At 55.7% G+C, this 57,671-nt stretch carries 36 protein-coding genes (2 of these 36 cut by a window edge); 16 read left to right on the top strand and 20 right to left on the bottom strand.

Going from position 1 to position 57,671, the window contains the following annotated elements; translation table 11 throughout:
• From gltB to OSO_RS0104665, 7 genes are all read right to left on the bottom strand, one after another.
• Positions 1–1,039: the 5' end (the start) of a glutamate synthase large subunit gene (gltB, locus tag OSO_RS0104710; RefSeq protein ID WP_010582346.1), read on the bottom strand. 3,536 nt of this gene lie to the left of the window's left edge; the window shows 1,039 of its 4,575 coding nt (coding positions 1–1,039); it begins with the start codon at positions 1,037–1,039; the stop codon falls past the left edge of the window.
• Between the two features lie 104 nt (positions 1,040–1,143).
• Positions 1,144–2,130 carry a LysR family transcriptional regulator gene (locus OSO_RS0104705; protein WP_010582345.1) on the bottom strand — a complete coding sequence of 329 codons (987 nt, stop codon included), beginning with the start codon at positions 2,128–2,130 and terminating at the stop codon, positions 1,144–1,146.
• Positions 2,131–2,524: 394 nt separating this feature from the next.
• A complete protein-coding gene (locus tag OSO_RS0104695) occupies positions 2,525–5,692 on the bottom strand; it encodes a PSD1 and planctomycete cytochrome C domain-containing protein (protein WP_010582344.1) in 3,168 nt (1,055 codons plus the stop codon).
• A gap of 493 nt (positions 5,693–6,185) precedes the next feature.
• Positions 6,186–7,721 carry an ABC transporter permease gene (locus tag OSO_RS47455; protein ID WP_010582343.1) on the bottom strand — a complete coding sequence of 512 codons (1,536 nt, stop codon included), beginning with the start codon at positions 7,719–7,721 and terminating at the stop codon, positions 6,186–6,188.
• An 80-nt stretch (positions 7,722–7,801) separates the two neighbouring features.
• Positions 7,802–9,067, bottom strand: a complete 1,266-nt coding sequence (locus OSO_RS0104675; RefSeq protein ID WP_010582342.1) for an ABC transporter permease — start codon at positions 9,065–9,067, stop codon at positions 7,802–7,804.
• Between the two features lie 12 nt (positions 9,068–9,079).
• Positions 9,080–9,778: an ABC transporter ATP-binding protein gene (locus tag OSO_RS0104670; protein ID WP_010582341.1), complete on the bottom strand. Its 699-nt coding sequence runs from the start codon at positions 9,776–9,778 to the stop codon at positions 9,080–9,082.
• Between the two features lie 81 nt (positions 9,779–9,859).
• Complete coding sequence (locus tag OSO_RS0104665; RefSeq protein WP_010582340.1) at positions 9,860–11,098, bottom strand: HlyD family secretion protein; 1,239 nt, start codon at positions 11,096–11,098, stop codon at positions 9,860–9,862.
• Positions 11,099–11,844: 746 nt separating this feature from the next.
• Here OSO_RS0104665 and OSO_RS0104645 point away from each other — a divergent pair.
• From OSO_RS0104645 to der, 6 genes are all read left to right on the top strand, one after another.
• Positions 11,845–12,948: a DUF1559 domain-containing protein gene (locus OSO_RS0104645; RefSeq protein ID WP_010582339.1), complete on the top strand. Its 1,104-nt coding sequence runs from the start codon at positions 11,845–11,847 to the stop codon at positions 12,946–12,948.
• 168 nt (positions 12,949–13,116) lie between these two features.
• The gene (locus OSO_RS0104640; RefSeq protein WP_010582338.1) at positions 13,117–13,635 is read left to right on the top strand and encodes a hypothetical protein; all 519 of its coding nucleotides are present in this window, start codon (positions 13,117–13,119) and stop codon (positions 13,633–13,635) included.
• Between the two features lie 361 nt (positions 13,636–13,996).
• A complete protein-coding gene (locus tag OSO_RS42130; protein WP_010582337.1) occupies positions 13,997–14,929 on the top strand; it encodes a pseudouridine synthase in 933 nt (310 codons plus the stop codon).
• Entirely contained in the window at positions 14,926–15,810 is an 885-nt protein-coding gene (locus tag OSO_RS0104630; RefSeq protein WP_010582336.1) for a dihydroorotate dehydrogenase electron transfer subunit, read from the top strand. The genes OSO_RS42130 and OSO_RS0104630 overlap by 4 nt, the downstream gene beginning before the upstream one ends.
• Before the next feature lie 142 nt (positions 15,811–15,952).
• Positions 15,953–17,167, top strand: a complete 1,215-nt coding sequence (locus OSO_RS0104625; protein WP_010582335.1) for a cofactor-independent phosphoglycerate mutase — start codon at positions 15,953–15,955, stop codon at positions 17,165–17,167.
• 287 nt (positions 17,168–17,454) lie between these two features.
• Positions 17,455–18,894, top strand: coding sequence for a ribosome biogenesis GTPase Der (der, locus tag OSO_RS0104620; RefSeq protein WP_010582334.1), 1,440 nt, complete (start codon positions 17,455–17,457; stop codon positions 18,892–18,894).
• Positions 18,895–19,054: 160 nt separating this feature from the next.
• Here der and ald read toward each other — a convergent pair whose 3' ends face one another.
• The 4 genes from ald to OSO_RS47450 all read right to left on the bottom strand — a co-directional run bounded on the left by ald (position 19,055) and on the right by OSO_RS47450 (position 24,814).
• A complete protein-coding gene (gene ald / locus OSO_RS0104610; RefSeq protein WP_010582333.1) occupies positions 19,055–20,161 on the bottom strand; it encodes an alanine dehydrogenase in 1,107 nt (368 codons plus the stop codon).
• A gap of 36 nt (positions 20,162–20,197) precedes the next feature.
• Positions 20,198–22,645, bottom strand: a complete 2,448-nt coding sequence (locus OSO_RS0104605) for a hypothetical protein (RefSeq protein ID WP_010582332.1) — start codon at positions 22,643–22,645, stop codon at positions 20,198–20,200.
• A gap of 223 nt (positions 22,646–22,868) precedes the next feature.
• The gene (hisD, locus tag OSO_RS0104600) at positions 22,869–24,236 is read right to left on the bottom strand and encodes a histidinol dehydrogenase (RefSeq protein WP_010582331.1); all 1,368 of its coding nucleotides are present in this window, start codon (positions 24,234–24,236) and stop codon (positions 22,869–22,871) included.
• Positions 24,237–24,256: 20 nt separating this feature from the next.
• Positions 24,257–24,814 (bottom strand): TlpA family protein disulfide reductase, encoded by a 558-nt coding sequence (locus OSO_RS47450; RefSeq protein ID WP_010582330.1) that lies wholly within the window; start codon positions 24,812–24,814, stop codon positions 24,257–24,259.
• A 567-nt stretch (positions 24,815–25,381) separates the two neighbouring features.
• Here OSO_RS47450 and OSO_RS51685 point away from each other — a divergent pair.
• Complete coding sequence (locus OSO_RS51685) at positions 25,382–26,308, top strand: hypothetical protein (RefSeq protein WP_010582329.1); 927 nt, start codon at positions 25,382–25,384, stop codon at positions 26,306–26,308.
• A gap of 471 nt (positions 26,309–26,779) precedes the next feature.
• Here OSO_RS51685 and OSO_RS47440 read toward each other — a convergent pair whose 3' ends face one another.
• Both OSO_RS47440 and OSO_RS0104575 read right to left on the bottom strand, forming a co-directional pair.
• Positions 26,780–27,280, bottom strand: a complete 501-nt coding sequence (locus OSO_RS47440; protein ID WP_010582327.1) for a hypothetical protein — start codon at positions 27,278–27,280, stop codon at positions 26,780–26,782.
• A gap of 258 nt (positions 27,281–27,538) precedes the next feature.
• Positions 27,539–28,558, bottom strand: coding sequence for a DUF1559 domain-containing protein (locus OSO_RS0104575; protein ID WP_010582326.1), 1,020 nt, complete (start codon positions 28,556–28,558; stop codon positions 27,539–27,541).
• Between the two features lie 648 nt (positions 28,559–29,206).
• Here OSO_RS0104575 and OSO_RS0104565 point away from each other — a divergent pair.
• The 3 genes from OSO_RS0104565 (at position 29,207) to OSO_RS0104545 (ending at position 36,064) form a co-directional block, all read left to right on the top strand.
• Positions 29,207–29,596, top strand: a complete 390-nt coding sequence (locus OSO_RS0104565) for a BlaI/MecI/CopY family transcriptional regulator (RefSeq protein ID WP_010582324.1) — start codon at positions 29,207–29,209, stop codon at positions 29,594–29,596.
• Entirely contained in the window at positions 29,596–34,140 is a 4,545-nt protein-coding gene (locus OSO_RS0104560) for a M56 family metallopeptidase (protein ID WP_010582323.1), read from the top strand. Before OSO_RS0104565 ends, OSO_RS0104560 begins: the two co-directional genes overlap by 1 nt.
• A 607-nt stretch (positions 34,141–34,747) precedes the next feature.
• Complete coding sequence (locus OSO_RS0104545) at positions 34,748–36,064, top strand: hypothetical protein (RefSeq protein WP_010582322.1); 1,317 nt, start codon at positions 34,748–34,750, stop codon at positions 36,062–36,064.
• A gap of 74 nt (positions 36,065–36,138) precedes the next feature.
• Here OSO_RS0104545 and OSO_RS0104540 read toward each other — a convergent pair whose 3' ends face one another.
• Together OSO_RS0104540 and OSO_RS0104535 are read right to left on the bottom strand one after the other, a co-directional pair.
• Positions 36,139–37,419, bottom strand: coding sequence for a hypothetical protein (locus OSO_RS0104540; RefSeq protein ID WP_010582321.1), 1,281 nt, complete (start codon positions 37,417–37,419; stop codon positions 36,139–36,141).
• A gap of 33 nt (positions 37,420–37,452) precedes the next feature.
• A complete protein-coding gene (locus OSO_RS0104535; protein ID WP_010582320.1) occupies positions 37,453–39,096 on the bottom strand; it encodes a hypothetical protein in 1,644 nt (547 codons plus the stop codon).
• A gap of 516 nt (positions 39,097–39,612) precedes the next feature.
• Here OSO_RS0104535 and OSO_RS0104530 point away from each other — a divergent pair.
• The gene (locus OSO_RS0104530; RefSeq protein WP_010582319.1) at positions 39,613–40,974 is read left to right on the top strand and encodes a DUF1501 domain-containing protein; all 1,362 of its coding nucleotides are present in this window, start codon (positions 39,613–39,615) and stop codon (positions 40,972–40,974) included.
• Between the two features lie 223 nt (positions 40,975–41,197).
• Here the strand turns inward: OSO_RS0104530 and OSO_RS0104525 are convergent, their stop codons facing one another.
• Together OSO_RS0104525 and OSO_RS42105 are read right to left on the bottom strand one after the other, a co-directional pair.
• Positions 41,198–42,649: a DUF1501 domain-containing protein gene (locus tag OSO_RS0104525; RefSeq protein WP_010582318.1), complete on the bottom strand. Its 1,452-nt coding sequence runs from the start codon at positions 42,647–42,649 to the stop codon at positions 41,198–41,200.
• Positions 42,650–42,693: 44 nt separating this feature from the next.
• Positions 42,694–45,354: a PSD1 and planctomycete cytochrome C domain-containing protein gene (locus OSO_RS42105; RefSeq protein ID WP_050985999.1), complete on the bottom strand. Its 2,661-nt coding sequence runs from the start codon at positions 45,352–45,354 to the stop codon at positions 42,694–42,696.
• Positions 45,355–45,587: 233 nt separating this feature from the next.
• Between OSO_RS42105 and OSO_RS0104515 the strand changes: the two genes are divergently transcribed.
• Positions 45,588–47,666 carry a hypothetical protein gene (locus OSO_RS0104515; RefSeq protein WP_010582316.1) on the top strand — a complete coding sequence of 693 codons (2,079 nt, stop codon included), beginning with the start codon at positions 45,588–45,590 and terminating at the stop codon, positions 47,664–47,666.
• 101 nt (positions 47,667–47,767) lie between these two features.
• Here OSO_RS0104515 and OSO_RS0104510 read toward each other — a convergent pair whose 3' ends face one another.
• Positions 47,768–48,154 (bottom strand): cytidine deaminase family protein, encoded by a 387-nt coding sequence (locus OSO_RS0104510; RefSeq protein WP_010582315.1) that lies wholly within the window; start codon positions 48,152–48,154, stop codon positions 47,768–47,770.
• A gap of 338 nt (positions 48,155–48,492) precedes the next feature.
• Here OSO_RS0104510 and OSO_RS0104500 point away from each other — a divergent pair, with 338 nt between their 5' ends.
• Positions 48,493–49,899 carry a cytochrome b6 gene (locus tag OSO_RS0104500; protein WP_040591601.1) on the top strand — a complete coding sequence of 469 codons (1,407 nt, stop codon included), beginning with the start codon at positions 48,493–48,495 and terminating at the stop codon, positions 49,897–49,899.
• A gap of 664 nt (positions 49,900–50,563) precedes the next feature.
• On the top strand, positions 50,564–52,291 hold the full coding sequence (locus tag OSO_RS47435; protein ID WP_010582312.1) for a GGDEF domain-containing protein: 1,728 nt from the start codon (positions 50,564–50,566) through the stop codon (positions 52,289–52,291).
• Positions 52,292–52,565: 274 nt separating this feature from the next.
• On the opposite strand, the gene OSO_RS0104475 is transcribed toward OSO_RS47435, so the two are convergent.
• Positions 52,566–53,399, bottom strand: coding sequence for an HAD-IIA family hydrolase (locus OSO_RS0104475; protein ID WP_010582310.1), 834 nt, complete (start codon positions 53,397–53,399; stop codon positions 52,566–52,568).
• A gap of 362 nt (positions 53,400–53,761) precedes the next feature.
• On the opposite strand from OSO_RS0104475, the gene OSO_RS47430 reads away from it, so the two are divergent.
• Complete coding sequence (locus OSO_RS47430) at positions 53,762–55,864, top strand: DUF1549 domain-containing protein (protein WP_010582309.1); 2,103 nt, start codon at positions 53,762–53,764, stop codon at positions 55,862–55,864.
• Positions 55,865–56,073: 209 nt separating this feature from the next.
• Positions 56,074–57,372 (top strand): DUF1501 domain-containing protein, encoded by a 1,299-nt coding sequence (locus OSO_RS0104460; protein ID WP_010582308.1) that lies wholly within the window; start codon positions 56,074–56,076, stop codon positions 57,370–57,372.
• 100 nt (positions 57,373–57,472) lie between these two features.
• On the opposite strand, the gene OSO_RS0104455 is transcribed toward OSO_RS0104460, so the two are convergent.
• A protein-coding gene (locus tag OSO_RS0104455) for a glycine--tRNA ligase (protein ID WP_010582307.1) crosses the window boundary here: on the bottom strand, positions 57,473–57,671 show its final stretch. The gene runs 1,277 nt beyond the window's last position; 199 of the gene's 1,476 nt are visible here — the last part of the coding sequence; its start codon lies beyond the right edge, outside the window; it ends in the stop codon at positions 57,473–57,475.

Raw genomic sequence — 57,671 nt, 5'->3', positions numbered from 1 at the left:
ATTCGTGGTTCTGCCACGCTTCGGGCACCATCATCATGACGGCTTCCGGCAGACTTCGGCCGGACATGACGAGCGTTTCGAGGGCGTTGTCGAAGTTACCCGAGTCCGAGCAGTGCGGCTCGATCAAAGGGAATAGCTTTTCCAGATCTTTGCCGAAGAGCTCGCTTTGCATCATCCCCTGACGAGCGAACATCCAGTTGCCGTTTCCGCGAACAGTGTTGATTTCACCATTGTGAGCGATGTAACGCTGCGGATGGGCGCGGTCCCAACTCGGGAAGGTGTTCGTCGAGAATCGACTGTGAACCATCGCCAGGTGCGAGACGTAGTCGGCGTCTTGCAGATCGTTGAAGAAAGGCAGAACCTGCTCGGATGTCAACATTCCCTTGTAGATCAGGATCTTCGACGACAGCGAGCAGATATAGAACTTCAGAGCCTGTGGCAGGTTGCCTTCACGCACGGCATGGCTGGCACGCTTGCGGATGACAAACAACTGTCGATCGAAGGCGTCTTGATCGAGACCCGGTTGGGCGGCGACCAGCAAGTGCTCGAAGACAGGCATCGCCGCTCGTGCGGAGGGACCAATGTCCGCACCCTCTGGATCATGCGGCACAGGCCGCCATCCCAGCAGGACCTGCCCCTGCTCTTTGATGACCTGTTCGACAGTTGCCTTGGCGGACTGTCGCTGTTCAGGATCTGTGGGAAGAAAGACGAGTCCCAGTCCGTAGGTGCCGGCGGCAGGGAGCGTGACATTCAAATCCTGCTTCACGACTTTCGCCATGTACGCATGAGGAATCGATGTCAGAATCCCGGCTCCGTCGCCCGTGTTGGCTTCACAGCCACAGGCACCGCGATGGGCCATGTGTTTCAGCATCCGCAGCGCATCATCGACGATCTGTCGCGACTGCTGCCCTTTGATATGCGCGACGAAACCGACGCCGCACGAGTCGTGTTCGTTGGCGGGATCGTACAGACCCTGCGCCTTGGGGGTTCCATCGGAGAAAAATAGTTCGGGATGTCGGGTGAAGAAGGGTTCGGTCATTTCTCAGCTTTCAATCGACGGCGAAAAAGGCATTGTGTCCGTTGCTTCTGTCTCAAAAGAACTGCGAGTTGCACGTGCTCTTTTGTGAACAGAAAATCAACAATTTATCGAATAACAGGTGATGTGGCGGTGGACTGTGCGGGTGTGGCAGGCACGTCCACATCCTGAACAGAGGTCGTCTGAATTGGGGCCACGGTACGTGAAAACGTTTCTGGATCTTGATGAAGCAACTCGAGGAATCGGCTGATCGCCGTGGTGAAAGGTTTCGTCCGGCGATAGACGATGTCGAGACGACGCACCCAATCAACATCCTCCAGTTCGATTGCCACGAGCGAACCGAATTCCACCTCGCGGCGAACTGTTGGAACGGGCAACAGCCCCAGTCCCGATCCCACTTCCACCGCCCGTTTGATGTTCTCGATGTTGTCGAATGCATGAACGACATTGACCGAAACTTTGACCTGTTTTAGCCAGCGATCGATCTCTTGCCGCATCCGTAATTCTGACGTGAACCCGACCAAAGCTTCCCCATCCAGTTCCGCTACACGCAAACTTGTGCGTTTGGCAAACGGATGCTGAGGCGAAACAACCACGACGATTTTCTGGTCTTGCCAGGTTTCGTAAACCAAGTCGGCGCGACGGGGGGCAAACGACATCAGCCCCAAATCGACTTCTTCGTTGAGCACGCTGTTAAGCACTTGTTCGGGATGAACGTACTGCAAGTCGAGTGCGGCATCGGGAAATAGCCGTTCAAACTCTTTGACGTAACAGTCCATTTGCAAAAGGCCGACGGAATAGATCGACGCGATTCGGACTGGCCCGACGACCTTATCGCGACGTTGCAGGATGCGATCCTCTAGACGCCGATAGCCATCCAAAAGTTCGCGGCATCCGTCGTAATAAATTCGCCCTTCAGGAGTCAGTTCCAGCGGTCGAATCGCACGGTTCAGCAGTTCACACCCCAAATGCTCTTCCAAGCCCTTTACGATCTCGCTGGCCGCTGGCTGCGAAATATGATGCGTCTTGGCGGCTTTGGAGAAGCTCCCTCGCAACGCCACTTCGCAAAACAATTCGAGATCGCGAAGATTCATGAAAGCGGAAGTCCAGTGTCAGTTCTCTGATGTCTTTGAAGGTCTTATTGGCGGTGCGTCGTCGACATGGCGATCTAGGACAACCATCATCGGCCATTCGGCGTTGTATCTGCATATGAAATAACACGGCGTAGCCAGTATCGCTTTCGCCGATACGCAATCATACGCAGCGCCACATTTCAGCGTCAACGAATCGTGACCTCATTTCGGGCAGGTTCGAACAGAACGAAGGCACTCAACGCGTCAAGGTCTGCCGAATAAGAAAAGCAAAATCATATGAGATTGACGATTACGTCAACTATTCATGTTCCATCGCTCGACCAGATTTCGGGATTGACGACGGAGCTGGCGGTCGCTCGGACGGCGACTTCGCACTTGAAATGGCCAGTGGCGGCTACTCTTTGGTGACCGTCTCATCCAAATTTAACAGGACCCGGCTGACGACGGTCCATGCCGCGGCGTCACTGGCCGATGTTCCCTCGGGCAATTCGGGAGGGTTCTGGGGATCATTTGCCGCGAGTTCCCAAGGATGAGCGTCGGCACTTGAGAATCTCGACTTCTGTTTTTCGAAGAGATCCAACAGCAAGGACTGCTCTGACTCGGTCGGTGGACGCGAGACGCAGCGTCGGAACGCGAACACCAATCGACTTGGGGTATCGCCGCCGCCCTCTCTTACCGTCAGGAGCGCCAGCCCCCGCGCGGCTTCCATAAAGATCGTTTCGTTGAGCATGGTCAGTGCTTGCAGGGGTGTGTTTGAACGAGGTCGACGGACGCACGCGGAATCGGCGTTTGGAGTGTCGAAATTTGTCAGCATTGGATAAGGTGTTGAGCGACGGCGGAAGGTGTAGAGCCCCCGACGATATCGTTCGGCTCCCGTCGCTTCTGTCCACGTAAAGGGGCCATAACTGGCTGGCGGCTGAAACAGAAACGCAGGTGCCGGACTGAATACGCTCGGTCCACCCTGCTTCGGATTCAGCAATCCGCTGGCCGAGAGCGCAATGTCGCGAACCACTTCGCCCTCCACACGCAAACGGGGTGCCCGGGCGAGCAACCGATTGAATTGGTCAAGTTCGTACAATTCGTCAGTAATGCGACTCGATTGCCGGTATAGGGCACTGCCGACGATGAGTCGGTGCAGATGCTTAAGACTCCATGGTGCGACCGCCGTTTCGCCGGGCAGCAGATGTTCCGGTGACATCAACTCGACAGCCAACCAGTCGAGCAATTCGGGATGACTGGGAACTTCGCTTTGCGTCCCCAAATCCTCGCTGGTACTCACAAGTCCCGTGCCGAAGTAGGCCTGCCAGACGCGATTGACGATGACGCGCGCGGCTGTAGGACTGCGACGATCAACCAGCCATTGGGCCAGCGTCAACCGATTGAGTTGATTGGCGCTGTTGGCCTGTGCGAGCGGATGAAGGACCGCGGGAACCCCCGGTCGTACAGACTTGTCGGGCTTCAAAAAATCACCCCGCTTCAAGAGGCGTGTGTCGCGGGGGCTCATTCGCTGCTGAAGAGTCAACGACGTCGAACCGGTCGGCCAATGTTGCCACAGGGCTTCAATCTGGTCATTCGCCGACTTGAAGTCTGCAACGGTTGTCCGCCAGTACGAAAAGAGTGCCGCGTGTTGCTCGGCCGTTCGTTGATCTTTTGGAAGTGAGACTGCTTGACGAACGGTTTCGGGCACGGGATCAGCCACCGCATTGGCGGCCGACGTCGCTGAAAGACGGAATCGTCCCAAATTGTGATTCATGTTGTCATCGCTATTCCATCCGCCATGGTTTTGCTTCAGCGAAATGGTCAACGTTGTTCCCTCCTCAAATCCAAACGGTTGTTCTGCGACGAATACCGCCTGTCGAGGGACATTTCGGCGGCCCGGACCGGCATCGATCCCCCACGCTGTGTCGTCATTGCCGTCGATTGCGAAATCGACGGGGCCCGTCACACGCCGCTTACCCGATTTGTCTTTGTACTGTTCTTCCAGCTCCTTCTCGGCGTTCCCGAAATCGGCCGTCGCTTTCACAAACTTGACAGTCGACTGTTGTTCGGGGTTCTTCTGATTGACCACCGAGACGGAAATCTCACTGAGAGCCGCGGTACCCAGCGACGATCGTCCAGGCCCGTTGCAGGGGAGATTGGGGTCATTTAATTGTTCCAGTCGAATCGCGGTGATTCCCTTGAGGTCGGTATCGCCGCGTAGAAGGGTCGTGAACTTTGTCGGTGCGTAGCCCTGCGCCAAAATCGACCCGTCATCCATGTCGAAATACCGCTGGCCATTGTCACCAGCGTTCGCCAATTTTAGGCTGGTCCAACGTGGAGCTGCTGCCTGAGCTGCAATCAGATCCGCTTCCCATGCCGCCATGCGCGTCGCCCAATCGGGCGTGGCCTGTTTCAATTGTCGTTCGACTTCGTTCATTTGCGCGTGCAGGTCGGCAATCTTGACGAGTTCGTCGGTTGTGTAGACGATGCGCTGTGCTTCGTGATCGTTGTTCAGAAACGCAAACAGACGATAGTACTCGTCGTGGGTGATCGGATCGTATTTGTGCGTGTGGCATTGAGCACATTGGATCGTCAGCCCAAGGATGCTTTTTCCGATCGCTTCCATTCGATCGAACATCGCATCCATCCGGAATTGTTCTGGATCAACGCCACCTTCTTCATTCAACATTGAATTCCGCAGGAACCCCGTTGCGACGATCTGGTCTTGAGTGGGATTGGGCAACAGGTCTCCGGCCAATTGCTCGATGACAAACTGGTCATAGGGAAGATCGCGATTGAAGGAATTCACGACCCAGTCACGATAGAACCAGACTTGCCGAGACTTGTCTTTTTCGAATCCATCGGAATCGGCATAGCGTGCGGCATCAAGCCAGTGACGGCCCCAGCGTTCGCCGTAATGCGGTGACGCCAGCAAACGTTCGATCTGCTTGCGATGCGCATCGGAGCTTTGGTCGGCAACGAATGCATCGACTTCTGCAACAGTCGGCGGCAATCCGATCAGATCGAGACTCAGTCGCCTGAGCCATGTGATGCGATCCGTTTCTGGCGCGGGAGACAAATGCTCGTGCTTCAGTTTGTCGAGAATGAACGTATCGACGGCATTTCGGGGCCAGTCGGCAAGTGTCCCCGTTGATTGCGGAAGGGCAGAACGCTCAGGAGCTTTGAATGCCCAGTGCGAGGTGTATTCCGCCCCCTGTTCGATCCAGCGTCTGAGAATCGTCACTTGCGATTTGGTCAGCCGCGACTTCTTCGAGGCCGTGGGGGGCATGACCAGATCTGCATCGTCCGACAGAATGCGGCGGACAAGTTCGCTGGCCTCTGGTTTGCCTGGAACGATCGACTTCTCACCGGATTCGGCGGCGGCCAATGCCCCATTGCGCTGATCCAGTCGTAGGCCGCCCTTCCGATTCGCGTCGTCGGGGCCATGACACAGAAAGCAGTTGTCAGAAAGGATCGGCCGGACGTCGCGATTGAAATCGACCCGTCCCGCGTCATCGGCCTGTCCCCAGCGCGTGAAAACCACCATCAAACCGATCGCGAGCCGCCAACCGCCACGAGTCATGCTTTCAACCCTTCTTCAAGCCGCCTCCGTGGGCAGCAGCACTGGCCCCATCAATCAGTTATCCCGACGAATTGAATCGGCCCTCATTCCCGTTCGACAACGTCCACAACAGGTGCCGCAGGAACGAATCAGGATCGATGCGCATCGTGTTCCGTTATCATGAATCACAACGCCGTCGCCGACAAGGTTCAGTCCGCTGCAATTGAATTCACGTGGAAACAGGTTTTCCTTTTCGATTCTGAATCAGAGCGTGTAGACCGGGACGCGACCAATCACAAGTGAATATCCTCGACATCGTGATTGTTTCGCGGAATTCAAATTGTCCGCAGGAATGTCCGCCGTGTCGAAGTAAGGTTCAAAAGGTTCAATAAGGCGCGATCATTCATTCGGACCACGGCCGCATCGGCGCGAAATGTACCGGGCCGACGGAGGCGTCGGCACCGAGGCTGCCCAATGCCCATGTATTGCAGACTTGGGAAATCACACAACAAGATCAGCGAAGCGCTTTGAGCGCACTCAGGCGCATCGCACCAAGTGAAGGAATCAATCCCCCAAAGATTCCCATGGCGAGCGCCAGAAGCATCCCGATGGCAATCGTGCTGGCATCAACCGTCAGTCGTAGGACAACGAATTTTCCGCCGCCGCCGGGGCCGCCCGTCACAATGCTGTTCGCAGTGAATCCATCACACAACGATCCAAACAAGCAGCCGATCGCACCACCCACCAGCGCTAAGACAATTGATTCGAGCAAGAACGAGACCAGAATTTGCCAACGCTTAAAGCCCAGCAGCCGCAGGACGCCGATATCCTTTGTCCGCTGGCTGATGGCCGCAAACATCGTATTCATGACTCCAAACAATCCGCCCAGCGACATGATCAGGGCGACAATGATTGCCATTCCCAGGAATTGCACGTTTGTTGCCGAGAGATTGGCGAAGTAGGTTTTCTCGACTTGAGGGCTGACGGCCGCTTTCTTGTACTCGGTGCCGAAGTATTCTTTCAGCAGCTCGGCTCCCCATTCGTCCTCGGTGTACTCTTCGCGAATCACCTGCAATTGAGGTGTTGGTGCGGTTTTGTCTTCGGCTTTGAGTTTTGTCGCTTCCTCAAATGCCACACGTGCCGATTCCTTCCGTCGGGCGATCAACGCCTGACGTTCGTCCTTGCGGTAGTCCGGACGAGCTCGCACGCAAAAGGTGGTGTAATTCGATTTGCCAAACAGGGGGCCGACCTGTGATTGCCGTGTCCAGACTTCGGAGTCATAGACGGTACCGGATGATTCCAGCACACCGGTGACATACCAGACGCGTTCACCAATCTTGAAGGTATCTCCCACGTCCAGTCGATCTTTTCGCTTGGCGGTCGCGAGCATTTCTTCCGTGCGATCGGTACTCAGTTCCCGGGCAATCGCGGCTCCCAGCATCGCCTCAATGGCCGTTTCACCCGAATCGTTGATCTGACGCACACCCGAATCCGAGAAATACTCGCCGCCCGGTACCAGCTTCAGACCATGAACCTTCAGGGACATGGCGGGTTCGTCGACGCCGCGCACCTGCAGGAAGCGACGTTTGACGTATCCGGTCTTCTGGTCCGTCACCTGTTGCGAGATTCCCAGATAGGTCTCCCGACTGACGAGCGCTCGGTCGTTTTCATCACGCGCGATCCCTTCTTGCGTTTCAATTTCGGTGGCGTCCGCAAATCCAAGATTGCTAAATGCCTCATCGGTCGAGCCTTCGGACATGATCATGACGTTCCCCGGCTGTCCGCTCGATTCTGTCATCGCATACATGCCGTTGACGAAGGCGAGTAAGGCGATTTGAACGCCAATCACCAGCGTGAATGAACCGACCATGAACAACGTGGTCAGCCAGCGGGTCGTCAAGTTCATGATGTTGTAGCTGAGCGGCACTTTGCCGATCAGAAGCAGAATCAGCACCAACGCTGCAGCGCCCGCGAAAATCGCCTTCAAGATGGGCGACGACGCACCGAAGACCTGCCAGGGGGCTGCGGCGATCAGGAGGGGGATTTCCATTGGCAAAATCTCTTCAATTCAAAATCAGACGCCAAGTCAATAGGGGCCTCAAGTCGATTCTGCGATCCTCGCAGAATCGATCACGCAACTTTGGAGAACACGTCTGACACGCGAACCCCTCGAGCTGACCAGGCGGGGAAAAAACTGCCCACAAATGCGGTGGCGGCACCCATCGCGGCACCCCACCACAAACAATTGATGGGCACCGCAAACTTCGGGAAGAAGGCAATGGGGAATGGAAGTCCACCCCAGACACCGTTAATCACACCGTAGGCGAGACCGGCACTGGCCAGACCGGACAATGTTCCGATCAAGAGCGCTTCGCCCAGGACCAGGCACAGGATCTGCCACGGCAAGAAGCCCAGCACCTTCAACACCGCGAATTCGATCCGCCGTTCGCGAACACTGATACTGATCGCATTGGAAATGACCAGCGACAAGACCAACATGCAGGCCGGCGCCAGCAGCCAGCGAACGCCCCAGATGATGTCGCGGTAGGCATCCAAGAACGATGCGATCCCGGTCGATGAGGTCTCGCACTTGACCGGTGGGTTCGAGAACGAAGGCGCCGTTAGAATCTGCTCGGTCAGTTTGTTGAATGACATCCGGTCAGGAACCCGCAACCAGACGAGGCTGAGCGATTTGTCCGCCAACGCGTGCGGTTTGTTGTTGTGTGACGCTTTGTAGGTATCGAGCTCGGTTTCGAAAAAATCGCGGCGGATAATTGCGCTGTCGGTGTACTGAGACGTCTCTTTGGGGAAGGTTCCAACGATCTCCAATTCGAGATTGATGTCGCGATAGTTTCTGCCGTATGCGGTGATGCGATCTCCAATTTTCTTTTTCAGTTTGGCCAATCGCCCTTCCCCGATGATCACGCCATTGCGTTTTTCCTGAATTTTTTTAATTGCCTCATTCAGCACTTCGGCCTGCTGGTCATTCAACGCATCAATGTTGTCGAGCATGGTCCGGGCTTTTTCCGGTTCCATGATGAACGAGAAGAATAGATTCTCGTATCCGCGTTTGGCCGGATTGGATTCGGTCGATCCGACAAAGAAACCCCAGGTCATCCAGTCTTGCGGTCGGACGGCGTTAGGGTCATCGGGAGCCGCCCCCCCTTCGATCAGGCCTGCGGCGTACGAATACGGCATCAGGCTGGGGATCTGCCACTTTTCCGTGACGATCGCCTTGATGTTCGCACTCTTTTCCGTCGTCACGGCATCGAGCGTGGTCAGGACGGTAAAGACGAGAGTCACCACCAGCACCAGCATCATGGTTCCCAGCGACGTCAGAGTCGTTCGAACCAGATTGCGGCGAATATTTTCCACAACCAGGATAAGGAATTTCACGTGATCAGTCCCTTAATGCGTCGGCGCTTCGACGGCCAGACGTCCTTTGTCGAGGTGAACGCATCGATCGGCACGCGCTGCCGCGCGCGGATCGTGGGTCACCATGACGATGGTCTTATTGAGCGTATTCTTCAGCTCCACCAGCAGATTCAGAATTTCATCTGCCGATTTTGCATCCAGGTCCCCTGTCGGTTCGTCCGCCACGATCAGCGTTGGATCGGTTACGATGGCGCGAGCGATCCCCACGCGTTGCTGCTGGCCGCCGGACAGTTGGCCGGGACGATGCCACATTCGATCGCTCAGTCCGACGATGTCGAGTGCCGTCGTGACCTGCTGGCGTCGTTGGGCAGCGGAGAGTGGCAACAGCAAGAGAGGAAGTTCGACATTGCGAAACGCGGTGAGAACCGGCAACAGATGATAGAACTGAAACACAAAGCCGATATTGCGAGTTCGCCAACCTGCGAGCTGCCCTTCGGACATCTTTGAGATTTCTTCGCCCTGGACATGAATCGTCCCGACAGTTGGTTGGTCCAGTCCGGCAATCAAGTTCAGCAATGTGGTTTTGCCGGATCCCGATGGGCCCATCAGCGCCACGAACTCACCCTGGTTGACCACCAGATTCAGTCCATTCAACACGTCCAGAACTTCGCTGCCACGTTTGAACGACTTATGGACATCGTGGACTTCCACACACGCATCGGCACCGGACATTAACAGTTCCTCTACAAGTGGCTCGATATTCTTCGTCGAGAGTGCGACAAAGCGCGAAATCGGTTTGGCCAGAACCGTTCATCAAGGCGTTTGCGACGTGGCATTGGGCTCGTGTTCTGAGGGGCCCTTGCGAAGTTGGTTGGTCGGCGGCGCGGTCTCTTCCTCGATAATCTCGTCGTAGAAACGCACAATCGCTCCCATTTCCGGCTTCAGGAACTGGCCCTCTTCTTCTGGCGGTACCTTCAACCGAACGCGGACCGGAACGGCACCTTTCGCGCGATCCGCAATGGGCATCAAGCGCGAGACGACCCCGTCGTACGACCGGTCCATATAGGCTTCGGGTTGAACCTTGCACCGCTGTCCTTTTTTGACTTTGGAAATCTCACGCTCTTGAATCGATAGTTCGACTTCCAGTTTGGATAAATCAGCCATGTCGCACAGGCTGAACGAGCCATTGAAGGCGACGGGATTCACCAGATTTCCCAGTTCGGCATTCTTCTTCAGAACTGTTCCCGAAATCGGGGCGACGATTGTGCAGTTGTCGAGTCGCCATTTCGCACGCCGCAGTTCGGCCTCGGCTTGTCGAACTTGAGCCTCCGCAGCCAACTTTCGTTCCTGCCGTGGTCCGTCGACCATCAGTTGTGTGGTCGCGGCCAGCCTGGCCACTCGATTTTTGACCATCTGATACTGTGACTCCGATGTCTCGAAGTCTTGTTTGTTCACAAAGCCGTTGACAGACAGTTCTTTCGCCCGTTTGTAATCACGTTCGGCCTGTTCAAGGTTCGTTTGAGCCTCTGCCAACTCTGCTTTGACCTGTTTGATTTCGTCGGGCCGAGACCCTTCGCGCAGCTCTGCGAGGTTGGCTTTGGAAGCCTCGAGCATCGCGTACACTCGCTCGTATTCCGCCTGATATTCCGTGTTGTCCAAAACGGCGAGTACAAAGTCCCGTTCGATCCTTTGTCCCGCCTCAAAATTCAGTTCCAGAACTCGGCCACTGACCTGAGGGCTCACCAGGATTTGCTGTTCTGGAATGATATATCCCTTGGATTCAACGACCGGACCGGCCACTTGACTGGCAGTCGCCGGTTTCGGAGTGGGCGTGGCGCTCGCGGAGGACTTCCCCTCGTCGGTCACGGCACTTTTGCGGGCCGATTCGAACGGGCTGCCGGCCGTCAGCAAATACGCCACAGCACAGCCCAGGATGACCACCAAAATCCAAGGCAGCTTTCCACCTCCGCTGGCCGTGGGCGCAGGAGGCGGTAATCGCAAGGACTGAACGCGATCTTTGAGCGAGTGATTCACTGTCGTCGAATCGGACATGGACACGCAAGTTTCCGCGAGTGATGGGATTGTGACGTCGATCCGCTGGTCGGCACCGTTACTGCACGCATCTATTGATTGTCGTCGAGGTGTTCGATCGTGGACAGAAAATGCCCAGTTTCGTCTTGAGTCTTAACATGATTGCAAGTTACGGGAAAAATACCAGTTCGGTTGCAGTTCGTTGAGCAAGGCGGGTCCACGCTTCAAATCCGACTTCGCCATTGGCCTCGCGTGAAACGAAGGTAACTTTGCCGGTTTTCGCATCGCGAAGATTTCTCGCGAAGAGCTCACGGATTGTTCACACAACCTTCATTTTCCATCGATAGCATCCCGCCTCACGACACGATTCCGTTGCGGAGGTTCCACGAATCGTTCTGGTGGAGAGGGACTTGATTGAGCAGCAGTCATGTTGGCTTGATCGACAGATTCCACGTCAGGCGGTGGTTCATTCGAAATTCGTGCGGCCTTCATCAAGACCACATTGGCGTGAAATAGGATCGGATTCGCTGGACGCCGGTCAACGGTATTCCGCTGGTTCCGATGAGAGTTCTTTTAGGTCACGGTCCACCCGCAATTTCAGGAGGAATGAATTGGGTTGAACAGTCGCGGTTGCGGCTCAGGGAGGATGGACCGAAAGCTCAGGGAAGAAGAGCGTCGAGGGTTTAAGCGTCAAATCGCCCCCTGCGATTTGTTTTGCGGTTTGTGTCTTGTCATGGTTCGTTTCTCAGGTAAGGAAAACTGAAAGAATGTCAAAGAAGCCGTTTCGTAAAGCATTCACACTGATTGAATTGCTGGTGGTGATCGCCATCATCGCGGTTCTGATCGCGTTGCTGTTGCCAGCCGTTCAGCAGGCTCGCGAAGCTGCCCGCCGCACACAATGCAAGAACAACTTGAAGCAAATTGGCTTGGCGGCGTTTAACTACGAATCGACCTACAGCCGATTCCCATCCGCCGGTGAAGGTGCATGCCGCGACAACGTCAATCTGCTTGGGGCTTCGCAAACCACGGCACACCCTTGGTTCCCAGCCTCGATGCATTCGTTGATTCTGCCGTACCTGGATCAGGGCAATACCTACAACCTGATGAACTTCAACTATCACTACACCAACAGTGCCAACAGCACGAATGCCACCGCTGCGAAGACAAAAATCGCCGCGTTCATGTGCCCATCGAGCCCTGTTGGTCAAACCGACTTCCGCGGCTACGGGTTGAACGAATATATGCCCGTTGCCTACGAAGATATTGATCCGACAACCGGTACACGTAACGCTGCCACGTTGACCGCACTCAATGGCGAGTCGTTCAGCGATTCGGCTTACGGTCTGTTCGGCAACAAGATCAGCGGTATGACAGACGGAACCAGCAACACGATTGCCGTCATCGAAGATTCGGGTCGTCCCGCCAACACCGTCGGCAGCAAGCTGGCTGCCCCCAATACGATTGGTGGAGCTCCAGGACTCGATGGTACGCAGTTGCTGCTCCTCGCGGCCGCCTCAGGCGCAACCGTCGATTTGACAAAAGTGGCGAGCGGACCAACCGACGCCGCGACGATGACCAATCGCTGGGCTGATCCAGACAACGGCAGCGGCGTGTCTGGCCCTCCTTACATGGTTGGCGGGAACAGCAACATCATCAACAACACCCGAAATCCTGTTGGTGGATCGGCAACCACTTGCTACTGGACAGCAAACAATTGCGGTCCTAACGATGAACCATTCAGCTATCACGTCGGTGGTTGCCATGCCTCGATGGCCGACGGTAGCGTCCGATTCATTTCGGAGAACATTTCGTGGCAAGTCATTCGTGCTCTCTGCACGGGTGCAGGCGGTGAAGTTGTGGGCGAGTTCTAAATGACGCGTGGGACTTTTCCTGTCTGTCAGGACGGAGTTCCCTGCGATGAAAAACATCAGCCCGGTCGAGAGCTGCGGCTTTCGATCGGGCTGTCTTCTTAATTTTCTTGTCACGTCGGACGATCTCAGATCAACCGGCGCGTCACATAAATCACGGACAAAAGAGTCATGTCGACGCGAGAATTCAGTCGTTTGCGAAACGCAGGTTCAGTTGTTGGCCTGTGGGTGGTCAGTGCCGTGGTCGGATGCGGTGGTGCCGCGAACGAAATCAAAGTGGCTCCGGTCAAAGGCAAAGTGACAGTCAAAGGTTCTGACCCGTTCGAAAAAGGGCTGGTTGTTTTTGCGCCGAAAACGGCCGGAAAGAATCTGGGCGGCTCAGCGACGACCGATGATCAGGGCAATTTTGTTTTAAGGCATGCCACCGGAAAGCCGGGCATCGAGCCAGGCGAATACCACGTCTTTTTTTCGCAGTTCCGGATGCCCGATGGTGCTCCGCTTCCCGATCAGGCTGGGGAACGTGAGCCCAAAACGCCGCAAGAGTTGGGCGGCGTCCAATGGGTGCCTCTCGAGTATTCGACGATGAAATCGACAAAGAATCCTGTGACAGTGGAAGCGAAAGGCGGCAGCTTCGATTTCGATCTTCCAGAATTGAAAGCCCAGAAAGTGACTGCGGCCAGACGAAAGTAGGCGGTCTCCGAATTCACGTCGCCTGACTCGAGGTCGCCTCTCGTAAGGCCGTGTTTGCGGTTCGCATCGAAACATTCCCGCCTCGGCCATTGGGTCGGGGCGATTTTGTTTTCTGACGCAATGGTGTGCCCGTCGATGGAAGAACCTTTCTCGTCGCTTGAAATCACGGTATGATTCGGCTGCGACAGAGAGGAAGCTTTTGCTTCCCATTTGATGCTTGGGGTGAAATTGCGAATTGTTGTGAGCCATAAGTCCTTATAGGGGAATGGTTTGTCGACTGGCTGTGAGCTCTTGTCATCTTAGGGCTGTCCCGATTGCAGTCCCTCGCGCACGCGTTCCTTGGCCTTTAGAAGTTCGACCCATGCCCCGCCGCTCACCAACACCGCCTCCTGAACCCGACAACGACGTACCCGATGATGAGGGCTCGTTTGAGCGGTTGCAAAAAATTCTGGCATCTGCGGGTATCGCCTCGCGGCGGGCCTGCGAAGACTATATTCGTGATGGCCGCGTCACGGTTGACGGAAAGACGGTCACCGAATTGGGAATCAAGATTGATTCCCAGGCACAGAAGGTTTGCGTTGACGGCGAGCGAATCAAGTTTCAGAAAAAGCAGTACTACATCGTCAACAAGCCGGTGGGAGTTGTCTGCACGAATGCCGATCCGCAGGGCCGTCCCCGGATTATCGACCTTCTTCCTCCCTGGTACGGACGATTGTTTTCAGTCGGTCGGCTGGATGAGTCGTCGGAGGGGTTGCTGCTGGTGACAAATGATGGTGAACTGGCACACGCCCTCGCCCATCCTAAGTTCCAGGTCGAACGTGTGTATCGCTGTATCATCGCGGGAATTCCCAGCGACGAAACGTTTCATCAGTTGCGGCAGGGTTTGCACTTCACCGAAGGTAAGTTCCGCATGCGGGACGTACGGCGAGTAAAGTCGAACGGGAAAAGCACATTGGTTGAGGTCATTCTGACTGAAGGCCAGAACCGAGAAGTCCGCCGCTTGTTTTCACGAGTGGGCCACAAAGTTTTGAAGTTGCGCCGAACGGCGTTTGGCCCCATCAAATTGGGTGAACTTGATCCCGCGGCTTACCGCCCGCTAACAACTGCAGAAGTTCGGGTCCTGAAGCAATATGCCGCGAGCGAGCCGTCGGGACGTCCGTCCTGGCAGCAACGGGACGTCTCGAATCCAAATCGAAAACGACTGAAAGGTGTTGGCCGTCCGCGATCGAAATCCGGGTCTCGGGCTCCGTCGGCCAACCGAGGTGGTTCACGAGGGAAGAAACCCCGACGATGAATGATGTTGTGCTTGATCTGCCCGGCGTCGTGTCGACGGCCGTGCAGGAATCTGCGACGGTAGTCGAACACGAACTGATGGCGAAGAATACCTGGCGGATGCGCCTGAGTTGTCCCGCCATTGCCAGACAAATTGTGCCTGGCCAGTTTTTCATGGTCCGCATCCCGGGGCGCAGTGACCCGCTGCTGGGTCGCCCTTTTGCACTCTACGATATCTACACCGATGCCGACGGTCACCCGGCAGGGCTCGATTTCGGCTATGTCGTTGTGGGCAAAATGACATCGGTCCTGGAGTCCTTGTCGGTCGGGAGCCGCGTCGAAATGTGGGGGCCGTTGGGGAATGGTTTTCCACTTCCTCCGTCCGGTCATCTGGTCATCGCCGCGGGGGGAATCGGTCAAACACCGTTTCTGGCGGTCGTGCGAGAAGCGTTGAAACGTCGTGTTTATGGTGATCCCGCACGGATTGTTTGCACAGCACCATCCCGAATTACGCTGTGCTACGGTGTGCGTGGCGTTGAGTATCTGGCGGGGGTTGAAGAATTTCAGGCCGAGGGAATCGATGTCCGCATCTCGACGGATGATGGTTCCGCTGGACGTCGTGGTTTCGTGACCGATGTCTTGAAGAATGTGTTCGCTGAAAAACCGGCTGCGACAGCCCTGTATTGCTGTGGTCCCGAGCCGATGATGCAAGCGGTCAATCGGCTGGCTGCCAGCGTTCGGATTCCGACCTGGCTGTCGCTCGAAACGCCGATGGCCTGTGGCTTCGGTGCCTGTTTTAGCTGTGTCACCAAGATTCGACAGGACGACGGAACGTGGGATTATCGCCGCGTTTGCGTAGAAGGCCCGGTCTTTCCGGGTGACAAAGTCGTCTTTCACGAATAGACGGGCTATGGCTTGTACATTTGCGAGCCGATCACCCTCGCTGCAATCGACATTTCCCCGTCGCCTCAGCTAAAAACCAGTATCACGGTGACGAAGTGAGTGAATTCGTCCCCCGCCCCCGACTCTCACGACAACAAATTCCATGAAATTCGCATTGGTCATTCCCGACGGTGTTGCTGACGAACCACAAGCCGTTTTGGGGGGTAAGACTCCACTTCAAGCGGCGAACATTCCTCGGATGGATGAAGTGGCGCGACTGGGAATGGTCGGACGAGCCGACCATGTGCCGGCGTCGATGCCCTCGGGCAGCGATGTCGGAACGATGAGCCTGTTTGGATACGACCCGCTGGAATACCACACGGGCCGCGCGCCGCTGGAAGCCGCCGCTCAAGGAATCGAACTCGGTCCGCTCGATTGGTGTATTCGTTGCAATTTCGTCACGGTCGAAGACGGACGGATGCGAAGTTTCACGGCCGAGCAGATTCCGAACGACCTGGCGCGCAGTTTGGTGGAGCGATTGCAGCGCGACGTCTGCGGCGATGAGCATTGGAAATTTTATGCCGGTGTGAGCTATCGAAATCTGCTGGTTTACCGAGCGCGCGGGGAGGCCGCGCCATTTGGACCTCAAACTTCAACAACGCCACCGCACGACATCACCGATCAATTGATCGAAACTTTTCTGCCCAGCGGACCCGGTTCGGAGTTGCTGCGCGACTTGATGCAACGCAGCCAACCCGTCCTGGCAGGGTCTCCAGAGAATCTAGCGCGAGCCGCTTCGGGCGTTCATACCGCGACGCAAACCTGGCTCTGGGGACAGGGGCAGCGCCCGGCCTTCAAGTCGTTTCTGGAGCGGTTCGGACAGCGCGGCGCCGTCATTACCGCAGTTGACCTGCTCCGAGGATTGGGCCGACTGCTGGGCTGGAACGTCATTGAAGTCGAAGGGGCGACGGGCTACCTCGACACCGACTATGCCGCAAAAGGTCGCGCCGCGATTCAAGCTCTGAAAGACGATGTGACAGATTTTATCGTGGTTCATGTTGAGGCCACCGACGAGGCGTCGCACGAAGGCAAGGCCGACGAAAAGGTCCGCGCGTTGGAACAAATCGACCAGCACATCGTGGGCCCTCTGCACGAATATTTGAAATCGCAGGGGGACTATCGATTGCTGGTTTGCCCCGATCACCCCACATTCTTGCGCACGAAAACGCACAGCCACGGATATGTTCCCTTTGCGATGTGTGGAACGGGTGTCATTCCCGATCAGTCGCCGACCTACGACGAAGTCGTTGCGGCCAAATCCCCGACCGTGCTTGATCGCGGCTGTGAACTGATGCCGCTGCTATTTCGTAAGTCGTAGTACTGTATTCTGTTGCATCGCAATCGCCTGGTCGGCTAACAGGGCTACAACACTTCCTCGTTGAACCGCGGCTCGACAAAGAGCGCGGTTTTCGCGTGGATCAAGTCTGCTTGTGTTCCTTCGACGTACTGCCACCAATCACGTCTCAATCTCGCAGTCTCCGTTGGCTCCAGGTTGAACGACGAGGGGTTGGTTTCTTTCTACCAGTCGTCAGGGGCTGAACTTTGGCGTCCGGTTTGCTATGATGCGTGGTTCCGAAAAAACACGCTTTCGTTGAGATCTGCAGAATGTCCGTGCCCAAAGTCGCCATCGTCGGTCGTCCCAATGTTGGCAAAAGCTCCATTATGAACTGGCTCGCTCATAAGCGAGTTTCGGTTGTTGATCCAATGGCTGGCGTCACACGAGACCGTGTGACCTATTTGATGCATGTGGAAGATCGCTATTTCGAGCTGATCGATACGGGGGGAATTGGAATCGTCGATGTCGGAGAACTGACCGACGAAGTCGATACCCAAATTCGAATTGCCATCGAACAAGCTGACGTGATCATGTTCGTCGTTGAAGGGCCGGCGGGAATCACCGCGCTCGATCAGGAAGTCAGTCGGCGACTTTGGAAGATCGAAAAGCCTAAGCTGCTGGTCGTCAACAAATGTGACTCGCCGAAAGTGGATCAGGAAGTTGCTGAGTTCTATCAGGTCGCCGACGCACCGATGGTCACCATCAGCGTCAAAGGCAACCGGAATCAAGACCTTCTGCTGCATTCCATTTTGAAGGTCTTGCCTGACGCTGATGACTCGGAGGCCGAAGAAGGCGAGCAACTCGAAGAAGTGCCCGAGCTGAAACTGGCCATTGTCGGACGGCGCAACGTCGGCAAGAGCACCTTCATCAACCAACTTGCTGACGATGATCGCGTCATCGTCAGCGAGATTCCCGGCACGACGCGCGACAGTATCGACGTCCGGTTTCAAATGGACGAAAAGGCCTTCATCGCCATCGATACGCCCGGTGTCCGCAAGCGAAAGAGTCTTGCGAACAACGTGGAATGGTACGGCCTAGCCCGCGCCAAACGCAGTATTCGACGTGCGAATGTGGTGTTGATGTTCTTTGACTGCCTTGAAACCGTCTCGAAGGTTGACAAGCAACTGGTTGGTGAAATTCACTCCGAACACAAGCCTTGCATCTTCGTCGTGAACAAGTGGGATCTGGCTCCAGAAGCAACTGCCACGACGGACTGGGCCGAGTACCTGTTCAAGAACTTCTCGCATATGCGACACGTTCCTGTTTGCGTCATCACGGCCAAAGAGGGCCGTAACATCAAGAAATTGATCAACCTCGCCCAGTCGATCTATAAGCAATCTCGTTTTCGTGCGAAAACGGGAGAGCTCAATAAGCTCGTTCGTGCAGCCGTCAAGAATGCTCCGCCACCAGTGCGGATGAATCGCACACCACGAATTCTGTATGCGACGCAAGTCTCGACCGAACCTCCGACGATTGTCATCAAGTGCAATGCGGCCGAACTGTTCGACGAAGATTACAAGCGATATCTGCTTGGGGTCTTGCGCGAACGATTGCCGTTCAAGGAAGTGCCGATCAAGCTGTACTTCCGCTCCAAATCGGATGATCAGAGGGGCGAACGCGAGGAATTGATTTCGTCGGCCCTGGATAAGGGAATCGACATGGATGAATTCGAAGACGAGATCATGGGAACCGACCTCGACGACGAATGATTCGGCGGCGGCCACCTGCAGACCACGATGAATTCGTCGAACGCGAATTCATTGACTCCGGAGTCAGCGACGGCGTTTGTTTTTGGTTGCGCCCGACACCCGGCGGGACTTGAGTTACGCTCAAGCCCTACCGGTCGACTTGCCTTTGCCCCGCGATGACTCAAGCGGTGAATGGCGAGTACGGCAATTGAAACGTATCGGCCACGGGGCGATTGGTGACGCGACCTTGATGCAGATTCACGGCGTTCGCAAACCCTGGATCATTCGTCGTTGCTGTCTGCAGACCTTGATTGGCGAGTCGCATGACGTAGGGCAGAGTCACGTTACAGAGCGCATGCGTGCTTGTCCGCCCGACTGCACCGGGCATATTCGTGACACAATAGTGAACGATGCCGTCAATCACATACGTCGGGCTGGAATGGGTTGTCGGCCGGGTGGTTTCGACGCAGCCGCCTTGATCCACCGCGACATCGATAATCACGGCGCCGGGCTTCATCAGTTTGAGGTCGTCACGCGTGATGAGTCGCGGAGCTCGTGCCCCCTCGACCAGTACCGCACCAATGACCAGATCGGCCAGTTGTAGTTGTTCGCGAATGTTATGTCGGTCGCTGAAGACGGTATTCACATTCGGCGGCATGATGTCTTCGAGGTAGCGCAGTCGATCTACGTTGACATCCAGGATCACCACATCGGCTTGAAAACCGGCTGCGATCCGTGCCGCGTTCTTTCCGACGACACCGCCACCCAGGATCGCGATATGGGCCGGTGCGACTCCGGGGACGCCGGCGAGCAAAATACCTCGCCCCAGTTGCGGCCGTTCCAGATACTTCGCTCCCTCTTGAATACTCATCCGTCCCGCTACTTCGCTCATTGGCGTCAAGCAGGGAAGGTCGCCTTTCGGGCCGCGAAGCGTTTCATAGGCGACCGCGGTAATTCCTGTTGCCAGCAAATTCTTGGTCAGTTCTTCGCTGGCAGCCAGATGAAAGTAGGTGAAGACAAGTTGCCCCGCCCGAAGGTGTGGCCATTCGGATGCTTGAGGTTCTTTAACTTTGACGATCAAGTCGGCGGCCGCCCAGACTTCCGCGGCGGTCGAAACGAGATGGGCACCATTGGCCTGATACATCTCATCGGTCAGACCGCTACCCATGCCGGCGCCAGATTCAATCAGAACTTCGTGACCGGCCCGGGTGAGTTCATCGACGCCTACTGGCAGCATCGCAACCCGATACTCGTCAGACTTCACCTCACGCGGGACGCCGATACGCATGAAAGCACTCCGCACATAAACGCTAGGGATGACTCGCTATTCGTGATCGTATGACTTGAGTGACGAGCGCACAATCGCTCGAACTGTCCACAATCCACTGATCACCATGGTCAACCCAATGATACCCAACACCGTCGACGCGGTGGAGGTCGAGATTCCGAAGACGAACGCCATGCGTTCGATTGGGCCATTCAAAAGCAGCGCTTGTGAGGATGATGTGGCATGATCTACGGTAGTATCCGAGCGAGTCTTCGACGACGCTTTCTTCGCTGCGAATCCATTTCGTGTGGATTCCAGCGTCGGTTCGATCCGTGTCTCTGACTCCAATCGTGCCAGCGATTTCGTATTCGCCTTCGTTTGACCAAACCGCCCATTCAACGCGGCAGGCGAATCGAACGAGGTCTGCGCGACAGAGGGCGCAGGTGGCGGTAGTGGAGCCAAATTGTCGCCTTCAGCCGCATCCGCTCGGGCTTCTGGACGACCGACAATCGACCCCGAATAGCCTTCAATGGTTGGGGCGATTGCATTATCCCACAAAGAGCCTCGTATTTCCGTTCGCGGGGTGAGCGTGCTTTCTGTGGCCGGACCATTGAAAGTGTCAGCTGAGCCGGCCAATGCCGAGTTCGTCGCCGATCGCAGCTTCACCGTCGGCAGCGAAAAGAGAGATTGCGTACCTGTTTCTGAGAGAGCCTCCAATTGCCCACCGTCGCGTAGAGACTGGCGTAGGTCCAGCGGAACTTGCGTGGACTTTGCGGTCGTACGTTTCTCCGCGGCGAGTCCGTCGTGTGCAGAATTCGCCGCTCGCCAGCGAATCATCGAGGTCCGGCCCACGATCGGAGTGCGTGACGAGATAGGACTGTGCTTCACACGCACAGGAGCGGCCTCGGTTTCCGCGTCGAACAGCGATTCATCGCTTGCTGGAGCTGCATCGTCCTGAGTTGCGGAGTCTTCGACGAAACTGTCTTCCTCCGAGTCACGAATGAGGCGTTCCGAAAGCAAGTCGATTGTGGCCGACTTCGCAACATCACCAGGTTGTAGCGAGAGTGCGGATTCCAAACGCTGCTTCAGTTCATGAACCTGGCGCGACGGAAACTCGTCCTCCGAATTGTCGTACCAGGGACGTTCCTCGGTCGAAGCTTGATCTTCGAGTTGTTGGGGTGCGTCATGATTCTCTTTCGACGTTGCCGCTTCCGGCTTGATCGAGGCGAGACCCGGTGATTCTGGTTCCCAGGTCGCGGCGACGGGGCGAATGTGACGATCGTCAAGCAAAGAATCGAACGGCATTGGCACTTCGGCTTTGTTGTCAGTTGCCATGTCCGCCCAGGATTCAATTGTCGGGCCCGTCGAATCGGCGTCGACATCCGCTGGGAAGTCTTTGGCCAGATTCATTTGCTCGGTCGAAGCGAATCGCGGTCGCAATTGAATTCGCTTTGAATTCGATATCGCTCGTGAAACAGTCAGCTCACTCTCGATTGCTTGCGTGACCGACGAAACGACGGTTTCTTGTGTCTCGAGTTGAGCGGGGCGAATCTCTGCTTCATCCTCAATGATTGGGGCTTTGGGCAATTCCTGAGGTGACTCATTCAACGGATGGCGAACTGTCGGCTCGACAAACTGAATCTCATCTTCGAAAAGGTCATGGATCGATTTCGATGGCGATTCGCTGATCTGCGATTCGACGCTCGATTGCGGCGATAGTGTGTCATCGTGCCCAGGCATGTTTCGCGGTGCGGTCGGCTGTGGAGCCTCCCATCCCGTATCGGCCGAAGCGGCCGCCGTCACCGGTCGCGGTTCCGCTTTGCGATCCGCAAGTTCCTGACCTAAGAAACGCGTTCTGAGTACAGGTTTCGTCAGCGGCACGACGTCGGCGGGTGACGGATTCGGTTCAGAATCGTGCCCTTTGACGTCGCTCGCTTCTGGTTCGGACAGCTGCCGCGTCGCAACGACAGACAGGTCCAATTCCGACTTGTCATCCTGAAATGCGGTATCGGCGTTCAACGCGACTTCGGCGTCGAAGATCGCATCGCCTTCATCAAGAGCCACATGTTCCACGGGGGCCGATCGCTTCGGTTCACGCCGAGCAGCCTGCCATTTCTTGTTTCGGACTTCAGTCTTCTTCCGTTTCAATTCACTGACGTATCGCGCCGTCGCTTCGGGCGAGAGGTCCGGCGCCGATTTGTTGAGATCTTTGGTTTTTTCGGCAATCAAGGTGGCACGTTCCGCGACAGCGATCGCTTGATCGAAGTCCCCGCGCGCCTCGAGCTGTCGGGCTTCATTCAAGAGCTTCTGAATCGTCGCCGCGAATCCTTTGGGGGATTTTGCCGCGTCGCTACCCGCGGCCTTTCGACCGGCAGGAAATGCCGGCCAGCCCGCTGAAGCATGGCGCACTTCTCCGCAACTCGCCATGAACGAAACGGCACTCGTCATGACCACACAACCGGTGCGGAAGATCCGAGAATTCTTGAAGTCGCCCATGTCAATCATTCGCGCGTCCTTTGGCGAATGCGATCACACCCCGGAAACGGCATGCCTTGCGGCAATCCGACATCAGTTCGGATCGGTTGTACGTCCCGTGACGCTTAACACGGGTAGGAGGACGTTAACGACAATCGAGGCAGGTGAGTCTCGGGAATCGGCAGACTCTTCCCAGCTTAACATGTCCAAAGGGGGGCAAGGCCGACTTCAGCGTGTTTTCCGAATTCAAGGATTAGGGATTGTCGAGACGAACGTCGACGCTTGAGCTATGTGCAGTCAGCCCTTCAACAGCAGCCAGTCGACGAATATCGTCGGCCGCGTCCTGCAGTGCTGCGTGATTGTACGAAATCACGCTAGATCGTTTCAGAAAGTCATTGGCACACAGTCCGTTGGCAAAACGCGCGGTTCCACCCGTCGGCAGGACGTGCGAAGGCCCAGCGAAGTAATCCCCTACGGCGACAGGAGTTTGATGCCCCATAAAGATCGCGCCGGCATTCTGAATCGTCTTCAGCAGATCTTCTGGCACACGTGTTGAGATGTGCAGATGTTCTGGAGCCAAAAGGTCCGCGAGTTGTGCCGCCTGATTCGCGTCACGCACCAGGACGATCGCGCCATACTCGTTCAAACTTGTGCGTGCCAGGTCGCCTCGCGGCAATTGCGACAATTGCTGTGTCAGTTCCGTGCGCACCGCGTCGATCAAGGGAGCGTGCCAGGTGATCAAGATGGCTGAACCTGGACTGTGCTCGGCCTGCGAAATCAGATCTGCCGCAACGTAGCGCGGCATGGCCGAATCGTCCGCGAGTAGCACGACTTCGCTCGGCCCCGCAATGCTGTCGATATCGACTTCCCCGTACACGTGCTGCTTGGCGAGCGCCACGAACAGATTGCCGGGCCCGACGATCTTGTCGACGCGTGGTAAGCCCTCGACACCATAAGCCATTGCCGCGACAGCCTGCGCACCGCCAATGCGGTAGATCTCGGTAATGCCGATTTCCGCGCAGGTGGCAAGCAATGACTTGTTGTATCCGCCAAATTCGGTCGGCGGCACGACTACAACAATCTCTTTCACACCCGCTGTTTGAGCTGGTACGGCCGTCATCAGCACGGTCGATGGATAAGCCGCCGCACCTCCAGGAACGCAAATCCCGATGCGCTTCAGCGGCAGATAACGTTGGCGTAACTCAACGCGGCCTGATCCCTGCAGGCGGATCAACTGCACATCCCCATGCAGGATCTGCGACTGAAATTCCACGATGTTTTCGCGGATGCGACGAATCGTGGACAAAAACTCATGGTCGCACGATTCGTGTGCGGCCTTGAGTTCCGCCGCCGACACGCGCATTGTGTCCAGCGTGAGCCGTTGATGATCGAGTTTTGCCGTGTATTCCAGCACGGCAGCCAGCCCGCGTTCTCGCACATCGGCACAGATCCGTTGAACGACCTGCCGCGGCGCAAGCGGCTCTCCAAACAGTGCAATGGTCCGTTGGCGTCCCGCTTCAGAAACGATATCTCCCTGGGGACTCAGCTTGCGTCGCAACTCAGCCAGGGCTTTGACGGGGTCTTGAACGGAACAATCAATCGTGGGAATGGTGAGCGTCACGGTAGTCGATTCTCAGTGAATTATGGAGCTTTGACGGCGGCTTTGACGGCGGCTTCGATTTCTTCGTGCGTGAACTCTTTTCCTTCCCCGCTTTGGAATGTTTTGAAGAGCTTGCCGTCTTTGCCATAGATCTTAAAGTGCGGAAGTGCACCGTCGGGAATTTCGAAGACGTCCGCTCCATCCTCAGAGATATCCACGGAACTCAACAGATTCTCAAAGGTGGCATTGCTAGTGGTTAGAAACTTTTTGACAGCGTCGGACGCCTGGCCTTTCACGGGATTGTCGAAACAAAGCGAGACGACGACGACACCTTTTGAGGCGTACGTTTTGCTCAGTTCGACCGTTTGTGGAAAGGCCTTGCGGCAAGGATTGCACCAGGTCGCCCAGCAATCCACGACGACGACTTTGCCTTTGTAGGCCGCAATCGCTTTGTCATAACCCGCCTTGTCGACGACACGTACGCTGATGGCGTTGGATGCTTGGGCCACCGCGAAATGGGGAATTCCCGTCAGCAAGAGTCCCAATAAAACGATGCCGACTCCAACGAATCCGCGACGAATTGCCTGGACGCCTTCCATGATGGTCCTTCCGAACGTAGGTACGCTATCGAACATCAGGTGCCGCAATTGGCTAACCTTTTGCAAAAGCTTTGCATACCGACTCGCCCCCGTCTACCCTCAGACCGACCGCTTTTTCCCAAGTGAAAGCCACTCGATCGCCTTGTTCGCCGTTTTGACTCATTGGCGGGTTGCAGACGGCCCCGCATCTCAGAAAATCTGATTCGACAGTCCGCGTTAAATTTTGTGACGGCACGCGTACGTGCCAGATGTGCCGTTCGCAACGCCATTAATGGATTGATCGCCTGCGGCGAAGAGCTTCATGGCAGTTCCGAATGTCGTCGATGGAACAATGATCCTCTAAAAGCGGGGGGACAATTTGCGTTGCCAGGCTGCACCCGCACAGGATGAACGCAATTGGAAAAAATCACCTCCGCCACAAGATTTGATTGTCCTTGTCCTGGCGAACATTTTACAATTTTGCGTTGATGTACGCAGTTAATTTGAATCCTGACCAAGTCGAACGGACCTGAAATCAAAGGTCTCATTGATCGATTTGGTCGGCCCCGCGTCCGAAAGGAAATACTGATGGCTCGTCGTCCAATCGCGCTGCTCGTTCTTACTGGGCTGACGTCTTTGGCGCTGATTGTTGCCGGGATCGTCCCCACGGAAGTGGCGGCCGCCAACAAATCCGCCAAAAAGCCGAGCAAGGCGACGAAAAAGCCAATCCGCAATCCGAAATTCGACCCCACCGCGGACAAAGTCGACTTGTTTGATGCCGTCGATTCCGAGCAAGTCGGGGTCAGGCTTGTTCCGAACGACGCCATGGGCGGAACGGTGTTGATCGAGAACAAGACCGACAAGCCGCTGACCGTGAAAGTTCCTGAAGCGGTCGTTGGTGTCGCCGTAAACTCCCAGTTCGGTGGTGGTGGTATGGGCGGCGGTGGAATGGGTGGTGGTGGTATGGGCGGTGGCGGCATGGGAGGCGGCGGTGGCGGCCAGCAGGCCATGGGTGGCGGGATGGGTGGAGGAATGATGGGCGGCGGCGGGATGGGTGGTGGAATGATGGGCGGCGGTGGGGGCGGGATGTTCTCGGTTCCACCGGAAAGTGTGGTTGCTGTCCCGTTCAAATCGGTCTGTCTCGAACACGGCAAGACAGAACCCAATTCACGCAGCAAGTACACTGTGATTCCCGTCGCAAAATTCAATTCCGATCCGGCCCTGTATCAATTGCTGTCGACGGTCGGTGCGGGCAAAGTTGACCCGCAGGCGGCACAGGCGGCCGCATGGCACTTGTCCAGCAAGATGTCGTTTGAAGACTTGGCCAACAAGATGAACGAGCCGCTGGGCGGATTTGAAGCGTCGCCTTATTTCTCGCGCGAACAACTGATGGGTGCCCAGCAGCTTGTCGCGGAAGCCAATGGCCGCGCCGTCGAAGAAGCCGACGCCAAAAGTGAATCTGCGGACGATAAGCCTGCCGAAGAACCTCGTTCGAGCCGCGTCACACGCAAGTAGACGCCCGGCACGTTTCCGAATACAGGCGAGAAACTGTAAACGGGTTGACCATCTCTTAGGGTCAACCCGTTTTGCATTGACGGTCCTTGGTGGCCGTAAATATTGATTCAGCGATGCAATCGAGCCCGAGCAACGATCGAGCACTGCTTTTCAGACGGACCTTGACCGCTTCCTACGGTCAATGACTCGAATGCGTCCAGTCGTTTGCGTATTAGGGGAGTCGCGTTGTAATTGCCGAAAACAGGTTGCGCCACGTGGGGCTTGGCAATCCTGCCACCCCTTGCCGATGAAAATGAGGCCGTCTCCGGTGCCCATTCGTGATCGGCTACGTTGGTCATGCCCTCGACGGACTCGGCGAACGTCGTGACATTGAGCTGGCGAAACGAAAATGGAGTCGACAATTCGTTACGAACGGCCGACTCCATTTCGTTATTTCCGTCGTTGAAACGTTTCACTTGGCAATCGCCGATTTCAACGTTCCTTGGTCAGACGCAACTTCGGCTTGGCGTTCGCGGCTTCCTCCGCGTTGACTTCCAATTCGAAGGTCGGAAGCGTGATTGGCTTGTCTGCAACGGTGATATCGAAGGGAGTCTTCTTGGGGTCGTTGTACTTGTCCTTCAGCTTGTCAGGACCAACCCAGCCGGCCCCTCCCAAACGCGAGAACGTCAGCCATTCAATCGTGATCTTATAATCGCCAGGGGGAGCACCATCATCTCCCAGATAGGTTCCAATGGCAAAGTGTCCTTTGTCGTCGCACTGTGCCCGAGGGCGTAGCTCAATGCCGCTGGTCGAATGAAGTGTCACCCAGAGATCCTTGCCTGGCTGGCCGTTGACCGTGACATTTCCTGTGACTTTGGTGGTCTTATTGGCGTTGGGAACCAGGCGTTTCAGCCGTTGTTCGTTGCTTTCGCCCCCACATCCCGAAATCGAAACGATACATAGAAATAAGAGCGGTCCGGTAATGCGATGCATTTGATACCTCAACATCGACAAGTCTAATAAGGGAAGATGGCAGGACGTAGCGATACTACGTCCGCGGCGATTCCCGGAATGCAGATGAATATGCGTCCGATATCGTCAATCCAAAGTGCGGCTGATATAACCGCGCTCAAGCCAGAGTCGCGAGCGCGCAACTCTGGCTTGGAACTTCGAGATCAATTCACCGACGGTCGTTGCGAATGAATGAACGCAACACTGGACGGCTGCTGATACTTGGACGGCCGCAGAGATTTAGTACTCGCCGGTGATTTGTCCACCCTGGTACGTGCCCAGATTGACGATCGTGACCTGGCTGGTGTTTTCCGACAAGCTGCGGACCGAACCATCGGCCAACAGAATGTTCACACCTCCCGGATGGAAGCTGTACATGCCTTCGCCACTGCGGTTGGTGCAGTTGATCAAGCAAGGGCCATCTTGTGTTGCGCCATCAATGGTCGAACCGGTGAGCCAGTTTTCGGCATTGTTGTAGTCGGCCCAGGCACCGCCGACGGTATTGTTCGTCTTGAACAACTTGCCACGTCGGTATTCGTCATTTCGACCGGCCAATTCGAACAACAGCAGTGTATTGGTTGTTCCGTCCGTCACGTCGCCGATGCGAACCTTCATATTGTCGTTGCTCAGAATCCCCTGTTGACGACCCTGTGGTGAAACAGGACGAACGATCGTCGGATAAACGGCATTGGGATGACCGGCGATGACGCCACCGAATGGGCCGTAGTCAATTGCACCGGAGGTCCAGGTGATGGGGAATCCGAGGTCGCTGAAAGTCTGTGTCACCTTGTTGTTTGAACGTGGTGTACTGGGGCAGATGTAAGCGGTGACGACATTGCTGACCGGCGTCTTATTGTCGGCCGTGAAATTCGGCAAACCAAGTGGTCCATAGTTGACTGGCGACCAGTAGGGTGCCGTGAAATTGATTTGATTGTAGATCGCACCCTGATCAAGGTACGGCAGAATGAATTCGGTGTAGCAATGCAGGTTCAGGTCGGTTGTCCCTGTTCCGCCAAGCAACGTACCGGGCACGTAAACATACGCAGGTGGGAACGTGTCGTACGTGCTGAGGTAGTTGTGCATCGCCAAGCCAATTTGCTTCAAATTGTTGCGGCACTGTGTACGACGAGCAGCCTCGCGTGCTTGCTGCACGGCGGGCAACAACAAAGCAATCAAGACCGCGATGATCGCGATCACGACCAGCAGCTCGATCAGGGTGAACCCCGATGTCTTGCGACGAGCAGACAACTTTTGAACCATGACATTGCCTCTTCTGAAAATAGAAAAACCAAAACGACGATGCGAAGCCTGACTAGGCTAGAAACGAAACGAGATTGAAGGATTCGACAAATTCAAAGTGGACAAGCGCTGAGATTGGCTGTCGATAAGAGATGACAATCAAGAGTGTGTGTAGACACTCATACAGGAGTGTACCGATCGATTTGTGTCCCGCAAGCAGTGATTACTAAGACAAAAACTCTTTTGTTTTCAGGTGCACGACACAAGACGCGATGGGCATTTTTCGAATGCTCGATTGTGGTGCGAAAGCGAACGAAAAGTGCGCAAATGATCGCGACATGCGTCTCGTTTTCTCTGGTTCGTGTGGATTTGGAACTCAGTCCACGGACGCGTCAACGCCATGTTCGCCGCCATCATGATGACTGATGTGGATAACCACGAGGATCTGCCAAGGCTACGGTCATTACGGAAATGACATAGGTCGAGCTCGCGTTCGTTGTCTTTTGAACGACGGGGCGAGTCTTCAATAATGTGCTATTGAATTAGCATGTGCTACGTGGTTAGCATGTGTTGCTGCGAAAGGCGGCGTTCGCGTTAGGGCCAAACGTTCCGCGTGTACGCTTCAAATGATTTCGATGGGCGAGAGCTTGTGGCAAAGGAAATGTCCAGATGACGGGACCGTCTCCATTGGAACTGGGAAAGCGTGAGCGGCAGCTCGTCGAGGCGGTCTATCGCCTGGGAGAGGCCAGTGTGGCTCAGGTGCTCGCGGAACTGACCGACCCGCCGAGTTACTCGTCGGTGCGCGCGATGCTGTCGATCCTGGTCGAAAAGAAGATTCTGCGACAACGGCACGAGGGAAAGCGGTATCTCTATCGCCCCGCGACTTCCCGAGAAACGGCACGCCGTTCGGCATTTCATCAACTGCTGCGCACGTTTTTTAGCGGGGAGCCGACTGCCGCACTTGCGACACTTCTCGATTTGTCTGCAGGACAACTCACCACGGATGATCTTGATCGTATGAAACAACTGATCGAAAAAACTCGGCAGGAGAATGGTTGATGTCAACGATCCTGGGATTCCTTGGCGATTTGCTCCCCTTTCTGCTCGTGATGCTCGCCGTTTCATCGACCTGTATTTGGTTGGCAACGTGCATCGCGGTCGTTCTGGGACGACGAGGTTCGGCGGCGATTCGACACCGGCTGTGGGGACTGTCGATGGTGGCGGTGCTTGTGGCGCCGATCTTGATTTCCACACTTCCGACTCCGCGGTGGACAACGTGGAATCTCCCGTCGATCCCTGCTGGATCCCCGTCCTCGATTCTGAATCGCATTGTTCCAAATGAAGCCCCAGATGCCGAACAATCCGAGCGTAGCGAACGTCGGAGCGCAGTTGATTCGGTTGGGCCGAACGCCGCATCAAGAATTCTCGTCGATGATGGACACGACGTTTCGATGCAAAGCGATGCTGCCAACCCGCCTCGATTGGACAAAGTCGGAACGAGTATCACCACGAAGCCGGAGAGGGAACGGGCCCAAGCGTCCTCCGTTTCGATCACGAACAGAGGCGCGTGGCAGATCCTCTCGCGACGTGCGTTACTGACCGTTGCCTGCTGGATATGGCTGGCGGGTGCGGCCGTGAGCGGCATTTTACTTGCCGTCTCACTCCGGCACGTGTCCCGCTGGCTGCGAAATGCGATTCCTCTTGAGGTGGGGCGAGAGGTCGACCTGTGCTGTGAGCTTTGTCGACATCTGTCGATCGCCTCTCCGATTCAAATGGTGATCTCACCGGAAACACTCGTTCCATTCGTGACGGGGCTTCGGCGGCCGGTGCTGGTGCTTCCTACGGGATCCGGACAGTGGACAACTGAACGATTGAAAGTCGTCATCGCTCATGAATTGATGCATGTTCGACGAGGCGATGTGTTATGGCAGCTCATCGGCCGTGTCTGCCTCATTCCCACCTGGTTCCATCCCCTCGGCTGGTACGCGATGTCGCGATTGCGGATTGAATGCGAGCACGCCTGCGACGATGCGGTTCTGCTGAGCGGTGAATTGCCATGCGACTATGCGAGCCATCTCGTCGAGATCGCAGCTGGCCTTCGCCGAAGTGCACAGCTATTGCCAACCCATGTGGTGGCCATGGCCAAGCACAGCCTGGTCGAAGCCCGAGTCCGATCCATTCTTGATTCACAAAGGCGACGCCACCCCGTAAGTCACCCTCGCGCCTGGTGCTTCGCACTGGGGATGTTCGCAGCGATCGTCCTCATCGTCACGATCCTGCCAGGTCGGAGCGAATCGAAGCCGCCCAACTCGGATCATTCGCAGGTCGTCGCGCAGAATACGCTTCCCCCGCTACCTCCAATGGCGATCGGTGGCGGCAAGCCGCAGGCGGAGGGCCGTCCAAGCCGGATCGATGAGGCGTTGGATGAACCGATCTCACGGGAGTTTCCGGAAGGTGTGTCATTCACCGAAATCCTGACGTCTTTGGTCGAGGGTTATCAGATTCCGATACGATTCGACGAAATGTCATTCATGCGGAGTCGAATCGAGTGGAGCCACCTGCCCGGATATGTGGGGAAGGGCGTCAAGCTGCGTGATTTGCTGAACGAGATCCTCACGCCGCTTCTTCCCGTCGACGATGGGGCGCTCGATCTGCATGACTCTCACGGAGTCCTGGTCGTCGCGTCGAAAAGAGCGCAAAACAGTCCGGATATCCCCCGAGAATCCGTTGTCTTGACGACGATTACCGGATCGGTTCATGACCAGAATGGTCACCCCATCAGCAAGGCTCGAATTGAGATCCGAAGCGGTTACCAGAGCACTTTTATGCTTTCTGACGGTGAAGGATGTTTTCGCGTTCGAACGGAATTCAACGCGCCCTATGGATTAAGTATCCTCGCAACAGATCCAGCCACCCAGCACCAGGTCAGTTGGCGATTCGCGCCAAGTTGGAATCCACCGGCGAAAACAGTTCCCGTGGCCGAACTGGTTGTGAAGCCGCTCAAAAAGGTGATCGTTGAGGTTGTTGATGAAGCCGATTCACCCGTTGTGGGGGCCACCGTTGGAGCGTCATTTGATTCCCGTAGCAGCGCGCTCGTCGCTCACAGCGATGCCGAAGGAAAGGTCGAATTCTCGCTGACGGAAGGGAAGCTCGTCGGCCATATCTTTGCCGCGGCACGCGGAAAGGGGGTTGACTATATTTCCTACCTTGACACTCGTGCCTATTCTGAACCGGATCGCAAACAACCAGAACAGCCTGAAGGGCACGTCCGACTAAAACTTACCGGAGCCCGTACGATCACCCTAAATGTCCGCGACGAAGACGGACAACCTGTGTCGGGCGTGCAGTTTTACCCTTGGCTGCTGCGAAAGCCAGGAGACCCTTTGGCCGAACTCAATTTGTCGATGTTCCAAAATTTCGGCCGCGAGACGACGAATCAGGAGGGCGTCGCCGTGTTCGATTGGATGCCAAACGAGACAACGGGGAAAGGATTAACGCAGTTCTGGCATGATTCACGAAAACATATCCGTCGGCGCGTGATTCATGATCCCAAGAAGTCCCCGGACGGCAAGCTGGACGTCATCCTGCAGAAGCCCGTCATGATTACCGGCAAAGTGACGAGTGAAGACGGGCAACCCGTCATCGGTGCCACGATTTCCGCCACGGGGGCCGACTATTTCCATGATCAGTGCCGCGTCTCCGCGAAATCTGGTCCTGACGGATCGTACACACTCAGTGTCTTTCCTCACCAGATTTATCTCCTCGTCGCAACAACGGCCGACCAGACACTCAAGGGGGCACGCGACGGCATATTGGTTTATCCCGGCAAGCCACTGACCGAAATGAATCTTGAACTGAAACCTTCGACACGTGTGTTCGGCCGTGTCACGATCGGCCCCAATGCTCAACCCGTCAAAGGCCAACAGATCCAGTTTTACCAGTACGGGAAGGACCTGCATCAATTCCAAGACGCAGCGTTCCCCAATCCGGACAACGAAAATACCTGGGTTTGCCCGATGACGGTTCATGCGACGACGACAGATGCGGATGGCCAGTACGAGATGCAGTTGAGCACCGGACAATTTGATATTCGTGGCCCTGAACAGCACAAGGTCGCAAAGTTCGAAATCAAAGACCGGACGCCGCACGAATTTAACTTTCACTCCGAACGGCCTGACAAAGGTTCCTACCGGGGACGAGTCGTCACGGGTGAATCAGAGACACCCGTCGAGAACGCGACGGTCGAAATTGTTGCTCATTCCGAATTTGGCCGATCGATTGGTGCGACGACAGACAGCGATGGTCGCTTTCATCTGACCCGCGGGCTATTTCGTTCTGCATTCTACGCACGCAACAAAGATCGAAGTCTGGCGGGACTGATCGAAATCGGACCCGATGATATGGAGGGGACGATCAAAATCTCACCCACGGCAACGTATTCCGCCCGTATTCTCGATCATCAAGGTCAGCCATTACCCGTTGGGAGCAAAATTCAATATGGCGTTCATGTTCACATGGGAGAGAAAAACGCACCATTTATGACGTCCTATGGTGGGCATGGCATCACGCGGGAGGACGGGCGAGTGACATTTTCCGGAATGGTTGTTGGGGCCAAGTACCACCTATCGCTCGAAGCGGAAAACGGTCGATCCTGGCAGGGAATCACCGAAATCATCCCCAAATCGTCAGAGCCCAAAGATCTGGGCGACTTACTACTAAAACCGCCCGTGGAACCCTACAAGCCGCCGACTCTGGAGCAACGAATTGAGACGGCATTTCAAAAACCGCAATCGGGCACCGAACGATATCACAGTGCTCTTGTCGACGCGAAACTGTCGCATCAACACATATTGGTCGTCTTTGCCGATCCCAATCGCCCGGCAACTAAATCGTTGTACGTGGCCTACTATGACGATAACGAGGTCCGGAAGTTGACACACGAGTTTCGGGCAATCGCGGTCCCATTGACTGACGAGAAACTCGAGGCAGCACAAGAACTGGCGACAAATCTCGATCTCAAACTTCCCGTAGACGGTTCACCCCTACTTTTGATTGCCAACGATCAAGGAGAAGTCCTGGGAACCGCTCGAGGCGATGAGCTGTCTACAGGCGATCCCGCCGTCGTAGACTCTGCCAAGCTTCACGCTTTTCTACAGCGCCACGTCCCGTCGAAGGTGGATGCGAAACAGCTGCTGACCGACGCGCTCGAACAGGCCCAGCGCGAGAATAAACGGGTGATTGTGCAGCAGACGGCGACCTGGTGTGGTCCGTGCTGGTCGCTGTCCCGCTTTCTCAACAAGCACCGCTCAATTTGGGAGAAAGACTACATCTGGATCAAGATGGATGAGCGATGGCAGGACGTCGCGCTAGTCATGAAGCCGATTCGAAAGAGCGCGGAGGGGGGCATTCCCTGGACTGCCATCCTCGATGCCGATGGCAACGTGCTGGTCAACTCGAACCAAGCCGACGGTCAAAACATGGGGTTCCCTAGCGCATCCGAACCGGAAGGAATTGAACACTTCCTGATGATGCTGAAATCCACGGCGCAGCGAATGAATGACGAAGACTTGGAAACACTCAAAGTGGATCTGAGTAAGAAGTAAACGTCGTCATTGCATTCGCACGCGATTGATCGCCGATTTTGTTCCAGATGAACAATTCACGCCTCCACCTCCACGTTGGATGGAAGTGATCGTCGATAGTCCGGGGACTGCCTCATTTCCCGCGGCACACGGAAGGAATGCTCAAGTCGAAGCACTGGGGACTTCCATGGATCGGGAAAATGTGCCTGGCCCTCTCACTCTGGGCTGTGAACGGCAATCTCAATTGGCAGATCGTACAGAGCGAATCTCGCATTGAACGTTCTGCACTGCTTTTGATCAGAACCCGTTGATCCCGGCGCCGTCCTTGAATCCACTCGTGTCAGCCAGCATTCTCGCCAAGGCTTCTGCAAACATCATCCGCGTTACGTCTTTTTCGTAATTCTGAAACGCGATGCATCGGCAGCATAAGTCTTTATTGCAGTGTTTGTTGCGTGTTGCGCGACGCTGTTTTTGTGTAATAAGCGATCAAAAACATAAAAAGACTTGTTGTCTTTTACACGATAGAAGCGTTACTGTCTTTAGTTGCGTCTGATGTGGCGGCCCTCTTTCCGCGTCACCGTGCCGATGACATTCTTCCTAGGCGCTCTTTTAAGAAAAGTCATACTCAATGCCAAAGCAAATCTGGTTGGCGAAGCTCTGTCGACAGCTGGCTCCCTGCGATTCGCGCGTGGCACGTCGCCGCGTCGCGGCACCGCAATCGGCGATGATCGAGTTGCTCGAATCACGTCAGTTGCTGTCCGCGGCGCCGATGCTCACCGCGGTCAGCCCAACAGCCACCTTCGTGAGTCCAGGTCCAGCTCAGGCGATCTCGCCCAATATTGTGGTGACTCAACCCGACGGCCTGAAGATCCAGAGTGCGACTGTGACGTTTAGCGGGTGGCAACCCGAGGATCGACTCGCGTTCTTCAATAGCCAGTCGCTACAGCACTCGTTCACTCAAGATTTCTCGACAAACACGGCCACTTTAACAATTATGGGTGCCGCGACTGCTGCGGCCTATCAAACGTTACTGAGGTCAGTGACCTACCAAGACGTTGCAGGAAACCCGAATACGGCTCCTGCTCGGATTGCAACAATTGGTGTGAATGATGGCTCACAAAATGTCACAGCAGCGACAAGCATCGGAGTCGTTCGCTATCTGACTGGAGCGACGCCAGTCGTGGGCTTCATTCAGGGGGCGGGCCCGGTCGCACTCGCCCCCAATCTCGTTGTCACAGCACCCGTCGGCGTCAACGTTCAGAACGCGACGGTGACCTTTACAAACTGGCAGGGCGAAGACCGTCTCGCCTTCAACAACAGCGTTGGATTACAGCATTCCTTTGTACAGAACCTCGCCGCACGAACAGCAACGCTGACAATGACAGGAGCGGCTTCAGGAACCGCCTATCAAACGCTTCTAAGATCAGTGACATACCAAGACGTTGCTGGGAATCCGATTACGACGACTCGTGGTGTCAAAATCAGCCTGAACGACGGAAAGACAACAGTGTCTGTGGCAGAAAATGTGACTGTCACGAAGGCTATGCAGCCTCCATTGGTTCAGATCAATGACTCGGCGTCACTCAGTGTTCGAGCGAATGCGGCACCGCTCGATATCTTCAGTCAGGCCTTGATTACTGATCCCGATAGCATGAACCTTTCGTCACTGACGGTCAAGATTTCAGCCGGTTACTATGCCACCCACGACATCCTGACGTTCAAAACTCAATTTGGAATTTCTGGATCTTTCAATTCGACAACGGGAATTCTCACTTTGACGGGCGAGAGTTACGTCGGTCATTATCGAGAAGCGTTGAGATCCGTCACGTTCCGCACAATTGGAACGGGTGTAAGCATCGCACCACGAACATTGACCGTGGTGGCGACGGATACCTCGAATCGATCGAGCATCCCCGTTTCTCTGGATCTATCGGTATCCAACTAGAATTCAAAGTGCGAGGATTGTTCAAGCACGAAGCGGACCAGCGTGAGCCCACTTCGATGCGATGATTCGCTTCGTTACGGGTTCACTGACGCTTGCGGTCGCGTTGGCTCGGGATGGTCGGCCTGCCACTTCATCCAAAAATCGGCAGGATGAGTCTGCCGCCAGAGTGCCAGGGCGTTACCGACATGACTGAAGAAGGTGTAACGATCAGCGATGTCCTGGTCGGATTGTGCGGCCGTCGTTTTGATGACCCAATCCGCTGCCTTCAAAATCAAATCCCGAGGTGGATGTAGTTCCGTCGGTGCAATTGCAAGCCATTCCAGGTGATGGCCGGTTGCAATGACCTTCTTGAAGAGTGGATCATCCACGGGATTCAGCAGAGCGTCCGCTCCTTCTGACCAGTTTGTTGGCCAATGCCCGTCTTCGAACTGACTGACGGTGATCAGGTCACGTACGCTGCGGAGATGGTTCATTCCCTGTTCGCGCATGTCGTCGGACAAAATATCAAAGTCGTCGTCAAGCCGGATCAGGACCATCAGCGAATAGAGTCGATGCGTTCCCGCACAGACGCCGAACCGCTTGTGTCCTCGCATCAAGCGTTCGGCGAGCATGTCGAACGAGACGGTTCTGCCCGTTCGCGTCATCCATTCCCGCTGTGGTGCAATCCAGAACCCGAATGCCATCGCAGACCATTCCACTTCCGTTTCGTCCAGGCGAAAATCGCGAAGTGCTTCTTGCAAAACATCGGCAACCTGCTTGCGTGCATGAGGTGTGAACACCGGCTCATGCAATGAAACGCCTGCTTCGGTCAGACAGGCCAGCCAGTGATCGTGATGAACGGACGTCCCTTCCTCTTTACCCCAGCGAACGGAGACGCCATCGGTGGTCTCTTCAAGCAATGATGGCGCGGTCTTTCGTTTCCAGCCGCTCCATGCGGCCAACCATTTGCCGTGATCAACAAGGTAATCCTTGAGCGCCTCGCCCGACATCATCTGTGGATCTTCAAAGCGAGCCCGAATCCACCAGGTGCGCAGTGCATGCTCGACATAGTTCGGTTTCAAACCAGGAACCGGGCGTGTCGGGTCCTCTTTTGACCAGAATCGCGGCTGGATTTTCGCGAGGACCGCCGCCAGTTCTTCATCACTCACAACTTCAGGATCGTCGTAAAGAGGCTCGATCACCAGTGGTATCGTTCGCGGAATCACGACTGGAGGTACAGAGGACGAGCGGGTGAGTTCACTTTGAATCCGGTGCCGGGTTTCGACGGCACCACCTGCGTACGAAGCTACCAGTGCAACAGCGACCACCGCCTGCACGGACCAGATTGTCAGCGTGGAAATCTGTCGGACTTTCATGATCGACCTTTAGTTGAAGAGGCGATGGACCAATCAGTGTGCGTCGGGCTGAGATGCCATACCCGCATCGGCGGGCGCAGTCGGCTCTGCCGGAAGGATTGCGACACTGGAACGAATCGGCTTTTTCCGTCGGAAGATTACTTGGCCATCCTGCTCTTCAGGTGGAAACTGCCATCGCTCGTCTTCTTTCAGCTTCTTGACCAGCGGTTCACGATTCTCGAGATCGACGACGACGGTGTTAATGCCGTAGCGATCGAGCGTTTCTTCCCATCCGCTTCTGAGTTCGATGACCTGCATATAGGCCAGCCACACATCGCGCGGCACCAGATGAGCGTGCGAGTTCACGAACAATTGCATCGAACGAGGGCCCGCCCATTGCAGGTAGTCGCCCCATTCATAGGTATTGAAGACCAACCCTTCAGGGGGGCGTTTGGTCAAGACTTCGGCGGCAAACCGCGGCGTAAACTTTGACAAGCTGCGGCTGGGATCAATGTGCTTTCCGTGGATGATCGCCACCCCAAAGGGGCTGATCATAAAAAAAATCCAAACCAGCCCGAGCGACACGAATGACCATTTGCCTGCCGTCGGTGGGGCAGGGGGCACTAAGGGGGCATGTTGCCAGGCTCGCCAAGTGGCGAAGGCATGTTGTGCCAGCAAGAGCGCGGCAACCGGCGCCCACCAGACCATCATTCGGTTGCTCCACAACGTCGCGACGCCGAGAACAATCAGCGCCAGTGGTTCCCACAGGCGAACTCGACGAGGTGACAGTCGGTACACGAGCGTCAATAAGAGGGCGACGACCGCGAACATCTGCCCCTGGCCGTCACGTAGCGTCAATGGATGCCATTCGGTCAGGTCCTGCAAATTTTCGTTGCCGGAAAATCGAAACGTTTCGACGTACAGTTCCAACGTGTAAGGATTCACCAGGACGGCGACTGCCGCCAATTCGGTCAGCAGGAACAACCGCTGAACTCGAGCATCCTTGAGTGCGGTCCTGATCGATCCGGTGTGACGGAGCACGTCGGCAGCACGGCCGACGCAGAACATGAGCATCAGTCCCAATCCGACGATAAACGAGGCATGCAGGTTTGCCCACAGTGCAAAGACCACTGGAATCACGAGCCAGTCGGAACGATTTAGGGTACGTCCCGCCAGTCGCGTCAGCAAAAAGACAAAGCAACACAATCCGGCCAATTGCGGTCTTAGCACCGTGAGCGGGATCGAAGCCACGAATAGAAATGTTCCGACGGACATCAATGAGAACCAGCCGTTTCGCGTTTGTCGATACGACCGCCACGCCAGCAATCCAGCGCATCCGGTGATCGCTAATGCGTACAATCCTTGAAGCCCGGCCAAATGGAGGCGTTGAGAGCTGACCGCTGCGTAACCAATCAATTGGCTCAACCAGGCCGTATCGACAAAGGGCATTCCCTTGGCGAGCGGCAAAAGCGGTTCCGTCGCGGGAATTGATCCGGTTTCCCAGATGTATCGCCCGTAGCTGAGGTGCCCCCAGACATCCGTATGCCAAATGGGCCGCGAGCAACAGACGGCATAGACGAGGCCCAGAACGAGCGTCATCCCTGCCAGGACACGTGGCGCCCGCAGGTGTTCGGGCACCTTGTCCGTTAAGACAGCGGGATCGGGACCGTGGTCCACCGATTCAAGAGGCGTTTCCATCCGCGGTTCTTCAAGAACGCTACTCATACAACCACCACAAGGTATTGGGGATCAAGACATGAAGTCAAATCGAGTCCAATTCTGACGATCAATAACCCCAATTCCGCTTCAACGATTCTGGGGCATGTCGGGGCAACCAAAAAATCGGGACTCACCGCGCGGACATGCGCATCCGCCGAGACCTCTCATAAAGATTAGGCTTCAGTTCTCTAAGCGAAGCCGTCGTTTGCCAGATTTCGATTGTTGTCAAATGGCAACGGGCAAGATTTAACGGATGTAGCGGATGTTTCGTCTTCGTCGAACCGCGACATCCTGGATTCGCTGACCGCCATCTTCATTCCGCCGCGTCGTCTTCGTTTAACCGTGTTTAACCGTGCCTCGCGGAGATACGTGCTCTTCCCCCCACTTTCTCGCTCACCCCATCCCAAACAATCCAATTGGACTGGCGTCTCTCGCCAAAGTACGACACAATTCAATATCCGTTGATGCGACGAACGCACTGTAGGGGCATCGCCGATGACGTTAAATTGTCAGGGACCGCGACCACGCCGTGAATTTCTGAAAGTCGGTGCACTGGCGCTCGGAAATCTGTCACTCAGTCAAGTCCTGACCGCGCGGGCCGCAGCCGGAAAATCGTTTCCCGATACGTCGGTCATTATGCTCTATTTGCATGGCGGACCATCTCAGTTGGAGACATACGATCTGAAACCTGCGGCACCCACGACGTATCGCAGCATGTTCAATCCTATTTCGACAAATGTCGCGGGAATGGACATTTGCGAACTCTTTCCTCGTCAGGCCCAGATCGCCGACAAGTTCTCGCTGGTTCGATCGCTGCACCATGACATTGGGATTCACAGTGACGGCGGCATCATTGTCCTCACGGGAAAGCGACCACGGCGACTCGACCCGACTTCTCAGTCCAAAAGCGATCACCCGGACTTTGGGAGCGTGGCCAGCCGTGTCAGGGGAATGGGCGCGAATTCAATGCCCCCCTATGTGGCGATTCCGCAGAAATTGTATATGACACAGCCAGCGTACCTGGGCGTGAATCATGGACCATTTGAGGTCGGAGACCCGTCGCCTCTGACGTACACGCCACCTGCGTTGAAACTGAGCGCGAAACTGGTGGGACAGGGGCTCGACGACCGAAAGCAGTTGCTGGGAGAGCTCGACCGGCTTCGGGGAAACCTGGATCTCGCGGGCAGCCTGGACGGAACCGGACAGTTTCGCGATCTGGCGTTTCAGATGCTGACGAGCCCGCGACTGGCCGAAGCATTTGATTTGCAGCGTGAAGATCCATCGCTGCGAGACCGCTACGGTCGGAATCTGTGGGGCCAAGGATGTCTTTTGGCTCGTCGCATGGCTGAGGCGGGGACCGCGGTCGTGACGCTCTATATCGACACTCCCAAGAGCGGGCCCGACTTTACCAACTGGGACGACCACAATGGCAACGCCGGTCGCCAGGGTCACTTTGCCGGTTACATGCGCACGCGGTTACCCTATCTTGACGATGCGCTGGCGACATTGATCGAGGACATCTTCGCACGTGGGCTCGACCGAAAGATCATGGTTGTCGTGGTCGGCGAGTTTGGACGCACACCGCGCATTGCAACGAACAGTACGGGAGCTGGCCGCGATCACTGGCCCGATGCTTATACAGCGCTGTTTTCCGGAGGTGGATTACGGATGGGGCAAGTGGTCGGCGCAACGAACTCCAAAGCCGAATTCCCGATCGCAAGTCCTTACACGCCCTACGACATGCTCGCCACGATCTATCGACATTTGGGAATCGACACCCAGTTCTCATTCCTGGATTTCTCGGGACGCCCTGTTCCTATTCTCGGACAGGGCCAACCGATCCGCGAATTGATCTGATGAATTCAACTGTGCGTCCACGCGACCGCTATTGATGCCACGCTTTGGATCGCTTCATGGGTGCATTCGGGGCGCAAAACACGCCGTGAGCTGTTACCTCTCTGAGAGGCCTTCGTATTTTCTTGGACAGTGACTCTGATTACACTGTCATTGCACGTGGCATGAACCAAAGAATTATGGTTGGTGGACCGAGCCCTGTTTGCCGCAAAGAAACGAAGTCAGGTTACATGAGCAGTTCGCGAATGACGCGGGCTTTGTAGACGTCGGTCAGACGCTCATCTCGACTATTGTGTGGGAACGTCAGCGACTCGTGGTCGAGTCCCAGCAGGTGCAAAATCGTCGCGTGCAAGTCGGCCGTCTGAGTTCGGTTTGCAATGGCACGGTAACCGAAGTCGTCGGTCGCTCCGTACGCTTGTCCGCCGCGAATGCCCCCGCCCGCCAGCCAGACACTAAATCCATAGGGATGATGATCGCGCCCCTCGATCCCTTCGGTCTTGTTCCCATCTCGTTGTTCAGCACCGGGCGTCCGGCCGAATTCGCCGCCCCATTGAACCAGTGTGGAATCAAGCAATCCTCGCTGTTTCAGATCCGTCAGCAGGCCGGCAATCGGCAGATCGGTTTGCTGACAACAACTCCGAATTCCAGACACGTTGTGCGAATGCGTGTCCCATGGCTGGCCTGCCATGAAAAGTTGAACGAACCGAACGCCTCGTTCGATCAACCGTCGTGCCATCAGACAGCGTTTGCCGTACGAGCGTGTGACTTCCTGATCCAATCCATACAGACGCTGCGTCGCTTCGGTCTCCTGATTGATGTCCAAAGCATCCGTCGCCGTCAGTTGCATTTTCGCGGCCAGTTCGAAGCTCGCGATCCGCGCATCCAGATCGAGTTCCCCTGGTCGGGCCGTACGATGCTGCTGGTTGAGCGTTCGAAGCAAGTCCAATCGTCCCTGATCAACGTCCGCACTGCGTGCGGTCTTTGGTTGAAGATGCAGGACCGGCATCCCATCAGATCGGATCGCGGTCCCTTGGTAGACCGGTGGCAACCAGCCACTTGACCAGTTTCGGGTGCCATCAACGGGAAGGCCTTTAGGATCGGGAAGCGCAACATAGGCGGGCAGATTCTGATTCTCGGTACCTAAACCATATCCAGCCCAAGCACCGATATTAGGTCGCCCTGAAACAATCAGGCCGGTATGCGCCATCCAGATTGCCTGTTCATGATTTCGATGCTCTGTAAACATCGATCGAACCACAGCAATGTCGTCGGCATGACGAGCAATTCCAGGCAACACTTCCGAGAATTCAAGACCGCTTTCGCCATGCTTGGAGAATTTGAACGTACTTCCCAGCAACGTGGTCGTTCGATTCTCGTCGTCGGCCACTTCGGCGGGCGGCGCCTGTCCGTGAAAGCGTGACAATTCCGGTTTGGGGTCGAGAAGATCGACCTGACTCGGCCCGCCGTGCATGAACAGCTGAATCACAGCTCGCGCCCGTGGTTCGTGGCGTGGCGCCTTGAGCCGCAAGTCATGCGGAGCCGAACCGCTGGCGATGGCGGTACTCGACGAATCACGTAGCATCGACGCGAGGACCATTCCCCCGAATCCTCCACCCAATTGCGTCAAGGCTTCGCGTCGTGACGAAAGCCAACCTTCGTATTCGGCAGATTGTGTCATCTGTTACTCCTCGCTCGTTGCACCGGGCGCGTTCGTTGGGCGAATCAGTCCACATGCACAAATTCATTGGATGCCATCACCATGTGGCACAAATCGATAAACGCCTTGCGTCGGGCCTGATCCAGCGGCTCACCCGACGAAACATGTCGCATTTGCTGAGACTTCACGAACTCTTCAAACAATCTTAGTTCAACACTGGTGGCGTCGCGTGACCACGCCACGAGGGCGACATAATTGAGAGGCGCTTCGACGGATTCGCGTAAAGCTCGATCCGAAAAGGCTTGAGCATACATCTGACATGCGTCACTGTTCAGCAGCGTGAGTGCCTGCGTCGAAACCGTCGAACGCGAACGCCTCGTGCAATTGGTCTCCATTACAGGCTGGTCGTGAGCATGTAACAGAGTCAACGGGTTGCCGCGCAGCACCTGCACATAGATCGATCGACGATACTCATTGTTCCCGTCAGCGATCGTGACATCTCCGTCGGGACGACGGGCCACCGGAATCGCGCGGCCGTACACCTGTCGATCGAGCAGCCCCGAGACGCACAGCATCGCGTCTCGCAACGGCTCGGCATCAAGTCGCCTCATACGCTGCCGCCACATCAGTCGATTGTCAGGATCGGCGGCCAGGGCGTTCGCATGGTGCACGTCGTCGACAATGGACCGCTGGCAATAGGTTTTGGAGGTCATCATCAACCGATGAAGCCGTTTCATACTCCAGCCTGAATCGACAAACTCGCGCGCCAGCCAATCAAGGAGTTGTGGATGACTGGGAGTCGCACCGAGTGTTCCAAAGTCTTCCGGGGTCGCCACGATGCCTTCGCCAAAATGGTGCAGCCAGACTCGGTTGACCAGAACTCGCGACGTCAACGGGTGGTCGGGTTGCGTTAGCCAATTCGCAAAAGCCAACCGACGGCCGCTGGTCTTCGCTTCGGGCGCGGGAGCGGTCCACTGGAAAGAAACCGGCGTGGTCAGCGCTTTTAACACGCCGGGTTCAACGACGGGACCAGGAGTGAGTGCATCGCCGCGTCGTAGCAGATGCGTTACGACCGGGCCCGGTAAATCGTAAAGCGCACGCACTTCGTCAAAATGCATCCGCCGTCGTTCCTGCTGTGCGATCCCTTCATTTCGTGCGGCGGCGGCCGCCTTGTAATCCGGATATGCCTCCGGCAGCAGTTGATCGAGCGATTTGTCATCCGGTTGCAGCGTCACCTGAAGCTTTTCGACGAAATACTTGTCGACGTCCGTTCGCTGGTCGGCTGGCTTCCCGAATGCCGACTTAACGTCAGCGCGTAGCACCTCGGGCAACTCGTTCAATCGCCTGTCGAAGTGCTGTTGCTTGAACTCTGTCCGCAGATCGGACAACTCTTTCTTCAACCTCGCAATCTCGGCATCGAGTTTTCCGTTGTGCTCGTCGGCAGTACGTTTCTGTGCGGCCGAGGCAATCAACAGCTTGCGGTCCATTTGTGCAATCCACTCACGGGGACGAAGCGCTCCCATGAATATTGACTGCAACTGGTAGTATTCCGACTGCGCAATCGGGTCGAACTTGTGGCTATGACACCGGGCACATTGCAGCGTCACGCCCATTGTCGATGAGGCCACAATCTGAAGCGTGTCATTGATCGTTGGATAATAGTATTGAGCATCGGCGTTTTTGATCGTCGAGAAATCAGGACGGCTGGAGTCGGCCGCACATCGCAGGTACCCCGTCGCGGTGATCGCTTCGATCACTTCGTCGGGAAGGACCTCGTACTTTTCATAGGCCGACCAGTAATCGACCAGTTCGTCGCCGGCGATCTGTTCTCGTAGAAACTGGTCGTAGGGTTTGTCGCGATTGAACGCGCGAATGACGTAGTCGCGATATCGGAAGGCGGTGGGCAGAGGGCGATCTTCCGAAAGGACTCCTGCCGAGTCCGCGTATCCAGCGAGATCCAGCCAATGACGGCCCCAGCGTTCGCCGTAGTGCGGGGATTCCAGCAAACGGTCGATCCAACGTTCATAGGCGAATTCGTCAGGATCAGACATGAACTCGCGGACGTCCTCGGGAGATGGCGGCAGGCCAATCAAGTCATACGACGCGCGTCGCAGCAGGACGGCGCGTGAAGCCCGTGAGGACAACGTCAGCCCCTTGGCTTGCAGCGAATGGATAATGAACGCATCGATCGGATTCTCATCCGCGTCGATTGCCGCGCGACTTGGAACCGGGGGTTTGACGGGCGGCCGAAACGACCAATGTTCGTGAGAGTCATTGTCGAGCGATTCGTTCAACGGATCGGAATCACTCGTATCCGGGGCGGACGACAACGCGCCTTCGTTGATCCAGGCCCGAATGATTCCTTTTTCGTCCGCGCTGAGCGGCGGTCCCCCTTTGGGCATCTCGTTGGAGGTCAGCTTTTCCCAGATCAAACTCGATTCCGCGGCGGCAATCCGAATCGCCGGTCCTGCCGATCCGCCGCGCAGCAGATCGCTGCGTGTCGTTAGACGCAACCCTCCCGATGGCTCGGCGCCGGCGTGGCACTTGATGCATCTCGTTTTCAGGATCGGCAGGATCTGTTCTTCAAAGACGAGCTTCGGCTTTTCGGCTGGTGGATCAGCGTGAAGGGAATTCGGTGCATAGCTGACAAGCCCAAGAAGAATGACGCATATCCCGCGTCGGCAAATTCGTTGCTTCAACGATCGTTCGGGCCTCTGCCGTGCCATCGATTGCCCCACTGATGCGAGTCGTCATGAAGTCCTGTATCACGCCGTGTTGATGTCACACAAGAGTAACATGCACGATCGTTGATGTGAGCGCTATTACGGAGCTTCTTTGAGGTTTTTTAAACAACATTTCTTGTTCGTTGATCGACGTAGCATGATTCGGTTATGACACTTCGGAAATCGAATGATGCAAAGTACGACAAGTTCCTATCGACTACATAGCGGAGTAACGAATGACTGCGCGGCTCGCCCGATTCTGCTGGATTTTGTTCTGCTTCGTCGGGATTCCAATACTTGCAGACGAAGTTGCTGGGCAACCATCTGATCCACTGGAGACGGTGATGACGGATGGTTTTGCGAAACTTCCAGCAGGACCACTGTCCAGGGTCTTGTGGGCGCGGGCTGAATATCACTTTCTTCCAGACTGTGCACCGAAGGGGCCTTGGACGATCACGTCTTACAGTTCCAGCATTGGATCGCAGCGTGCCTGGAAAGTGGTCGAAGAAAATGGCCGACGTGCGTTACTGCAGACGTACTCGCCCGAATCCGACAAGCACACTCATCCGATGTTGTGTGCGGGTGACTCCCTTTGGAAGGACTATGTCGTCTCTGTCCGATTCACGCCGCTAAAGGGTGACGCGCGCCGAGGTGTGATATTCCGCTATCAGAATGATCGTTGCTACTACTTTTTTGGGATTGAGGGTCGACAGGCCGTGCTGAAGATGGTCAAGCATGAGACGGCATTTCGTACTCCGTTCGAACAAACACTTGCCCGCCAGGAAGTGACCTCGCCATCTGATCTGGAGATTGCGGCGCAGGTGACCGTTAAGGGGAGCCGTATCCGGATTGAATTGAACGGATCACTCCTATTCGAGTGCGACGACTCGACGTACCCCACAGGCAAGATCGGATTGACGGCCGACGGCCCCACCCGTTTCCAAAGCGTGGATGTCCGCATGACCTCCTCGGACAAGCGAGACCTCGAGCAGAAAGTTCAGCAGCGCGAGGCTGAAGAAGCGGCGTTGCAAGCCAAGAACCCTGCGCCCAAGTTCTGGAAAAAGATTGAGTTCAAAGACTTCGGCGTGGGGCGCAACTTGCGGTTTGGCGACCTCGACAATGACGGACAAATGGATCTCCTTGTGGCCCAGATGCAGCATCACGGTCCGAAAGATCAATACAGCGAAGTCAGTTGCCTGACTGCCATGACGTTCGATGGGAAGATCCTGTGGCAGATTGGGGAACCCGATCCCTGGAAGGACCACCTGACGAATGACGTGGCACTGCAGATTCACGATCTCGATGGAGATGGTCAGACGGAAGTGATCTATTGCAAGAATCAGGAGCTGATCGTGGCCGATGGAGCCACCGGAAAGACGCGTCAGAAAGTGCCGACACCACTGGTGATCTCAGGGAACAAGAAGCCGAAATTCCCGCGGATCTTGGGAGATTCGTTGTTCTTCGCCGATCTCCGCGGAACGGGTCGCGCCGACCACCTGATCTTGAAAGATCGTTATACGAACTTCTGGGCGATCACTCCCAAACTGGAAACACTTTGGCATGCATCCTGTCAGACGGGCCATTACCCGTACGCGAAAGATCTTGACGGCGATGGAACGGACGAGCTTTTCGTCGGCTATTCCTTGTTTGATGCCAAAGGGACAAAAATCTGGTCGCTCGACTCCAGCATCAAAGACCACGCCGATGCGGTTGCCGTTGTCGAGATGAATCCCGATGCACCGACTGAACCTAAAGTGCTCTGCGGCGCCAGCGACGAAGGGTTCTACATTGCCGATCTCAAGGGAAACATTCTACGCCGTCATCGCGTCGGGCATGTCCAGAACGTCACTGTGGCGAACCTGCGAGATGACTTGCCGGGTCTCGAAATTGTCACGATGAATTACTGGGGTAACCAGGGAATTACGAATCTTTATGATTCAACGGGTGACATGTATCACGAGTTCGAACCGTGCAATCACGGTAGTCCGATTCTACCCCTCAACTGGACGGGAAATTCGGAAGAGTTCTACGTTGTGTCGGCGAATCCAGAACTCGGCGGCGCGTTCGATGGTCGCGGTCGTCGCGTGCTGAAGTTTCCGGCCGACGGCCATCCCGACATGTGTTATATGACGCTCGACGTCACCGGCGACGCACGCGATGAATTGATCGTATGGGATCCCTTTGAGCTCTGGGTCTATACCCAGGACGGCGAACCCAGGACCGAGCGTACGTATCGCCCCAGGCGGAATGCCCTGCACAATATTTCCAACTACGGTGCCATGGTCTCGTTACCGTTCTGGTCGGATCAACCATAGCAGTCTAAACGGCGATGCACTCCGATCCACGTGGCTTTGACACGCGATGTCGCAGAATCGGCATCAAGGTTGCGCCGCGATGTTGAATTCGAAAGCTCTGCCTATTCCGTCAGCCAAAACAAGGGCAATAGCTCGCGAAGCGGGACATCCCGGTCCTCCCCCAGTATTACTCGGCAGTCGAGGTTCCGTACGTCGACTTGCGCGATTGTTTCGCGACATCGTCCACATGGTGGAATAATCGAGGATTGCGTCACGGCAACGATCGCTTCAATTTGGGTTTCCCGATGGGCAAGCATTTGGGCAATCGCCGCGACCTCGGCACAGAATCCCAATCCGCAGGAAATGTCGATCGAAACCCCTATAAATAGGCTTCCGTCCACGGTCTGAATTGCAGCACCGACCTCAGCCGCAACGAATCCGTTTTTCAGATCCAAGTCGCCAGCAATCGCACTTGCTTTTTGAATCAACAGGTTTCTGTCGTACGCCATGGCTTTAATTCCTCAATGTGACACTTGTCGTCATGTGCCACTCGTGATCGTTTGAGCTGAGTCACATCTTGCCAAATTGAACACAATCGGGCCAAATATTGACCATGTTGGAACGCAGTCCTCCACCTTGAATTGCCGGAGCGATGTCTGACTGTGAAATACTCAGCAAATCGTGACATTGGTACACGGAATGCGAGAAGACTGAGCGCACGAGAATTCATCCTCGCAGGAAAATCAAAGTTCGCGAACAGGGACCGAGCGAGAGGCGTGGATGGCGCACAACATCGAGCTTTGAGGCCAATCGGCTGCTTATCCCTCTACCGTACGGAGTACCGCAAATGAGACGCACTGTGATTCGGCAATGCTTCACCCTGGGATCGATTCTCGGACTTTTGCTCGGTCACCAGGCCGTGCAGGCCCAGGACACGTCGGCCGCTTCGTCTAAGAGCACCACAGTTTCGAAAATTCCGAAAGACATCGCTGACGTTCTGGCGAAGATGCAAGCCGCAAAGCCAGAACTCGATCGCAAACATGCCGAGCTGCTGAAATCACGGTACGACCTGAGCGACCGCCCCGTCACGGGGCTTGTCATGACAAGAAAAAAGCCCGTGCAGGGGGGCGTCCGCGCAAAACTTCCCGAGAGCATGACGTGGCAGAAACTTGCCGCTCTCTCCCCCAAAGAGATTCGTGAGAAAGATCTCTTTCCAGCCGGATTCTATCCCTTGCCACATCCCAATCATCCCGAGGGGGGGATGCTCTTCCCCAAGTTTCATATCGACGCCATCAAACAACTGGATGCGCGAGATCTCACCCGATTCGACCTGGACTATGACCTGCCCGATCATCTCGTGCCTGAATTTCCACCAGCAATCTATCTGACGACCAGACCCGATCTGGGTGACGTTTCGCAAGGAAAGCTGGTCACGATCGAAAACTTTCATGAGCTGTTTGCCGAGATCCTGAATCCGAAACAACTCGAGGGCGTGAGGCTGCTGGTCACACCCTTCATGCAACAGCAGTTCAATCAGACCGAGGACCGACGGTCCATTTTACCAAGTCGCGGAGTCAGTTGTTTTGATTGCCACGCAAATGGACATACCAACGCGGCGACGCACCTTGTCGGTGATATTCGTCCACAGGAATTTCGCCACCGCCTTGATACCCCCACGCTTCGCGGACTCAACATCCAACGACTTTTCGGTTCGCAGCGTGCATTGAAAACGGTCGAAGACTTTACGGAATTCGAACAACGCGCCGCCTACTTCGATGGTGACCCGATCCTTGCGACAAAAAAAGGTGTCAATGTGCTCGAACGCGGCAGCCAGGTTCACTTCATGGCTGAATTCGAAGAATTGCTCGACTTTCCTCCAGCGCCGAAGCTCGATCTTTTTGGGAAGCTGAAGGTCAGTGAAGCAACCGAGTCTGAGCTACGTGGGCAGGCACTGTTCTTTGGGAAGGCGCAATGTTCGGTCTGCCATCCCGCACCCTATTACACCGACAATCTGATGCACAACCTGCAGGTTGAACGCTTCTACAAGCCTCGCACGATTAACGGCATGCGAGCATCGGCCGACGGGCCCATCAAGACGTTCCCGCTGCGAGGAATCAAAGATTCGCCTCCGTACCTGCATGACGGTCGTCTGTTGACTCTTGAGGACACCGTTGAGTTCTTCAACTTGGTTTTCGAACTCAAATTGAGCCCGGATGAAAAATCGGACCTTGTCGCCTTCCTGTATACGCTATAATTCGCCAAATTGCGGGCCGACGAAGAGACGTTGACACACGAATGATGTCATTCTCATGCGTCGCCCCGCAACCGTGTTTGTGATAACATCGATCGATCTCGACGTTCATCGGTGGATTGGGGACGTTGCGCAATGTCCCTGATTGTTCAACCGAGACCGATTCACAAACGGAACGCCGTTCGTACGCGGACGTGGTTCGGCCAGGTTAAATTGAGCCAGAGGGGCTCAGTTCCTGCGTTTGATGCGACGGGCGGCTTGATCACACCGAGTTGGGTTTGGTCGCTGTTCGCCGTTGTTGATTGCAGGTTTGTAAGAAAACACCTGAGGGATCGACGACTTTAACGAGATTGCTGGAATTCCTGTGTTGCTTCGAAACGGATTGTCCAGCGCCCAAGTATGAGTTCATGCCAGTTCTCTCAGCTAGACATCGTGATGTTCGCCCAGAACGGACCGACCTGCCCGCTTTTTCCGCTTGATAGATGATGCTTTTTCTCAACAGTTCGATCCAATCGTGCGTAAACGGTAATTCGTCAGGATTGTGCGATCCGAATTCCATTTGCGGTGCCCCTGAAATGTGTCAGCAATTCCCGTTGCAAAGTGATGGTAAGGCGCGCGTAGACTATCTGTGCCATCGCTTTCGTTCGGCCTCTTTTGGTAGCGAACCATGACGGAATTGACACTCGCATTCAATTCGATTGCCCCGATGATTAGCGGTGTCGTGTTGACTGGAGCCTTTGGATTCCTGGGAGGAGTCTTTCTCGCACGTCAACGGATGAGCCATTGCACGTCATCGCCCGCAGCAGCGATCGCGGATCTGGAAGCAGAAATTCTCCGCCTGAAGCACGAACACAAACTCGATGATCTCCAGGACCAGATTCTCGGCGAATTTTTCGGACCGGCCGATCTAACGACCGCACTCGCGGCCCTTGTCCAGCGAGTCCGTCCGCCAAGCCTATCGGGGTTTGCTTGCTTCGTGGGAACCAATTCCGACGACGGATATCCCACGATCGCCTCTGGCCTCTCCAAACAAACGACGGGGCAATTGACGATTCCTCTGGAATACATCAACCGTCTTCGGGTAGAGAATCCCCTCGTGATTCCGCGGACCGTTGATCCCGAAACCCTCTTTGAACTGCTCAGCGAAGCAGACCGGGGGAAGACGGATCAGTTGGTTTTGACCGGAATCAATCAAGGGGGAAAGATTCTTGGAGTTCTCGTGACATCGAGTTGCTGGCCTGCGGAACTATCCCTTGCAGACCCGCTGACATTCATGCGAATGATTGCGGGACAGCTAGCGGATCGGTGGCATCAGAAGCTGGCCGCAGAACACCAGTTGGCAGAACTGCGTTCCACACGCGAGATGCTGGAGATCCGGGAAATCATCGACTCACGCGTCGACGAGCCGGTCGAGGCGTTTTCGCAATTTGCCACTCGGCTGGGCGAGATGACGGGGGCCGATCGAGTCGCCATCTACTTCATTGCACGTCGCGCCGGCGAGCGATTGCAGCCAATCGTCCAGTGCGGCGATCCGCTGCCGCCGAGTGTGGCGGCGGCCTGGACGCGGCACGAGCAGGCGCTCGCACACGTTGCGATTGAATCGCAGTTGGGCAGCCTGCAAGACCGCGACTGGCTCAAAAGTCTGCAACGCGAGTCACCAATCACGTCTGCGGCGTCAGCGCCCATTCAGGTCAATGGACGTGTCCTGGGTGCCCTTTGCCTGACCAGCAAGACGCCCGGATATTCGCTCGAATCTCGTCGAAGGCTGATCGACTTCGGGGCAAATACACTTGCTCATACGTTGCGCCGTGTTTTTGACGAAGCCGCCATCCGTCGACAAGCGCGTCATGACCACCTGACCGATCTCGTCAATCGCAGATCGTTTGATGCGTATCTCGAGGCCGAAGTCGAACGGATTCAGCACGACGAATCAAACGCCTGTTCGTTAATCCTCGCCGACTTGGATCACTTCAAATCGATTAACGATCGGTTTGGGCACCAGGCCGGTGATAAAGTACTGCGCGAAACCGCTCGATTGATGGGTGAACAAGTCTCACAGCTGCGCGCCGGCGAAACCAGTGTTGTGGCCCGATATGGGGGCGAAGAATTCGCAATCCTGCTGCCAAATGTGGGACTCGCCGGTGCCATGCGAATCGCCGAGGGGATTCGAACAGCGATCGCCTCGAAAACGATTCGCATTCAGAAAGAAATGTTCCGCATCACAATGAGCCTTGGCGTGGCGGTCTGCCCACTTCATGCCGATTCGGTCGAGTCGCTGATCGCAGTCGCGGACAAGTGCCTGTATCGAGCGAAGGCGTCAGGACGCAATCGTGTCTGCCGGCCGCAAGAATCGATGATGGCTCAGGTTGTCACTGCGGATTGGCCCATTGCCTGACCGGGGCATTCAAACGTCAGATCGTCGTCGAACGAACGGGCGTTTCATCCGGAATTGATACGACGAGAAGCGAGCCAATGCGCCCACGGATTTGACGTGCGCGCCGGTCAGGCCCATGTGGCCGTGCCGCGATTTCACGTCACGGCCACGAAAGATCCATTGAACCCCGTCAGCAGTCTGTTGAATGAAATCACAGGGACTGGCTCCGTATCGGTTCAGGAAACGCCATCGCACATTGGCAAGCAAGTTGCCTACCCTACTTTTTAACTGGCGATCAGGCGGCATCCTGCTCTTCGAATCGACGACGTAGTTCGATCAGATCGGCGGCAATCAAATCTGGCGGCTGAGTCGCAGATTCAAAGTCATGACGCGAGCTCACGCCGGTCAGTACGCCTGTCGTCACCAGACCGACTGTTTGAGCCCCCGAAATATCCGTGTCGTATCGATCGCCAACCATCATGACTTCATGAGGTGACGCACCAATTCGCCGGATCGCCTGATCGTACATTCCTCGATTCGGCTTCCCGATGACGATGGGTTTCACTCCCGTTGCCGCTTCCAACAAGGCCAAGATACTTCCTGCCCCCGGCAGCAGTCCCCGTTCGCTGGGATAACTTGGATCAGAGTTCGTTCCGATAAACCGAGCTCCGTTTCGGATCGCGAGTGCCGTGCGCGCGAGTTCCTCGTAAGTCAGTTCAAAATTGATTCCGGCGATGGCATACGTCGCCTCAGCGGGTTCCATCGTCAACTCAAAGTGATGCTGCTTCAGAGCGGCACGCAGTCCGTCCTGCCCCACGATGATCACTTTCCCTTTGGGCCATCCGTGGTGATGGATTTGATCAGCCAGCCACGCGGCAGACGCTTCGGCACTACCGAGGATCTGTTCCGGGCGGGCACGAACGTTCATGCCAGTCAGCTTTTCGACGAACTGAGCAGGCGTGCGACTGGCATTGTTCGTGACGCAAAGCCACCTTCGGCCGGTTTTTTCCAGGTAGTCGAACATCTCCTGTACACCGGGAAGTAACTGAGTGCCGACATAGATCACTCCGTCCATATCGAACAGGACGCCACGAACGTTTCGCAGATCCGGTGAAGAAGAAACCGCCACAGCCACGCTCCCGCATCGAAGGAAAGAAATTCCGAACGGGGAACTTCACGGAATCGGGTGGGCGAGTCAAGTGAGGCAATAAAATCACGGAATTCCGGCAAGAGTGGCCACAACGTCATCCGTTTCCGAAATCATTCAAATATGAGGGGTTTGATCAAAGCCACCTGAATTCTTTCTGAAAAAAGGCTCCACGTCGTTTTGCCGCTTTTTTTTGCGAAACCTCGCGACGGATTTCGAGTTTAAAGAACTATTGGCTTTCGATTCGCGGATTGCGAATGAGGTACATTTCTCCTGAAGAAACGCCGTTCCATCGCTCGTGAACGGGACGCCAATTGTTCTTCAGCAATCGGACTGAAAGGAAAATGATGCGTAGGCCCATTTTTCAATTTGCGTTCGCGGTAACGCTGGTTTTCGGTCTGGGCTGGACCGTGATCGCGGGTGACGCCCCATCACCCAGCACCCCTCCACTAGACACGTCGTCCGCGGCGGACGCCACGCAACCCGTTGCCCCGAAATGGCACCCCGCAATCGCCTCAAAGGACCTGGTCGCGGCCCCACTGGTCGCGTCCGAAGTCGACAAGCGAATCTTGTCCGAACTGGAAAAAGCCGGTTTGCATCCGGCCGAGCGATGTAATGACGAGGACTTCCTGCGTCGCGTGTCGCTTGATATTGCCGGCAAACTGCCCACCCCCGACGAGGTTCGCGCTTTTCGAGCAAGCACGGACGAAAATAAACGCGGGGCACTGATTGATCAGCTCATTGCCTCACCGGATTTTGGAGTCAACTGGGGCCGCTACTGGCGTGATGTGATCTATATTCGCGCCACCGAAACTCGATCCCGCTTGAATCAAGAAGAGTTCACAACCTGGATGGCGGAACAATGGAACCAGGGAGTCGGGTGGGATTCCACGGTCACTTCGATGCTCACCGCACTGGGAAACGTGCAAGAACATCCTGAAACCGCCTTGATCTTCGCCCAGGGAGCCACAACCGAAGATGTTGCAGCCGAAACCTGTCGCGTCTTTTTGGGAATTCAGTTGCAATGTGCCAATTGCCACGATCACCCCTCGGATATCTGGAAACGCGAACAATTCCACCAGCTTGCGGCCTATTTCCCACGGATCACGGAACGCCGTGTGATGCAGGGAAAACCTGATTTCGAGGTGATCTCGGTCAATACGGAACGCCGTCGTGGTGAATTCATGCACGAGCATCCCGATCTCTTTGTCCGTAGTTTTGACCGAAATCGCGACGACAAAGTCACAAAAGAAGAACTCGCCAGTGGTCCGAAGCGAATCAATGGCAAGAAGTCGGAAGGCGCGAAATCGGCAAAGATGGCCAGCGACGATAAGATGGCCGGTGACGACAAGATGACGTCGAGAAAAAAGGCCGCTGCGAAAAAGGCCGACAATGCCATGGCAAAGACGATGGTGAACGATGACGAGATGCGAGCAACGAAACTCAACCCCAAATTGATCGATCGCCTGTTTGAAATGGGTGATACGAATAAAGACGGGATGTTGACGGTCGAAGAAATCAAGGCGATTCCCGCTCCGATGAACAAGCGCCGCGGGTCGGCCGAACATTACATGGTGGATCTGAAGAACCCGGATTCACTCGGTGATCTTGTTGATCCGAAATTCTTCGTCGATGGGGCGACGCTGCCGCATGGACAGACTGACGAAGAACGCCGCAGCGCTGTCGCGAAGTCATTCACGTCATCCGAAAACCCTTGGTTTGCTCGTGCCATCGTGAATCGGATCTGGGCCGAGATGCTGGGTGAGGGTTTCTACATGCCTGTCGATGATCTTGGCCCCACTCGAACGGCACGATATCCCGATGCCATGGAGTTGATCTGCAAGAATTTCGTGGCAAGTGGCTACGATCCCAAGTGGTTGGTCCGAACCGTCGCGAACACCGAAGCGTATCAGCGAAAGATTCAGACTCGGCCCGCGTCGGAATCCGATCTGCCATTTGTCGCCGCAACCCCCGTCCCGCTTCGCTCGGATATCATCTTCAGTTCGCTGGCTCAAGTCTTTGATGTTGATGATGACGGGATGGCTGGGCGGGTCGGCAAGGGAAAATCCAAGAAGGAAGAGAAACGACGCCCGTTCCTGCAAAGCCCGCGGTTCCAGTTCGATAGCCTGTTTGGAATTGATCCCTCGGTCCCAAAGGATGAAATCAGCGGAAACATCCCTCAATCGCTGATGATGATGAACTCCAGGACGTTCCGAGCCGGCATGGCCGCCAAAGGGGAAACGCGACTTAACAAGATCCTGGCTCAACACAAAGACAATCGTGAAGCGATCCGCGAACTGTACCTGATCGTCCTGGCGCGTGAGCCTTCTACACGAGAAGTGGAGATCAGCCTGGCATACATCGATGACGTCAAAAACCGACCAGAGTCGTTTGAAGACATCATGTGGAGCCTCGTGAACTCCAGCGAGTTTATTTCTCGACGCTGAACAGGAATTCGGTTGCAGGCCGCGTTGCAAGGCCTGTTCTGCGCACCGAATGCGACGCGGCGGCGGGCGGGGGATGCAGTCGAAATCGACGCCACTCCGCCTGTCGTTGATCGATTCGATGGATTTGGAATTGCTCGGTTTGACAATCAAAGCGGGTTGTGAACGCGGTTGAACACAACATCACGCCCACCCTTTACAGGAATATCGTCATGACAAACTTCGCCTGGCATGAAAATGTGGCGCTGACGCAACGATCCTTTTCTCGACGTAGCTTCCTCTACGGTGCTTCGGCTGTCGCGGCAAGCGGTGCGGTGAATTTCCGCGACGTCATGTCTCTTCAAGCCGAAGAACTGCGAAAACAAGGTCGGGCCATGATCCTGCTTTTCATGCAGGGGGGGCCATCGCAGATGGAGACATTTGATCCCAAACCAGGTACCGAAAACGGTGGCTCGACAACCGCCATCGACACCTCCGTATCGGGGATTCAGATCGCCGAAGGGTGGGAACAGACCGCCAGACAGATGAAAGAGATCGCGATCATTCGCTCGATGACCAACAAAGAAGGGGAACATCAGCGTGCCGCGTATCAGATGCACACAGGATACATCCCTTCGGGGTCCGTAAAGCACCCCTCACTGGGCGCCTTGATCGCCAAGGAATTGGCTCCGATGGAGCGCGACTTGCCCGCGGTCGTGACGATCGGCGATCGTGGGATCAATGGAATGGGGGCCGGCTTCCTCGGAGTTGACTACGAACCATTCCAGGTTGCTGGACGCTCGGTAGGAATGGTGCCCGACAATGTTTCGCCCATCATTGGTGAAAAGCGATTCACGCGACGCATGGGTCTGATGGAACGACTTGATGCCGAGTTCGCCAGCCGCGGTGGTGAAACGGTCGTGGGTAACCATCGCAGAATTTATGACAAGTCGGCCAAGCTTGTGCTGTCTCCAATGACGAAAACGTTTGATCTTGGCAACGAATCGACTGAGACAAAAGAACGGTACGGCAATTCGGAGTTCGGCAAAGGATGCTTGTTGGCCCGCCGCTTGGTCGAAGCTGGTGTCACCTTTGTCGAAGTGCGCATGGGTGGCTGGGACACTCACCAGGACGTATTTGAGAATGTGAAGGGGCTGGCCAGCAAGTGCGATCCAGCCGTCGCAGCGTTGATTGCCGACTTGCGCGATCGTGGACTACTCGACAAGACGCTGGTCCTCTGGACCGGTGAGTTCGGACGCACCCCGAAAGTGAACCCGCGCACCGGCCGCGACCACTGGCCACGCAACTTCAACGCCTTGATCGCGGGTGGCGGTATCAAGGGTGGCCAGGTGATCGGAGAATCCGCAAAGGATGGGATGGGAGTTCTAAGCGATCCTGTGACCGTCCCGGACCTGTTCAGTACGATCTGCAAGTCGCTAGATGTGAACCCAGCAAAGGAGAACATGAGCCCGATCGGCAGGCCGCTCAAGATCGTCGATGGCGGAAAACCGGTTGCTCAGCTATTTGGATAGACATCCTCGATTCGCCCGAGTTGATCTCGGCGGACGATATGAAGTGAAACAACCCCGACAGCTTGCTGCCGGGGTTGTTTCACTTTGAGAGACTAGTACCTCAGACCGTGGCGTTCTTCATCCGCGCCTGCACGTGGTCGACGATTTCCTTGACGGGAACGCGAATCTGTTCGAGTGTATCGCGATCACGAATTGTCACCGTACCGGCCGACAACGTGTCGCTGTCGATGGTCACGCAATATGGCGTTCCGATTTCGTCCATTCGGCGATATCGACGGCCGATCGCGGCCTGCTGATCG

Origin of the sequence: Schlesneria paludicola DSM 18645 (genome assembly GCF_000255655.1) — a bacterium.
Classification (GTDB): domain Bacteria; phylum Planctomycetota; class Planctomycetia; order Planctomycetales; family Planctomycetaceae; genus Schlesneria; species Schlesneria paludicola.
The sequence above is the reverse complement of the archived record's forward strand: the minus strand, read 5'-3'. Positions and strand labels throughout refer to the sequence as shown.

Coding starts and splice junctions, on each gene's coding strand:
- OSO_RS0104705 (WP_010582345.1), bottom strand. CDS start 2,130: ATGAATCTTCGCGATCTCGAATTGTTTTGCGAAGTGGCGTTGCGAGGG.
- OSO_RS0104695 (WP_010582344.1), bottom strand. CDS start 5,692: ATGACTCGTGGCGGTTGGCGGCTCGCGATCGGTTTGATGGTGGTTTTC.
- OSO_RS47455 (WP_010582343.1), bottom strand. CDS start 7,721: ATGGAAATCCCCCTCCTGATCGCCGCAGCCCCCTGGCAGGTCTTCGGT.
- OSO_RS0104670 (WP_010582341.1), bottom strand. CDS start 9,778: ATGTCCGGTGCCGATGCGTGTGTGGAAGTCCACGATGTCCATAAGTCG.
- OSO_RS0104665 (WP_010582340.1), bottom strand. CDS start 11,098: ATGTCCGATTCGACGACAGTGAATCACTCGCTCAAAGATCGCGTTCAG.
- OSO_RS0104645 (WP_010582339.1), top strand. CDS start 11,845: ATGTCAAAGAAGCCGTTTCGTAAAGCATTCACACTGATTGAATTGCTG.
- OSO_RS0104640 (WP_010582338.1), top strand. CDS start 13,117: ATGTCGACGCGAGAATTCAGTCGTTTGCGAAACGCAGGTTCAGTTGTT.
- OSO_RS42130 (WP_010582337.1), top strand. CDS start 13,997: ATGCCCCGCCGCTCACCAACACCGCCTCCTGAACCCGACAACGACGTA.
- OSO_RS0104630 (WP_010582336.1), top strand. CDS start 14,926: ATGAATGATGTTGTGCTTGATCTGCCCGGCGTCGTGTCGACGGCCGTG.
- OSO_RS0104625 (WP_010582335.1), top strand. CDS start 15,953: ATGAAATTCGCATTGGTCATTCCCGACGGTGTTGCTGACGAACCACAA.
- der (WP_010582334.1), top strand. CDS start 17,455: ATGTCCGTGCCCAAAGTCGCCATCGTCGGTCGTCCCAATGTTGGCAAA.
- ald (WP_010582333.1), bottom strand. CDS start 20,161: ATGCGTATCGGCGTCCCGCGTGAGGTGAAGTCTGACGAGTATCGGGTT.
- OSO_RS0104605 (WP_010582332.1), bottom strand. CDS start 22,645: ATGATTGACATGGGCGACTTCAAGAATTCTCGGATCTTCCGCACCGGT.
- OSO_RS47450 (WP_010582330.1), bottom strand. CDS start 24,814: ATGGAAGGCGTCCAGGCAATTCGTCGCGGATTCGTTGGAGTCGGCATC.
- OSO_RS51685 (WP_010582329.1), top strand. CDS start 25,382: ATGGCTCGTCGTCCAATCGCGCTGCTCGTTCTTACTGGGCTGACGTCT.
- OSO_RS47440 (WP_010582327.1), bottom strand. CDS start 27,280: ATGCATCGCATTACCGGACCGCTCTTATTTCTATGTATCGTTTCGATT.
- OSO_RS0104575 (WP_010582326.1), bottom strand. CDS start 28,558: ATGGTTCAAAAGTTGTCTGCTCGTCGCAAGACATCGGGGTTCACCCTG.
- OSO_RS0104565 (WP_010582324.1), top strand. CDS start 29,207: ATGACGGGACCGTCTCCATTGGAACTGGGAAAGCGTGAGCGGCAGCTC.
- OSO_RS0104560 (WP_010582323.1), top strand. CDS start 29,596: ATGTCAACGATCCTGGGATTCCTTGGCGATTTGCTCCCCTTTCTGCTC.
- OSO_RS0104545 (WP_010582322.1), top strand. CDS start 34,748: ATGCCAAAGCAAATCTGGTTGGCGAAGCTCTGTCGACAGCTGGCTCCC.
- OSO_RS0104540 (WP_010582321.1), bottom strand. CDS start 37,419: ATGAAAGTCCGACAGATTTCCACGCTGACAATCTGGTCCGTGCAGGCG.
- OSO_RS0104535 (WP_010582320.1), bottom strand. CDS start 39,096: ATGGAAACGCCTCTTGAATCGGTGGACCACGGTCCCGATCCCGCTGTC.
- OSO_RS0104530 (WP_010582319.1), top strand. CDS start 39,613: ATGACGTTAAATTGTCAGGGACCGCGACCACGCCGTGAATTTCTGAAA.
- OSO_RS0104525 (WP_010582318.1), bottom strand. CDS start 42,649: ATGACACAATCTGCCGAATACGAAGGTTGGCTTTCGTCACGACGCGAA.
- OSO_RS42105 (WP_050985999.1), bottom strand. CDS start 45,354: ATGGCACGGCAGAGGCCCGAACGATCGTTGAAGCAACGAATTTGCCGA.
- OSO_RS0104515 (WP_010582316.1), top strand. CDS start 45,588: ATGACTGCGCGGCTCGCCCGATTCTGCTGGATTTTGTTCTGCTTCGTC.
- OSO_RS0104510 (WP_010582315.1), bottom strand. CDS start 48,154: ATGGCGTACGACAGAAACCTGTTGATTCAAAAAGCAAGTGCGATTGCT.
- OSO_RS0104500 (WP_040591601.1), top strand. CDS start 48,493: ATGAGACGCACTGTGATTCGGCAATGCTTCACCCTGGGATCGATTCTC.
- OSO_RS47435 (WP_010582312.1), top strand. CDS start 50,564: ATGACGGAATTGACACTCGCATTCAATTCGATTGCCCCGATGATTAGC.
- OSO_RS47430 (WP_010582309.1), top strand. CDS start 53,762: ATGATGCGTAGGCCCATTTTTCAATTTGCGTTCGCGGTAACGCTGGTT.
- OSO_RS0104460 (WP_010582308.1), top strand. CDS start 56,074: ATGACAAACTTCGCCTGGCATGAAAATGTGGCGCTGACGCAACGATCC.